A 55,755-nucleotide genomic window follows, 5' to 3' on the forward strand; every position below is an offset into this window, starting at 1 on the left:
AAGAAGATTTCAAAGAAGACTCGTTAGCTCAGTTGGTAGAGCATTTGACTTTTAATCAAAGGGTCACTGGTTCGAGCCCAGTACGGGTCATAAGCGCGGGTTTGGCGGAATTGGCAGACGCACCAGATTTAGGATCTGGCGCTTAACGGCGTGGGGGTTCAAGTCCCTTAACCCGCATAAGAAATAGGCCGGCTTAGCTCAGTTGGTAGAGCATCTGATTTGTAATCAGAGGGTCGCGTGTTCAAATCATGTAGCCGGCATTAAGAGAGAAGAGGCGTATGCGAACGTAGTTCAGTGGTAGAACACCACCTTGCCAAGGTGGGGGTCGCGGGTTCGAATCCCGTCGTTCGCTTAGAGGCCGGGGTGGCGGAACTGGCAGACGCACAGGACTTAAAATCCTGCGATTGGAAACGATCGTACCGGTTCGATTCCGGTCCTCGGCATAAATATTAATGAGCACCCTTAGCTCAACTGGATAGAGTACCTGACTACGAATCAGGCGGTTAGAGGTTCGACTCCTCTAGGGTGCATATAGTGATAGGAGATATTCGATCACGACGGGAAGTAGCTCAGCTTGGTAGAGTACTTGGTTTGGGACCAAGGTGTCGCAGGTTCGAATCCTGTCTTCCCGATTATATTTAATCAGGACTAAACTTTTCGTTTAGTTTTTATTTTTAAAAAAAGTCAATTGAGGTTTTTCAATTGACTTTTTTCATTATGGAATTGTTTATTACATGATTGAGTATTCATCTGCTAACATAATCGTTTCTTTTCCATTATTATCTGTAACGTAGATAGTTCGAGGATAGAATGGATTGAATTTATAGGTGAAATCGAAGGAGATCAGTGTATCAAGATGAGCTTCAGAAAATCGATAAGTTAGTTTTCCATTATTATTAAGAAGTTCGAATTGGATGAGATTTTCTAGTGGAAATGTATCTTTTAGGAAGTTATCAATAATGTACCAAAATGTATCAATGACTTCATCTGGTAAACTAGTAACTATTCCAAAACTGGCATATCGTCCTTTAGTGTTGGTAAATGCCATATTAACTGCTCCTTTCGTAAATTGTTTTCTTTATGATACTGAAAAAATGCTTAGATTGCAAGAAATTGCTTTTTATTTTTGGAAAACAAAAAGAGCATGAGCTCTTTTGACAACTTTAGCGATTCTTTAGTTCAATATAGCGTTTGTACCAAATGTTAACATAAGCTTGCGAAAATGGTCCACGTTCTTGGTTGATCCAATCAACAAGAATTTTTACATTTTCCTTTAGAATATAATCTAAGTCACTTGAATAATTCATTTTTTTCTTATGGCGTTCGTATTCTTCTACATCTAGCAGGCGTTTTTCTCCGTCAGCAAAGACTTTTACATCTAGGTCGTAGTCAATGTATTTTAAGGCTTCACTATCGAGATAGTAGGGACTGGCTAAATTGCAGTAATAAGATGTGCCATTTTCTCGAATCATTGCAATGATATTAAACCAATATTTCCTATGAAAATATACAATTGCTGGTTCACGAGTCACCCAGCGTCGTCCGTCACTCTCCGTAACAAGAGTATGGTCATTTACCCCAATAATCGCATTTTCTGTTGTTTTTAGTACCATGGTGTCGCGCCAAGTACGGTGCAAGCTACCATCATGCTTATAACTTTGAATTGTAATAAAGTCGCCTTCTTTTGGAAGTCTCATTTTTTACCAACTTTCTACAATTTTTAAAGTTTATCACTAATTATTGTATCATATTTTCATGAATAATTCTAAGTTTTTCCCTAAAATTTTTAGAAATAATCTCTCAGAGCGCTAGCGATGTCGGAGAAATCATAGCCTTTACGTGCTAGTGCTTGGGTCAGACGCTGTTTTAAGTCATAGCCGTCGTGCTTTTTTGAGTACTTGCGGTATTGCTTGTCTAACTCTTTATAGAGTAGCTCTTCTTGGTTCTCTTGGTCTTCTTCGATGTCCAAATGCTGATAGGCTTTTTTGGCTTGGCTATATGAAAAACCTTTGTTTATCAAGGATTGAAGAATTTTTTCTTGTAGGGCCTTGCTGGGCAGTTTTACCTGGTATTTTTTGAGCAGCTTTTGGGCAACTTTGTCTGTTAGTTCAGTGAAATCAAACTGGCTCAATTCTTCTTCTATGATAGTGCTAGAAATTCCTTTTTGACTGAGTTTTTGCTTGAGAACAAAAGCGCCTTTGTCACCAGTGAGAAGGTTGGATTGGATAAAAGAATTAGCATACTTTCTATCATTAATCCAATTATCTTTTTTTAGATTGTCCAAGACCTGGCTGATGGTTTCCGGTTGGATGTCGTGCTGCGTTAAGTAGTCTTTAACTTCCTTAGTAGTTCTTTGCTTAAAGGAGAGTTGGTAGAGGGCTAGGTTTTTGCCATAGGAAAATTGGGCATAGTCTTGAATTTCTTTTAGCTCTTGCTCTGTGATTTCCATTCCTTTAGACAGCATGAATCTGACGATGGTGTCTTCTGTAATATAGAGCTTTTCGCTGTCGTCCAACTCCAAGAGGTAGAGTCTTTTTTTCTTTTCGATTTTTGTGATTTTCATTGGGGATTTTGGTAAAGTCCTTTCTTTTAGCTAAATGCTTCAAAGGCAGCTATCAAGCGTAGTTTGTCTATATCAACATCCTTCCGGCCATAGTAATCAAGAAAGAGCTCTGCGTATTGTGGGTCAGATAAATTATAAGTAAGAGACCAGATGGCCCAATAAAGGTCAATGTGGTGATCGCTAAGGCCAGCGAGACCAAGGTCAATAAAGCAGGAGAAGGTTGAAGCCTCTTTCAAAATGAAATTAGGCAAGCAGGCGTCACCGTGAATCAAGGAATCCGCAGTCAGTAAGTGTCCCTGTTCTTGGATAAGCTGGTAGGCTTCCTCACGGCTTTGGATATGAAATTGAGGCAACAAGGCTTTTTGATAAAAGTAGCCTTTCCGATAATTTTCCTCTGCTTGCTCTTTATAGTGTTGGAGGCGATGCTGGATTGGGAAATGCTGGGGTTGGAGGCTGTGAAGTTTTTTGAGTGTGACAGCCATCGTTTGGCAAAGTTCTTCTGGCTGTTGGAGAAAGGCTAGGGCGTCCTTGCCCTCGGCTTCTTTAGTCAGCAGGTAGTCTTTATCTGCTGTCAGGTAGTGAATGACAGGTACACCGAGTCCTTGCTCTTCAAACCACTTGGCAAGTGTGGCCTCTTGAGCTAACTGGCCTTTTTGGTCGATTTTCAAATAATAGCCCGTATCAGCATAGAAAACACTGGCTCCAGAATGTGAGGACCTGTCGTAAAAATTGGCTCTCTCTAGATAAGTTCGTATTTGCTCAGGGTATTGGGCTAGTGGAAGGGATATTTTTTCTGTTTTCATACTTTTATTTTAACATATTCTCAACTAATGCGAGGCAGCGTGGTATAATAGAAGCATGAATGTGAAAGTGAAGCAAAGAATCCCTTTGAAAATTAAGAAAATGGGGATTAATGGGGAAGGAATTGGATTTTATAAGAAAACGCTGGTCTTTGTGCCAGGGGCTTTGAAGGGTGAGGAAGTCTACTGTCAGGTGACCAGGATTCAGCGTAATTTCATTGAGGCCAAGCTCTTGACAATTAACAAACGGTCGAAATTTCGGGTGGAGGCGCCTTGTGAGATTTATGATAGCTGCGGGGGCTGTCAAATCATGCACCTCCACTATGACAAGCAGTTAGAGTTTAAGGAAGATTTGCTGCGTCAGGCCTTGAAAAAATTTGCGCCATCAGGCTATGAGAACTATGAGATTCGTCCGACTATTGGTATGCAGGAGCCACTCTATTATCGGGCTAAACTGCAGTTTCAGACTCGGAAATTTAAGGATGAGGTCAAGGCGGGGCTTTATGCCCAGAATTCCCACTATCTGGTCTCGCTGAAAAACTGTCTGGTTCAGGACAAGGTAACGCAACAGATCATAAATAAGGTTGCTCGGCTTTTAGGTAAGTATAGGCTACCCATCTATGATGAGAGGAAGACTGCTGGAGTACGTACCGTTATGATTCGTAGATCCAGAAAGACGGGTCAGGTGCAGATGATTTTTGTGACAGGACGCAAGCTAGACTTCTCTCTAGTAGTTCAAGACCTAGTGGCTGAATTTCCAGAGTTGGAGACAGTGGCGGTCAATTATCATACGAGCAAGTCCAGTGAGATTTACGGGGATAAGACAGAGATTATCTGGGGCGAGAAAGCTATCCAAGAAGGAGTGCTGGACTATGAGTTCTCCCTATCGCCTCGAGCTTTCTATCAGCTCAATCCTGAGCAGACAGAGGTGCTCTACGGGGAGGCGGTTAAGGCGCTTGATGTGACGAAAGAAGACCATTTGATTGATGCTTATTGCGGGGTTGGAACCATCGGCTTTGCCTTTGCTAAAAGAGTCAAGTCTCTGCGGGGTATGGATATCATCCCTGAGGCCATTGAAGATGCCAAGCGTAATGCGAAACGAATGGGATTTGATAATACACTCTATGAGGCTGGGACGGCAGAGGAGATTATTCCTCGCTGGTATGCTGAGGGCTATCGGGCGGATGCCTTGATTGTCGATCCGCCACGAACTGGTCTGGACGATAAGCTGCTGGAGACAATTGTCCGCTATGCACCTGAGAAGATGGTCTACGTTTCCTGCAATGTCTCAACTCTGGCTCGGGATTTAGTCAAGCTCTCTCAGGTCTACGATGTTCACTATATCCAGTCGGTTGATATGTTTCCGCATACCGCTCGGACCGAGGCAGTGGTGAAATTATCCAAGCGAGATAGCTCTCGTTCGAGTTAATTGTAAGCAGCTCGCAAGAGCTAACAAAATCATTCTAAAAAGGACTTAGTTTTCTCTAATACAGGGCTAAGTCTTTTCTTTTGTCAAAATTGCAACGGTTTTATAGGGATTCAGTCTTAGCCTAATCAATTAGTCAAAAAAAGAGAACACACGTCAAGCGTTCTCTAATGATAATAGGTTATATTAGAATAAACCGAAGACTAGGACTGCAAGGACGGCACCGATGATTGGTCCGACAACTGGAACCCAAGCATAGCTCCAATCGCCATCTCCTTTTTTAGGAATAGGAAGAAGACTATGCATGATGCGAGGTCCTAAGTCACGAGCTGGATTGAGGGCATAGCCAGTTGTTCCACCAAGTGATAGTCCAATCCCGATAATCAATGTTCCGACTGCAAAAGTGCCAATGCCTGCTTGCAGCTTATAAAGTCCAAGAGAGAAGATAGTCAGCACAAGAACAAAGGTTCCAAGGATTTCGCTAATCAGGTTAGAGAAGGTATCTTTGATAGCTGGGCCTGTGCTGAATGTACCCAAGACATTAGCCGGATTTTCTTCAGCTAGATAGTGAGGTTTGAACTGTAGGAAGACTAGGAACTGTCCGACCATAGCACCTGCAAACTGAGCAAGGACGTAAGGAAGAACAGATGCCCAAGGCAAATCACCTTTCAGAGCTACTCCGATTGTTAGGGCAGGGTTCAGATGGGCTGGGCCAAGGTTGCCAGATACAAAAGCAGCGATGGCAACAGCAATCCCCCATCCCATGGTAATCACAATCCAGCCTGAATTGTGACTCTTAGTTTTGGGAAGAACCACACCTGCAACTACACCATTACCCAGAAGGAGCAAGAGCAGTGTTCCTAAAAATTCACCAAATATTTCTTTCATCATCTATGTTACTCCATTTAAAAGAAGGGGAGGCAGACAGTTGTTTTGCCTACCGCCTCTTCTCGTATTTTCTATTTTTTTAATTCTTCTAAATCGTTATTTGCAAGGGCAGCTTGAACATCATTTCGATAAGTTGCTTTTTCTTCTTCTGTCCAGTCGTAGAATCGACCCATTTCATCCAGAACAGGCTCTACAATAGCATCTAAGCTATCCCGCATAAAGAGCATGTGATTTGTCCGGCGAAGCAGGAAGTCGACTGGGCTGAGTGCTAATTCGTTACGCATAGCATAATGCAGTGACAAGGTATCAGCTAGGCTGAGACCTGGTGCTTGTTCGATGCTGTGTGCGAGAGCAAAGACTTTAGGAGCATTTGAACCGTAAAGATTTGCAAGATAGAAAGCTTCTTTGCTGTCTAAGCCACGTGAGACACCAAGTTGAGCAAATGCTTCGATTTCGGAATCCACATTTGCTGGATTGAGCTCTCCACCTGAAACAGGGTAAGTCTTAGAGTTGATGAGCTTGAAGCTGCGGTCAAATTCTGCTTTGAGGATTCCAACGACACGCTCCATAGCGCCTTCAGCCATCTTACGATAGTCCGTAATCTTACCGCCAGCAAGGGTCAAGAGACCATTGTTATCGCGTTCTAAGCTGGAACCGCGAGACACGGCAGATGGATCCAAGTGTTTTTCAGAAGTGCTGCTTTCGAGTTTGGTAACAGCCGCTTCGACATCCTCGCGAGATTTTTCTTTAGCCAAATAGCTCTCAACAGTCGCAATCAGAGCATTGAAACTTTCGTCGCTAATGGTACCGTTGTTTCCGCCATTATAGTCAGAAGCACTGTTTCCTGCGATGAGAGGACGCAGACCTGCCCAGCTGCTTTCGATGTCGTCAATTGAGATCTTTGCTTCTGGGAAGCGATTATTGACAATGCCCAAGAGGTAATCCACATCTTCCTGAGTCACTTTTGGATGCTCTAGGTCGCCAGTGTAGTCAGTGTCTGTCGTACCAAAGTAGGTTTTATTTTCACGTGGAAGGACAAAGACCATCCGGCCGTCTCCCAAGCCTGTGTCAAAGTAGACTGGCTGAGAAACTTTGATTTTGCTAGAGTCAACTACCAAGTGAACTCCCTTGGTTGGACGCATTTGTGAGTATTGCTCACCGTCATTTGACAGATTGCGTACCTTGTCACTCCAAGGTCCAGTTGTATTGATAACTAGACGAGCCTTGATTTCAAAGACTTGGTCTGTCAAGAGGTCACGCGCAACGACTCCTGTAATCTTTCCAGCTTCATCAAATAGGAAGCCTTCTGCCTTGATATGGTTGGCAATCAGGGCACCGTCTTGGTTTGCGCGTTTGATATTTTCAATTACGAGTCGAGCGTCGTTGTTGCGGAAGTCAAGATAGACACCGCCACCAACCAGACCTTCCTTCTTGAGTTCAGGTTCCCGTTCTAGCACTTCCTCCTTGCTTAAAACTTTGTTGGCAGCAGGAGTGTTGTTGACACCGGCCAAGAGGTCATAGAGGTCCATAGCCACTTTCAGACGGAAGAGGCTAAAGGTAGCGCCCTCTTCTTCATAAACAGGAAGCAACATAGGATCTGGTTTTGGAATATGGGGGGCAATTTGCTGGACCACAGCACGCTCAGAAACTGTATCTGAGACCACCTCTACGTCGAATTGCTTGAGGTAACGAAGGCCACCATGGACCAATTTGGTAGAGCGGCTAGAAGTCCCTTCGGCAAAGTCTTGCATTTCAATCAGACCGGTCTCCAAGCCACTAGCTGCTGCTTGCAAGGCTACTCCAGCACCGGTAATCCCCCCACCAATAATCAGGAGGTCTAAGGTGCGTTCCTGCATTTTTTTAATCGATAATTCACGTGTTTTCTTTGAAAATTCCATATTTACACACTTTCTAATTAAGTCGCGTTATTCTTTCAGTATTAGTCGTCGATTTCTGCAAAGACTTGAGTTGCTTTAACGGCTTTTTTCCATCCTTTGTAGAGCTGTTCCTTGCGAGATTCATTCATAGACGGCTCAAAGAGTTCTCCAGTTTCATTGAGAGTACGGAGTTCGTCTAAGTCTTTCCAGTAGCCTACTGACAGACCTGCAAAGAAGGCTGCACCGAGAGCAGTTGTTTCTAAGTTTTTAGCACGGGCAATATCGATTCCCAAAATGTCAGCTTGGAACTGCATGAGGAAGTTGTTCATAGCAGCCCCGCCGTCGACTTTGAGGACTTGAATAGCAGTCTTGGCATCCACCTGCATGGTATCGATGATGTCGCGAACTTGGTAAGCGATGGATTGCAGGGTAGCCTTGATAAAGTCTTCCTTGCTGGTTCCGCGGGTCAAGCCAAAGACAGAACCACGTGCATTTTGATCCCAATATGGAGCGCCTAGACCTGTAAAGGCAGGCACGACATAGACTTCGTCATTGTTGTGAGAATCTAGGGCATATTTTTCAGATTCTGGTGAATTTTCAACCATCCGAAGACCGTCGCGCAGCCATTGAATGGCACTTCCTGCGATAAAGATAGAACCTTCTAAAGCATAGTAAACCTTGCCGTTGATACCGTAGCCAATAGTTGTTAGGAGGTTGTTTTCAGACAGCTGCATCTCTTCACCAGTGTTCATGATGATGAAGGAACCAGTTCCGTAAGTGTTTTTGACCATACCAGGCTCAAAAGCTAACTGTCCAAAGAGAGCTGCCTGCTGGTCACCAGCCATACCAGAGATTGGAACTTCTCCACCGTAGAAATGGAAGGCTGCAGTTTTACCATAGATTTCTGAGTTAGAACGAACTTCTGGAAGCATGGCTTTTGGAATGTTGAGGATTTCCAAAATCTCATCGTCCCATTTGAGATCTTTAATGTTATAGAGCATGGTACGAGCGGCATTTGAGTAGTCGGTCACGTGAGCCGCGCCGTCAGTCAATTTCCAAACCAGCCAGGTATCAATAGTACCAAAGAGCAATTCGCCCTTTTCAGCTCTTTCTTGCGTACCTTCTACATGGTCCAAAATCCAGCGAACCTTGGTAGCAGAGAAGTAAGCGTCAATAATCAAACCAGTCTTTTCGTGGAATTTTTCTACGTAGCCTTGGCTTTTCAGCTGTTCAGCCAGAGGAGCAGTCTGGCGAGATTGCCAAACGATAGCATTATAGATAGGAAGTCCCGTATTCTTATCCCAGACGACAGTTGTTTCACGCTGGTTGGTGATCCCGATGGCTTCTATTTGGTTAGGTTTTACTCCACTTTCGATGAAGGCACCGGCGATAACGGACTGCACAGAGTTCCAAATTTCATTGGCATTGTGCTCAACCCATCCAGCTTGAGGGAAAATCTGAGTAAATTCTTTTTGACTGGAGCTAACTTTTTCTCCTTTTTTGTTAAAGATGATGGCGCGGGAACTAGTAGTTCCTTGGTCGATAGCCATGATGTATTTTTCTTGTGACATGAACTGTCCTCCTGGTAAAAATCTTGAGGATGTTTCCTCTACAGTAACTAGTATATAAAATAAAGCGCTTTCTTGTTCATCAACTTTTTTAAAATTTTAAAAAATTTTGAGGAGATTGTGCGAAAATCACAAAGAAACCTGGATTTCTCCAGGCTTCTCAATGAAATATCATGTTCCGAATTTTTGCTAAATCTTCCAAATCCAAGTCATTTTTTAAATAATAGACGGGAATCTGTTGGTCCTGATGGATGGGATTGTTTGTGATGATGAGATCGTAATTTCGGGTAAGATCGTAGGATTCAATGGTGATAAAGCGATTGTACTCTAAGTACCGCCTTAAAATGGCAGTCATCCTGGAAACAACGATAAAGCTATCTATCAAGTCCATGCCTATCTTGATGACTTGACCGTCGTTTTCAGCAATGTACTCCATCAGCTGGAGCCATTCCCACAAAATCTTTTTATCCAGAGATGTTCCCTGCTGGGAAATAGGCAGTTTGCTAAAAATCGTGTCTGCCACTTGTCGATAATCGTATTCGCTCCATAAGTAAGGATGGCGCAATTCCAAGTCATACTTGTATTTGTCTTGCAAGAGATAGCCTCGGAAAAGAAAGACGCGGGCGCAGAGCTGACTGAGTTCGTAGGTCACTTGGTCCTCAATATAGTCATCTAGCAAGTCCTGGCCCTTCATCTCTTGAATCAATTGCGTAATCAGACCGGCAATTTCACCGCCAAAGCCCAATAAATACTCCATGGTGTGTAAGGGTAAAATCCGATGGGAAAGCAGAAATGAAAAGAAAATCATCATTTCCCCATCTTCCTGACTTAGAGTAATGTGCTGCCCGGCAAAGAAATCATTTGTCCTGCGATGCAAGCGCTGGTAGAAGATGTTTTCAAAATAGCCCTGCATTTTCTGCTCAATATTTTGGAATTGACAGGCATTGACTCTTAGCCGCTGTTGGGTGATATGTGCCCAAAGGGCCAAGTCTAATCGCTGCCCTTGAGAGAGCTGGGCTCCGCAGAGTTCTTCTAAGACGGCAACTTCCTGCTTTCTTTCAGATTTTTGAAGTTCCTTTTCCCAATCTTGGCTGGACCAGACCTTGCGAAAGAGGCAGAAATAAAAATAGCGGATCTGGTGTTCAGGCCCTTTCAGGCGGCCATTTTGGATAGATAGCTCAAACTCTGATAAAATCTGATTTAAACCGGATATATGACGGCCGAGTGTTGCTTCACTAATCATCAGCTCTTGGGCTAATTGATGGGCTAAAAACTGCTGATGGTAGAGCAGGTAGTCTAAAATCTGGTATTTGACAGCATTGTCCAAAAAGAGTCTGCGAATGTCCCGTCCCTTGGTATCTGGACCGACAGACAGACTGAGCGATTCGTCCTGAAGCTGGATGGATAAGGCTACATGATGGTCCATAGCCTTGTCGTTAATCAAGCTAATGTACTTGGTCAAGGTTGCTTTCGAGAAGCCTGTTTCAGACATGACATCCTTCAAACTGGATGTAGAATGCTGCTGTAAATAAGATAGGACAATAAACTGTCCCGCTTCACTCTTTTCCATTAAGTCTGCTAGATACATACGAAAACCCTTTCAATTCACTAGTCTTAGCTTAACACAAAATAGGAAAAAGAAGAAACAATGTGCTTCAATTTTTCTTATCGTTGCCTGAGGCAATAATGGAAGGAAGAAGTCTGTCATCATGTCTATCTTAATGTGCTATTCCATTTCTTTTGAACAAGTATAAGAGGAGCAGACACTTCTGTTTTTTTGCTTTGAGTCTGATAGCTTTTTTATGGTATAATTGTAGAAAAATGACGATGAAGGAGCAGCTATGGATAATGTGATTGATTTGTCTATCCCGGTGGCAGAAGTGATTGAGAAGCATCCCGAGGTTTTGGATGTCTTGGTAGAATTAGGCTTTACGCCTCTGGCCAATCCTGTCATGCGTAATACAGTCGGGCGCGTGGTTTCTATCAAAAAAGGCGCTGGTATGAACGGCATTGACCTGAATAAAATCAAGCAAAGTCTGGAATTAAACGGCTATGAAGTGGTGGGGATTTAGGCATGGCTACTGAACGCATTGAAGTCCTCAAGTCTATCTTGCTGGACCTACATAACGGAGCTTCGGCGGAGTCTGTTCAGGAGCTCTTCAATGAGCATTTTGCTGGTGTGTCCGCTATCGAGATCAGCCTGATGGAGCATGAGCTGATGAACTCAGATACGGGAGTGACCTTCGAAGATGTCATGTCCCTCTGCAATGTCCATGCCAACCTCTTTAAAGGGGCCATTCAGAATGTAGAGGTGGCTGATACCGACCATCCAGGCCATCCGGTTCAAGTATTTAAGCAGGAAAATCTAGCCTTGCGGGCTGCCCTCATGCGGGTTCGCAGGCTCCTATCTACCTATGAAAGCACAGAAGATGAGGACCTTCTTCCAGAAATCCGCAAGGGACTCCAGCGTCAGCTGGGTTTGGTGGGGCAGTTTGATATCCACTATCAGCGCAAGGAAGAGCTCATGTTTCCTATCATGGAGAGCTATGGCCACGATTCACCGCCCAAGGTCATGTGGGGGGTAGATGATCAGATTCGAGACCTTTTCCAAGAGGCTAAGATTGCTGCAGAGCAGCTGCCTGATACTTCGATTCAAGAAGTCAAGGAAAAGTTTGAGACTTTTGCTGCTGAGTTTGAAGCTATGATTTTCAAGGAAGAGTCTATCCTTCTCATGATACTCCTTGAGTCCTTTCATCAGGATGACTGGCTCAAGATTGCTGAGGAGAGCGATGCTTATGGCTATGCTATCATCAAGCCAACAGAGAAATGGATTCCTGCGCGGCACTCATTCTCGGAGGAGAAAGCTGGGGATGCTGCTGATGAGGGAAGCGAAGCGCCAGCTAGCAGAGGACAGACTAGTGATGGTAGGTTTGAGCAGGTCATTGATACGCCGGATGGTCAGGTCACCATTTCCTTTAAGCCCAAGGAAAAGAAGGAGCAAGCCTTTAATCGGGAGTCCCAGCAGTCTTTTGGCCATGGCTATCTGTCGGTGGCGGAGGCCAATCTGATTTTGGACCATCTGCCCATGGAGATTACCTTTGTCAATAAGGACGATATTTTCCAGTATTATAATGACAGTGTGCCAGCGGACGAGATGATTTTTAAGCGAACGCCGTCCCAAATAGGGCGCAATGTCGAGTTCTGTCACCCACCCAAGTTTTTGGACAAGGTGCGGCGGATTTTCAAGGCTCTGCGCGAGGGAGAGAGGGGCAAGTTTGAGATGTGGTTCAAGTCGAAATCGCGTGGTAAGTTTGTCCATGTGACCTATGCGGCAGTGCGAGATGAATCTGGTGAATTTCAGGGGGTGCTGGAGTATGTGCAGGACATTCAGCCCTTCCGTGATATTGACAGTGATTTTTACCGAGATTTGGACTAGGTATTTGCAGTTAGAAAGTGAGAAACATGAGTTACGAACAGGAATTTTTACAGGAGTTTGAAGCTTGGGTCAAGACTCAGGTCATGATTAACGAGATGGCCCTTAAGGAGAGTCAGGCAGTATACGAGGCGGATCAGGATGAGAGGGCCAAGGAAGCGGCTATTCGCTATGAAAGTCGTCTAGATGCCTACCAGTTCCTTTTGGGGAAATTCGCCAACTATCAGGCGGGCAAAGGATTTCACGACCTGCCAGACGGGCTTTTGGGTGAGAGAAATTATTGATTTTTCGCTTGAAAGGTGATAGAATAGGTTCATCAGAGGTGTTTTGAGTCAAGCATTTTACAGAAAGTGGCGGTGCTGAGAAGTCCACAAATGTGTCAAAGCTGGTTGCTGATGAATGAAAAATTGAAATAAAAGTGTCTTTTTGTTTCCTTTTAGGACTAGGCAAGGAGCTGCAGGCTATACTATCGTATGCCAAAGTGAGCTAACGACGTCATAAAAGAGAAAGAAGAGAAAAGTTGCGGGCTCTGCCCGAAATTGGGTGGTACCGCGGATAAACACATTCGTCCCTGTCATGGATATGGCAGGGTTTTTCTTTTTCATCTTAGTCAAAGGAGGTTGTCATGAAGCAATCCTTTAACACAAGTAAGCTCTACTATGGTTTTCCTATCTTTATCTTGGGGTATCAGGACCGGAACTTTGGGCACAATATCACGACCTGTAGCTCCTCTTATAGCCTGGGTGATTGGCTAGTTATCGGAGTTGGTGCTGAGGAAAATGCTGCTGAGCAAATCAAGCATTATCAACAGTTCACCGTGAACATACCTGATGAAACTTCTATGCTTGCGATGGAGCAGGCGGGTTTTATCAGCCATCGGGAGAAATTGGAATACCTAGGGCTAGACTATGAGATTTCTGAACGGACTCAGGCACCGATTTTAAAGGCCTGTCCAGTCGCATTGGACTGTCAGGTAGATAGGATTATCGAGGAAGATGGCATCTGCCATATCTTTGCCAAGATTGTAGACCGCCTTGCTGATTCTGATTTCCTAGATGACAAGGGACATTTTAAAAATGATCGTTTTGCTCCGATCTACTTTATGGGAGACGGTCACCAGCGCGTTTATCGTTATCTAGATGACCGAGTCGACCCCATGGGAAGCTTTATCAAGAAAGCGAGGAAGAAGGATGACAAGGGCTGAGTTACCAGAACGTTTAGAAACAGAACGGCTAGTCTTACGAGTCCGCACCGTGGCTGATGCTGAGGATGTCTTTGATTATGCCAGTCGACCAGAAGTCTCCTACCCAGCAGGTTTTCCGCCCGTCAAGACCTTGGAAGATGAGATCTATTACCTGGAGCGTATCCTTCCTGAGCGTAATCAAAAGGAAAATCTCCCAGCAGGTTATGGGATTGTGGTTAAAGGAACTGATAAGGTCATCGGTTCTGTCGATTTCAACCATCGACACGAAGACGATGTACTGGAGATTGGCTATACCTTGCACCCAGATTATTGGGGACGTGGTTATGTGCCAGAGGCAGCGCGTGCTTTGATTGACCTAGCGTTTAAAGAACTTGATCTTCACAAGATTGAACTGACTTGCTTTGGGTATAACCTTCAAAGTCAACGAGTTGCAGAGAAACTTGGCTTTACCCTCGAAGCTCGCATAAGAGACCGCAAAGATGCCCAAGGAAATCGTTGTGATGATTTGAGATATGGCTTGCTTAGGAGTGAGTGGGGGAAAGAAATTGACAAATAATATAGAAACATTGTTACTAAGTAAGGGAAAGAAATCCAAAGAAAGATGGTATCCTGTGTCACTTGAACGCTATAAAAGTTTAGTTAGTAAAGGATGCATGGCTAAGATGTCTGACGAAATTAGACGAAATATTGGATACAGTTTGCAATATTTAGAATTCCTTGATTTGCAGATAAAAGAATTGGTAATGTCAGGTGTCATTAAAACTATGGTTTATAAAAACTACGTAATTACCTCTGTTTCAGTGATAGAATCATTATTAGAACAGATAATTCATTTTAACAATCTGCAAACAACAGAATATTATGAAGTTCAAAGAGATAGTATTGATTCAAATGAATTTAAGGATGTTGATGGCAAGTATAAAAAGATTAGAACGCAAATTTTGATTAAACTTGATGAGCCGAAAGAAATTCAAATGAAATTTGATGATATAATCAAAAAGATTAAATCAAAAAATAAGAAAAATAAATTTTTACAACTTGAACATGATGAAATTCTTGCATTGGATCGTTTTCGTAAACTAAGAAATAAAGTACATCTTTCGAATGTAGAAAAAAGTAAAACTAACTGGCATGAATTTTCGGAAAGTGAATACATAACGGTTAAATTTTTACTTTATAGCATTTTGAGTGACAAAAGTTTAGAAAATGAAGATAATCAAAATTGTATTAGCTTTTTAAAATTGAGTGCCGAAGAGAAGAAAGAAATAGAGAATTTTAAAAAAATAAAGGAGAAAAAATAATGTCTAAAGAACTTTCACCTAAATACAATCCAGCCGAGGTTGAGGCTGGTCGTTACCAAAAATGGCTTAACGAAGATGTTTTCAAGCCTTCAGGCGATAAAAAGGCTAAGCCTTATTCGATCGTTATTCCACCACCAAACGTAACTGGGAAACTCCACCTTGGTCACGCTTGGGATACGACTCTTCAGGATATCATCATCCGTCAAAAACGGATGCAAGGTTTCGACACACTCTGGCTTCCAGGGATGGACCACGCGGGGATTGCGACTCAGGCTAAGGTTGAGGAACGCTTGCGTGGTGAGGGTATTAGTCGTTACGACCTCGGTCGTGAGAAATTCCTCGATAAAGTCTGGGAATGGAAAGACGAGTATGCGACGACCATCAAGGAGCAATGGGGCAAGATGGGGCTCTCTGTAGACTACTCTCGTGAGCGTTTTACCCTTGATGAAGGCTTGTCAAAAGCGGTTCGTAAGGTCTTTGTGGAGCTTTACAAGAAAGGCTGGATCTATCGTGGTGAGTTTATCATCAACTGGGACCCAGCAGCTCGCACAGCCCTTTCTGATATCGAGGTCATTCACAAGGACGTCGAAGGTGCCTTCTACCACATGAACTACATGCTAGAAGACGGTTCACGCGCCCTTGAAGTTGCGACGACTCGTCCTGAGACTATGTTTGGGGATGTTGCGGTTGCGGTCAATCCAGAAGACCCACGTTACAAGGACTTGATTGGTAAAAATGTCATCCTTCCAATCGCTAACAAATTAATTCCAATCGTTGGGGATGAGCACGCAGATCCTGAATTTGGTACTGGTGTCGTGAAAATCACACCTGCCCACGATCCAAATGACTTCTTGGTTGGTCAACGCCACAACTTGCCACAAGTCAATGTTATGAACGATGACGGAACTATGAACGACTTGGCCTTTGAATTTGCAGGTATGGACCGTTTTGAAGCTCGTAAGGCAGTCGTTGCTAAGTTGGAAGAAATCGGTGCCCTCGTTAAAATCGAGAAACGTGTTCACAGCGTTGGTCACTCAGAACGTACAGGTGTTGTGGTTGAACCACGCTTGTCTACGCAATGGTTCGTCAAGATGGACCAGTTGGCTAAGAATGCCATTGCCAACCAAGATACTGATGATAAGGTAGAATTCTACCCCCCTCGTTTCAACGATACCTTCCTCCAATGGATGGAAAATGTCCACGACTGGGTAATCTCACGTCAGCTCTGGTGGGGTCACCAAATCCCTGCTTGGTACAATGCTGAGGGTGAAATGTACGTCGGCGAGGAAGCTCCAGAAGGTGACGGTTGGACTCAGGACGAAGACGTCTTGGATACTTGGTTTAGTTCAGCTCTTTGGCCATTCTCAACTATGGGCTGGCCTGATGTCGACTCAGAAGACTTCAAACGTTACTTCCCAACTTCAACCTTGGTAACAGGTTATGACATCATCTTCTTCTGGGTGTCTCGTATGATCTTCCAATCATTGGAATTTACTGGCCGTCAGCCATTCCAAAACGTCCTGATTCACGGTCTCATTCGTGACGAGCAAGGACGTAAGATGTCTAAATCTCTCGGTAACGGGATTGATCCTATGGATGTTATCGAGAAATACGGTGCCGATGCCCTTCGTTGGTTCCTTTCAAACGGCTCTGCACCAGGGCAAGACGTGCGCTTCTCTTACGAGAAAATGGATGCTTCATGGAACTTCATTAACAAGATCTGGAACATCTCTCGCTACATCCTCATGAACAATGAAGGCTTGACTCTTGAGCAAGCAACTGCTAATGTCGAAAAAGTTGTTAAAAAGGAAGCCGGAAACGTCACTGACTGCTGGATTCTCCACAACCTCAATGAAACGATTGGCAAAGTTACTGAAAACTTTGACAAGTTTGAGTTTGGTGTGGCTGGACACATCCTCTACAACTTCATCTGGGACGAGTTTGCGGACTGGTATGTTGAATTGACTAAGGAAGTCCTTTATAGCGACAACGAAGAAGAGAAAGTCATCACACGTTCTGTTCTCCTTTATACCTTGGACAAGATCCTTCGTCTCCTTCACCCAATCATGCCATTCGTGACAGAGGAAATCTTTGAACAAATCTCAGAAGGCTCTATCGTTACAGCAGAATACCCAACTGTCAACCCAGCCTTTGAAGACCTTGCTGCTCACACTGGTGTGGAAAGCCTCAAAGACTTGATCCGTGCTGTTCGTAATGCGCGTGCTGAAGTAAATGTAGCACCAAGCAAGCCTATCACCATCCTTGTGAAGACAAGCGATAGCGACCTAGAAGCCTTCTTTAACAGCAATGTCAACTACATCAAACGCTTCACAAATCCAGAACACTTGGAAATCGCATCAACCATCCCTGCACCTGAACTCGCAATGTCAAGCGTTATCACAGGAGCAGAAATCTACTTGCCACTGGCAGACCTCCTCAATGTCGAAGAAGAACTGGCTCGTCTCGATAAAGAACTCGCTAAATGGCAAAAAGAACTGGATATGGTCGGTAAGAAGCTCTCTAACGAACGCTTCGTAGCCAATGCCAAACCAGAAGTCGTCCAAAAAGAACGCGACAAACAAGCTGACTACCAAGCTAAATACGATGCGACCTTAGCACGTATTGATGAGATGAAAAAGTTGGTGAAATAATGTTTAAAACCTAACCCTCTCGGGTTGGGTTTTACATTTGATAATGTTATAATGAAAATAAGAAACTTTAGGAGAATATTATGGGGAAAATTGTTGCTATTGATTTATTTAGCGGTGCAGGTGGAACTACAATTGGACTTAAAAAATCAGGTATAAATGTTCAAGTTGCTATTGAAATAGATCCAGTAGCAGTTAAAACATATAAGTTAAACAATCCTGAAGTGTATGTAATAGATAGAGACATCAAATTAGTATCAGGAAATGAGATAAGACAGCACCTTAAAATTGGTTCAGACGATAAGATTATGCTTGTGGCATGTCCACCTTGTCAAGGTTTTTCAACTATTGGGACTAATAATGAAAATGATGAGAGAAATCAACTTGTTTTTCAATTTCTACGTTTGATTAATGAATTGAATCCAGATTTCTTATTAATGGAAAATGTTGTGGGTATGACTAGGACAAGAAATGAAAAAATCTTTAAAAAGTTTTTGACATCAATCGAAAATAATTATAGCGTTATTTACGATATTTTAAATACAGCTGATTACGGAGTACCTCAAACGAGAAAAAGATTGGTATTACATGGGATTAGAAAAGAAATTCTCTCTCAAACAACTATGACTGTTCAGTTACCTCCAAAGACACATTCAAATATACCAGAATTAAACCTTCTTCCGTGGGTAAATGCAGATGTGATAATGGATTTACCTCCAATAAACGGAGGGGAAGAGTTTATTGGTGAAGGTATTTTCAATCATGTCGCTAATAAATTATCAGGTTTAAATATTGAAAGAATGATTCATATAAGAAATAATGGTGGTAACAGAAGTTCGTTGCCAGAATCATTAGAATTAAAATGTCATAAGAATCGTTCGGGACATAGTGATGTGTACGGAATCTTAGATATTACAAAACCCTCGATCACAATCACTGGAGGATGTATGTCATATTCAAAAGGTAGATTCGGTCATCCAACTCAAAATAGAGCTTTAAGCGCTAGGGAAGCTGCGCGATTACAGTCGTTTGATGACGACTATATTTTTGTTGGGAATAGAGGACAACTAGCTAGACAAATTGGTAATGCGGTGCCAGTAAAATTGGCAAAAGCTAGTGGAGATTACTTTATTTCGTTCGTTGAGGAGTTAAAAAGATGAGTGAGAGTACAGTTGAACTATTAAACAAATTAACTCAAAAATATAACAATAATAAAAAGGATTTCTATCCTTACATTGAGCATATTCGATTCCCAAAGTATAAGTCATTAATTCCTAAATCTAGAATTAATTTTACTTATCCAATTACCCTCTTAGTGGGACAAAATGGCGGGAATAAGACATCGATTTTACAAGCTCTTTATGGAGCTCCTGATGGTAAAAATATAGGTGATTATTGGTTTAGTACAGATGTTGATAAAATACAGTCTGGATATGGTGTAGACAGGCAGTGTTTTATTTACGGCTATTTTTTTGAACCAGCTAATAAAATTGTTGAAATCTTAAAAACAAGAATTTATAAAAATAGTAATCCAGATTATTGGGAACCAGCTAGACCTCAGGAATCTTATGATATGAAAACCGAAGACGATTATATAGCGGCAGGGAGTTCTTTCAAGACTAGATGGAACGTCATGAAAAAGGATACAGTCTTTTGTGATTGCAAAGAGTATGTCTCTGCATTTGATCTTTTCTTTTATCACTTTGATTTTCACCCTTCTCCTAAACAAAAGAGTAAACAAGATTTTATTAGATTAAGATCTAGAAAGCTAGCTGAAGTAATTCAAAATAACTTAGATAAATATGATTATCAGAAAAAACAGAGAGTGAAGTCAAATGTAGTTGTATCAGAAGAGGTGTGTTTAGCGGTCAGTAAAATAATGGGAGAATCATATGATGAAATTAAAATAGTCACTCACAATTTATACTCAAAATATGCTGGCAATAAACCATCAAAAACTATTTGGGTAAGAAAAAACGGTCAAGCCTATTCTGAAGCTTTTGCAGGAACTGGAGAAGCTCGTGTTATACTTCTCGTTTATGATATCATTAGTGCTCCCAGACAGTCTCTATTATTGATTGATGAACCTGAGATTTCTTTACATCCAAGTGCTATTTATCGTTTTAAAGATTTTTTGATACAAAAGACTTTGGAAAATAGTCACCAAGTGATAATTACAACACACTCAACACAGTTATTAAGAGATTTCCCAAAGGAGGCTATAAAAACCGTCTCAAGAATGGGAGATAAAATCAAAGTAACTGAGAATATTGATTATCAGGATGCATTTTTTGAATTAGGTGATACATATCATGATAAAAAAATGATTTATGTCGAGGATAGATTAGCAAAATATATATTGGATTTTATTATAAAACATTCGGATAGTGACAATTTAAAACAAAATTTAGTAGTTAATTATATTCCTGGAGGTGCAACTCAGATAATACGAAATAATATTTTGAATTCCTCTTACTTAGAGTCCGAAAATCATTATTTTTGGTTAGACGGTGATCAGAATAAGAACGATGAAATATTAAATAAGTTACAACAGTATCTAGTTAATGATATAGTTGTATCTCATAAAATCCCTGAGGCAGATAATGAAAATTTGGATAAAATTATTGAAATAATGACAGGTTATTCTATCACTTTTCCTGTTTCTGGTAATAATGGCCAAATAAATTCAAGTGAGTTAATTGATAAAAAGAGGAAATTCATTGATTTTTGGTCTAAATATGTCTCTTTTCTTCCTTTCATAACCCCAGAAGCTTATTTGGCTAGATTATGCGATAAAATTGAAAAAGGCAATTATGACTTTTCTAATGATCAAAATGGGAAAGAATACTTTAAAAAGAGAGCTCAAAAAGAATTGGGATTAGAAGACATACAGTCAGATGATATCTTTCAAGAACAGAGAAGAGCTGTCTCAAAGATACTAACAGATTCTGATATGTTTTCAAAAATTAAAGACCAACTAGAAAAATTATTTTAACATTTTTAGAAAGCAGGTAACTACATGACAAATTCTGTAAGTTCGAACCGCTCTGAGAAGTACAACATTGCAGCTTTCTTCTCAGGTGTTGGGGGAATTGAGTTGGGATTTGAACAGACCAACGAGTTCAGAGTGGTGTATGCCAATGAGTTTGATAAGTATGCGCGTCAGACTTATCAGTTAAACCATCCAGATACCTATTTGGATGGTCGTGATATTCACGATGTTCAGCCAGAGGATATCCCAGCTGAGCGCGTGGATGTGATTATGGGAGGTTTTCCTTGCCAGGCCTTTAGTATTGCGGGTTATCGCAAGGGCTTTGATGATGATCGTGGCGATCTTTTTTTCGAATTGCTTCGCATGATTGAGGGATGCAAACCTCGCGCCATTTTCATCGAAAACGTCAAGAATATGGTCGGTCATGACCATGGCAATACCTTCAAGGTTATTCGTGAAGCTTTGACCGAGAACAACTACTTTATTAAGTGGAAGGTTCTCAACGGGAAAGACTATGGAAATATCCCTCAAAACCGTGAGCGTATCTACATCATAGGTTTTGATACCAAGGAAGCTTATGACTTGTTTGAATTCCCAGAGGAAATCAAGCTGACTACGGCTCTTCAGGATGTGATTAACTTTGGTGATAAGCTAGACGAGGTATACTACTACCGTGACGGTAAGCAGAATTTCTACGACCAGTTGAAGTTTGAAGTGACCAGTCAGGACACCGTTTACCAGTGGCGCCGTCAATATGTCCGTGAAAATAAAAACGGAGTTGTCCCTACTCTAACAGCAAATATGGGAACAGGTGGACATAACGTTCCATTGATTTTGACGGACAGTGGCGAGATTCGTAAGCTAACACCGAAAGAAACCTTTAACGTTCAAGGTTACCCTAAATCCTTTAAAATCCCAGAAGGGGTTTCTAACGGTCAGCTATACAAACAAGCTGGAAACAGTGTAGTTGTGCCCGTGATTAAACGCATAGCGGAGAATGTTGCCAAGGCTTTAAACGAAAGTCAAGGGCAATCTCAGCTTAAACGATCAGGACAATTCGCCATCATCTATACCAAGATGAATGGTCAATTTGAAGGGCAATCCTATGTCAAGGAGTTTGTAGAAAGCTATGACCGTGCTCTTGAAAAAATCAAGTCTTATGATGATGGTCTAGCCCTTCTGTCAGATGAAGAGTATTTGAGATTGGTTAAAAAACAAGGCAATCTTGAATTTTACAGTATCAATTAACGAATATACTAGAAGATTAGTGAAAATCTAATCTTCTTTTGATATACTGAAAATAGAAAAGAGGGTGCTTATGTGGGAACATCTAAAGTCTGAACAAAAAGAAAAATACAAAACCTTAATTACCAACTTCGCTAGCTTGAGTGAAGCTTTCTCTCAAAAGGCAGAATCCGAAGACGAGGGACAAACAGAGAATTATGTGACTCCGATTGTTAACTCCAAATTTCAGGAGACAGTTTTTCAGAAGGCCTTTAATGCCGTAGGGGAAGATATCGCCAATACTTCCTTTGATGTCTCTGTCGTTGTAGATGAAAATCATAAGTACCTAGTGGGTATCAAATCTTTTGGAATTAAGTCAGGGGACCAAAAAATCGCTCAGTTTAAGAAAGACTCTCAATCTTGGACGGACTTGTTGGGTGATATCAAGTTTCATGCAGATATTTCAGCTGATAAAGAAACAGCGGACAAGGAAAACTACCAACGCTATGAAGAGTTAGCACGAAAGATTGCTACTCTGAGAAATCAGAGAATCGAATCCTCCAAGGCACAGATCAAGGGATTTAACTCAGATTCAGTCGATGTCGAATCAGTTTACCACGTCCTGATGCCAACGTCAAAGGGAGATAATCCTAAAATTTTTGTTGGTGAGACGACTTATTTACCAGTTGATATTGATAATTTGGTCATTAAAGGCTCAACCACGAAAAACACTCCAACCAATTTCCGTTTTACGGATGGGCAACACCACTACAAGTACACAGCAGCTGACAGCCAGCTCCACATGACTTTTAATAATAAAAACATTGTTGTAGACACTTGGGATGTCCATTACATTGAAGATCCTTTTTCTCTCTTTGAAAATCTTCATTTACTGACAGCTGAAAAGGAACAATCCGATATCTTAGAAACAGTGTCTTGGGTTATCACGGACAAACATGGAAATGTAGAAGAAAACTCTGGTTTTAATGCCTTTAACGGTGGTTCAAAATTAGCCAAAAAAGATCGTCTGCCACGGATTTTAAAGATTCAGGATAAATTTAAGGACAATCTGGCTCCAGAAGAACTGGCTTTTGTGACCTTCTCTTTAGAGGAAATCCTCTTGAAGAAATGGACCAGCAAGGAAGAAAAAGATCAGATGAAGGCTATTCGTGAGGACTTGATTCACTTTGTCCACGAGACTGGCAACGAAAAACTCATTAAAGAAATCGAACAACTTGTTTATCGTCCAGTTAGTGAAGTTTATATTCCTCTGCCTGACTCCAAGAACTTTCACGACGAAAGAACAGATTTCTTTGGTCCTGGGTTTGGGACTTTTGAACCTGGCACTAAAAAACTAGCTCTATCCAAAGAAGAAAGAACCTTTAAATTACGATTTTTGCCTTCTGGAGATGTCATCAATGCCTATATCAACCAAGAAGCTGGTAAGGCGATTCAGTCAACTGATAAGCAAGAAATCCTTGGAAATTGGATTTTGCGTGGTGTTTTCCAGTTGAAGGAACGGGAGCTATTGACAGGAAAACGGCTCAATGAACTGGAAATCAATGGTATTCGTTTGACTAAGTTTAAAAATGGCGAAATCGGGATTGAATTCATCTGGATTGATACCGAAAACCCACCTAGCGATGCCATCGGCTGGGTAAGTAAAAGGAGTCTTTAGTTTTTTAATGATTCTAATACCAGACTCCTTCCCCAGCCCATATCATAAGAAAAACGAAATTGCTGATGGGAAATCAATTTAATTGAGATTTAACTTTCATTTTTTGTCTATAAGGGATGAAGGTAGATTGCTATTTCACCCAAAAATTTTACACATCCAAAATATCTTCAAAGAATATTTGATTATACTTGGTTTTTCTAGTTTTTTACGAATTATAAGATAGATCTATCCAACTTGTTTTTTATTCTAGGTTGTAGTAAAATGTAACTACAAAAGAAAACCAATTTTAAAAGGAGTCATTTCATGGCTGTACCAACTTCAGTCCGTTTATCAGATGAGTTAAATGAAAAACTGACTTTATGGACGAGTTCCCACAATATCTCTAAGTCGGAGTTTATTGCTCAGGTTTTGGCAGAAAAGTTAGAGGATCTTTATGATATCCAAGAAGCTGATCTGGCGATGCAGGAGTGGCTTGATATTGGTCAAGAGACTTATTCTCATGATGAGATGATGAGGCGCTATGGCTAGATATCAGGTTCGTTATGCCTCAACATTTTTCAAGGCTATGGATAAGTTGGATAGAGGGGCACAGAAGGTCATCGCCAAGTGGATTGATAAACATCTGGTAAATGTCGACTTTCCTAGGGCGCCAGGGAAATATTTGTCAGGCAACCTTTCGGGTTATGTGCGCTTTCGTGTGGGATCTTATCGGATTATTGCTAAGGTTGATGATGAGGATTTTGTGATTCTGAATATTCATGTGGCGAAACGTTCGGAAGTCTATAACTTTACAGGAAAAGATTAATACTTAATTTTAGTAAGGTAAGATTATTTATATCATGCTGATTAGCCCTATATAATAAGCTCCCAGACTTCGCTTGGGAGCTTATTGCTTTATATCTTCTGTTTGGCCTTGATAGTGGTAAATGCAGAGTCGCTTTGCCTGGTCTGGACGGCTGATGGTAAAGTGGAAGTAATGGTCTTTCTGATCTAAACTTTTGGTTTTAGAGAGTTTGAAATAAGTGACCTGGCGGCTGGCCATATGGTGGAGGATATCGTCTTCCATGGCCATCAGAGGCTGGGGAAGATTGGAGAATTGATAAAAATCCTCTTGAAATTGATAGTAATTCTGGGAAAAATAGTCAAATTGAAGTTCCTCATGTGCATTCTGAGTAGTCATCTGTGCCTCCTGAAGCTTGTATCGAAAGAATCTGGTGAATAGCAAAGCCTTTGTAATGGTCACCTTCCTGCAGGAGAACCTGTTTGCTGTCCAGATGAGAGACTGTAGCAACAACATCAGTCAGCTTGCCCTGATTGAGAAAGGTGATTCGGATAGGAACTTGCTGGCTGTAGGCTTGACTGAGCAAGCGGAATTTCTCCTGTCTGTCAAGCTGGGGCAGACGACTGATATCTAGTTCTTTTTTGGCCAGAGCAGTGCTGTGTTCAGAGAGAAAAAAGCCAGCCCACTTAGCCATACCCCGATCCTGAAAGTCACGAGCAGACTGATAGGGGAGATAAGAGCGGTCGGTCATGATAAGCCCTCCAACCCTCCAGCTGAATGGCCACCTGTTAGCTTGCTTCGAGCGATAGCACGGGAGGAGTCCAGCAAGGCCGATCCCTTAAGCAAAGAGGCGAAGCCGAAGCTATCTCTGATGTGGTCGATTGTCAGCTGGAGATCTTCTTCTTTTTGAATTTGCAAGGGATTATCAAAGAGAGAAATCAGACTATATCCTTGATCGACAAAGTCACTGTAAAAAACGCCAATCTGTCGGATAGCCCCGCCCTGATATTTAGAACGAAAAAGCTGAATGACGTTTTGAGCCAGTCGATCGCTGTTACTGGTAGGCTCAATTTTTTTCTGTGTATGAATGGAAGGCAGACACTCCTGTTTGGAATAGCGGGCATAGATGGAGACACACTGGCATTTCTTACCAGAACGTCTGAGACGAATGGCGACCTGCTCAGCCATTTCTCGGAAAACGAGCTCAATCTCTGCCTGCTGTCTATAGTCTCGGGGAAGAATTTGCGAATTCCCTAGGCCGTGTGACTTGACCTGATAAGGCTTGTGCACATTGCTTTCATCAATGCCGTGAGCGTGAAACCAAAGCTGCAGGCCCATGACCCCCATTTCTTTTTTGAGGATGTCAGGGTTAAAGTGAGCCAAATCATAAATGGAATGGATGCCTAGCTTTTTAAGACGGGTGGCTGTTCGGTGGCCGATGCCCCAAAAATCAGTTATTGTCGGAATAGTCCAAACCTTGCTGGGTACATCCTCGTAGGACCAGTTGACCCGCATCTTTTTTGTGTGTTTGGCTTCAATGTCCAAGGCTAGCTTGGCGAGAAGAGGATTGGCGTTGCTCAGACCGATAGAGGCATAAATCCCAGTCTTCTTCCAGATAGCCTGTTGAATGCGGGCGGCCAGCAGGTCCAGTTTGGTCCTGCGGTCCAGCGTATGATCAGGAATGAAGTAGTTGATAGAGCTTGTCAAATCTAGGAAGCCCTCATCGATTGAGTAGGGGAAAATGTCATCGGGAGCTGCAAAATCCTGGAAAATCTTTTGGATTTCCATGTTTTTCTGGATGTAGTAGTTCATCCGAGGTGGGACCAATAAGGTCTTTTGGGCTGCGTCTTCGATAAAGCGCACATAATCTGCTGTAATCGGCAGTCCCTGCTTGCGGGCAGCAGCATAGTTGAACTTGCGGGTGTGGACATCAAAAGGAAGATTATAGCTTCGGCTGACATTCTGGCTACCGAAATTCTTTTTAAAAAGAGGGGTGGCAGCTAGTATCAGTCCAGAGGAATTTTCAACTCGGCTCATGACACAGAGCGAGGTTTTTAAAGGGTCGAGACCGAGAGCGATGCATTCGCAAGAGGCATAAAAACTTTTCATATCCACAAAAGCGATGTCTGAACGAGGCTCGCGTGAATAATCAAATAGGACCATAGTTTTATACCTCAATCGGCAGAAAATGTCCAACTACGATACCAACAATAGTAGGCTGGTCTTCATAGGGAGCAAAGAGATCCTCGTAGTCAGGATTGATAGATTCTAGGCGTAGACCTTCAGCCTCACGATAGACTTTTTTGATATAGGTCTTGCCATTCCACATGAGAGCATAGACCGCCCCATCGTAGTCGAAACCTGTCTGTTTCATAAGGGCAACAGAGCCATTGGGATACTTAGGCTCCATCGAATCCCCAGAGACCCAGGATGCAAAGTCGTGCTGGATATCTTGATCAAAGTAGACAGTTTCGTAGTCTGTTTCATTGTCATAGTAGCTGTGACCGCGACCTGCCGCCAGCTCAACAGATAGAACCTTATAAGCTGTAAGGGAGCTAACTTTACGCTGTCTCTCTAGGAGCCGACTAGCGAACTGGTCTACTTCTTTTTTATGTGGTAGAGTTAGTAAAGGGTAGGTGTAGAGCGCGCTGGTCTTATCCACAAAGTAGTTCTCTTGGACTTTGAGACAGGTGGCCAACCTCCTGAGATTTTTGGCGTGGGGTTCTGCTAAACCATTTTCCCAAGCAGAGTAAGTCTTTCTGGAAATCCCAAGCTCTTGGTAAATGGAAGACTGAGTCAGATTAAGCTCCAACCGGCGTTTTTTTAATTTTTCATGCGAAAACATATCACACCTCCTATGTAACGTTTAAAAAGTTACATATAGTATAACAGAAGAAATCGAGAAAAGCAAGCTCTTTATCGAGTATTGTTATTTCTTGTAAGAGTGTGGTAAACTGTAGGGAGGAATATAACCTGGAGGTAGTGAGATGTTTCCTATGACAGCAAAAACGACCATGACAGAAGAAGCTTATCGCCGTTTCGCTTGGGCCAACTTTTGGTATCGAAAGACAGGGCTCTTTCCTCTAATCATTGGTGAAGTGGCTTTGTTAGCAGTGGGGTTGGTCTGTCTATTTTTTAGGGAGCCTTTGCCAGCTATTGGTATATTTATTTTCATGCCGATCATGCCTTTTTTACTTTATCGTTCTTTTAACCAACAATTCCTCAAGCTCTATAAGGATAATCCTCTCTGGCATGATTTGGAGCAGGAGTTTAGCTTCTATGAGACAGACTTTCAAGTCATTAATCGCAATCATACCTCCCGATATAACTATCAGGATATTGTGGCGATTTTGGATAAGCCGGAGAGTTTTTACATCATGGTTGGTCGGTCAATGGGACTAATCTTGGATAAGGCAGATTGCCAGCCTGAATTAATTGATTTTTTACTGAAATTAAAAGAAAACAGAAGTCTTTGATATTCATCTACTTCTGTTTTTTATCTGCTTAATTTTCAAAAGATTGGCCTGCTAGAGGCTAGTTATGTTATAATACTCTTTATGAGAGTTGTTGCAGGTAAATACGGGGGCAGGCCCCTCAAGACTTTGGATGGCAAGACGACTAGGCCTACGACCGATAAGGTTAAGGGGGCGATTTTTAATATGATTGGTCCTTATTTTGACGGTGGCCGAGTGCTGGATCTTTATGCCGGGAGCGGGAGTTTGGCCATTGAAGCTATTTCGCGAGGTATGGAGGAAGCTGTCTTAGTCGAAAAGGATCGCAGAGCTCAGGCTATCATTTCAGAGAACATCCAGATGACTAAGGAGGTCACACGTTTTGACTTGCTCAAGATGGAGTCTGGCCGAGCTTTGGAAATATTGACAGGTGCTTTTGACTTAGTTCTCTTGGATCCGCCTTATGCCAAGGAGCAGATTGTGGCAGACCTTGAGAAGCTAGAGGAGCGTCAGCTATTGAGTCAGGATGTCCTAGTAGTCTGTGAGACAGACAAGGATGTGGAATTACCAGAAGAAATTGCAGAGCTGGGCATTTGGAAGCAGAAGATATATGGAATTTCAAAGGTGACGGTGTATGTCAGATAAGATAGGATTATTTACAGGGTCTTTTGACCCGATCACTAAGGGCCATGTGGACCTGATTGAGCGGGCCAGCAGCCTCTTTGATAAGCTCTATGTAGGAATTTTCTACAACCGAGAAAAGTCTGGTTTTTTCACAATTGAGGCTAGAGAGCGGATAGTCAAAGAAGCGCTAGAACATTTGGATAATGTGGAAGTCATCACTTCGCAGAATGAGCTAGCAGTGACAGTAGCTCGGAGACTGAGAGCTAAAGTTTTTGTGCGCGGGCTTCGTAACAGCCAAGACTTGGACTATGAAGCTGATATGAACTTCTTTAATCGCGAGTTGGCAGGAGAGCTGGAAACGATTTTCTTGCTCAGCAAACCAGCCTATCAGCATATCAGTTCATCGCGTATTCGGGAGCTGCTTGCTTTTCAGCAGGATATAGCGGACTATGTGCCCCAAAGTGTAATCAAAGAATTAGAAAGAAGAACTTATGAAAAAAATTAGTGTTTATAAATGGCCCATTATTATTTTTTCAAGCTTGATTTTGCTTGTCGTATCTTTGACGGTTCCTTTACCATACTATATTGAAGTTCCTGGCGGTGCAGAAGATATTCGAAAGGTCTTGCTGGTTGACAATAAGGAAGATAAGGAAGCTGGGGCCTACGAGTTTGTGACAGTTGGAGTTCAACGAGCAACCTTTGCACATCTTGTCTATGCGTGGCTGACTGATTTCACGGATATCTACTCTGCTGAAGAAATGACTGGTGGATCATCGGACCAAGAATTTATCCGAATCAATCAGTTTTATATGGAAACATCCCAAAACATGGCCAAGTACCAAGGCTTGAAAACAGCTGGAAAAGATATTAGCATGAAATATCTGGGCGTCTATGTTTTGCAAGTTGCAAAAGATTCGACTTTTAAGGGAATTTTGAATATTGCGGATACGGTGACGGGAGTTAATGACAAGACTTTTGACAGTTCAGAAGAATTGGTGAAATATGTTAATTCGCAGAAATTAGGAGATAAGGTTAAGGTCACTTACCAGGAAGATGGCCAAGAAAAATCAGCGACTGGAAAGATTATTAAGCTAGAAAATGGTAAAAACGGAATCGGTATTAGCTTAATCGATAGAACAGAAGTCACTAGTAACATTCCGATTGAATTTACTACAGAAGGCATTGGAGGACCTAGTGCGGGTCTCATGTTTAGCTTGTCAATTTATACACAACTTGCAGATCCAACCTTACGAGATGGACGTGTGATTGCAGGTACAGGAACTATCAATCGTGATGGAGAAGTTGGTGATATTGGTGGGATTGATAAGAAAGTCGTCTCAGCTGCTAAAAGTGGTGCTAGCATCTTCTTTGCTCCCAATAATCCTGTAACAAAAGAAATGAAAAAAATCGATCCAAAAGCAAAGACAAACTATGAAACTGCAGTTGAGGCTGCTAAAAAGATTAAAACAGATATGAAAATTGTTCCTGTTAAAACCTTACAGGATGCCATTGATTATCTTAAGAACAATAAATAATAAAGCTGAGGCAGTCTTGTCTCAGCTTTATTTTTTGATGGAAGTCCTATTTGTCAAATTAGAGAAATTATCTGACTTTTCTCAGAAATGACTTTTTAAGGGTAAAAGCTTAAAATCTGCCTGTTTTTGTAGTATAATAGAGGAGTTATCTAGATAGAAGTGAGAAAATATATGCGCAAAGAAATTGCTCCAGAGCTTTATAATTACAATAAATTTCCTGGTCCTGAGTTCAAACAGATTGGTTCACAGGTCTTAACGGAGGAGATTGAGTTTAATTTGGTAGAGAACTACCGAGAAGCTTTTGATGTGACAGCTTTTAACCAACGCTTTTCAGAGATTTTAACCAAGTTTGATTATATTGTCGGTGATTGGGGCAATGATCAGTTACGGCTACGAGGCTTTTATCAGGATGAAAAAGCTAAGGAAAGTGACTTTAAAATCAGTCGTTTGGAAGATTATTTGCTGGAGTACTGTAATTATGGCTGTGCCTACTTTGTATTAGAAAACCTTCAGCCTAAGCGAGCTTCTTTTGATAAAAAATCTCGCAGTAAACGGGAGCAAGAACAGAATTCTGGTTCAACGTCAAAACGATCACGTTCTAGACGCTCAAGACGTCGGAATGACCAGAGTCGCGATAATCGTCAAAATAAACCAAAAGAAAAAGTCGCAAAAGAAGCCAATCGTCACTTTGTCATCCGTCAAAAATAAAGGAGAAACATGAAACCATCTATTTATAGTTTAACACGTCAGGAAATGATTGAATGGGCTGAAGCTCAAGGAGAAAAGAAATTCCGTGCTACCCAGATTTGGGAGTGGCTCTACCGCAAGCGGGTCCAGTCTTTTGAAGAGATGACCAATCTTTCCAAGGACTTGATTGCCAAACTAGACGATCAGTTTGTCGTCAATCCTCTTAAACAGCGTATCGTACAAGAGTCTGCTGACGGTACGGTCAAGTACCTCTTTGAGCTGCCGGATGGTATGCTGATTGAGACGGTGCTCATGCGCCAGCACTATGGACTTTCTGTCTGCGTGACCACTCAAGTAGGTTGTAATATCGGCTGTACCTTCTGTGCTTCTGGCTTGATTAAAAAGCAACGCGACCTCAACAATGGTGAGATTGTTGCTCAGATTATGCTGGTTCAGAAGTATTTTGACGAGCGTGGTCAGGATGAGCGGGTCAGCCATATCGTGGTAATGGGAATCGGTGAACCTTTTGACAACTATGACAATGTACTCAAGTTTGTCCGGACGGTCAATGATGATAAAGGTTTGGCTATCGGTGCCCGCCATATCACGGTTTCGACTTCAGGCCTGGCTCATAAGATTCGTGACTTTGCCAATGAAGGTGTGCAGGTCAATCTAGCTGTATCCCTACATGCCCCAAATAATGATCTGCGGACCAGCATCATGCGGATTAACCGTTCCTTCCCTATCGAAAAGCTTTTTGCAGCTATCGAATACTATATTGAGACGACCAACCGCCGGGTGACCTTTGAGTACATCATGCTCAATGAAGTCAATGACGGGGTAGAGCAGGCCAAGGAGCTGTCTGAGCTACTCAAGAACATTAAGAAGCTGTCTTATGTCAATCTCATTCCTTATAACCCAGTTAGCGAGCACGACCAATACAGCCGCAGTCCCAAAGAGCGCGTGATGGCCTTCTACGATACCCTCAAGAAAAACGGAGTCAACTGCGTGGTTCGTCAGGAACATGGAACGGATATTGATGCAGCCTGCGGTCAGCTGCGTTCTAATACCATGAAGCGTGATCGCGAGAAAGCATTGGTAGAAAATGTTCAGCCTTAAGAACTACCTGACTTCAGACGGTGAGTTGACTGCTAAGGGACGGAGATTGCTGATCGGAGGAAGCTGGCTCTATTTCTTGATGCTTTGCATTCTGTGCTTTATTCCTCAAGTTCCAGAGCCAGGAATGGAAACGCCGGGAGTCCAGTGTTTTGGCCGAATAGTGGTTTTGCTAGTCCCTTTTAATTCCTTTGTCAATATTGGCGAGATTACTTCTTGGATCCAGCTGGTCAAGGTTTTTATCCAAAATCTAGCTAATATCTTCTTGCTGTCGCCCTTAATTTTTCAATTGCTTTGGCTCTTTCCGAAGTTGCGGAAGACAAAGAAGGTTGTATGGCTGAGCTTTGGGATGAGTCTGTCTATCGAAGTGACTCAGATTCTACTGGACCTTCTCATCAACGCCAATCGAGTCTTTGAAATTGATGATCTCTGGACTAATACATTGGGTGGTTATCTGGCTTGGCGGGTATTTCAGCTTGGTCAGAAAATCTGGAAAGATCGTCAAGATGACGTTTTCAAAAGAGATTAGCGAGAGAAAAGTTCGGATTTAGAAGAAAAATTAAAATTTTTTCTTGACAAGAAAAAGGGAAAGACCTATAATAAAATAAATCATCAGAAAAGTAATAATTTTTTCTACTTTCAGGGAGCCTGTGGTTGGTGGAAACAGGTAGTGGAGGATTATGAAGTGGGCTGATGCAAAAAATGAATTTGAAGCAATAAAAATTCGGTGAGCACACCTTACAGTGCAGCTTGTTGTTAGACAAGACAGAGATATGGAGGCAGTCTATACTTTGCTCCATAATTGAGGTGGCACCGCGATTTTACGCCCTCACACAGAGTTTTTTCTGTGTGTGGGCTTTTGTTTTGCTTGAAAATAAAGAAAAGAGGCAATTAATATGACAGAAACTAAAGGATATTTTGGACAATTCGGCGGCTCCTTTGTACCAGAGCCTATCCAAGCCTTGCTGGATGAATTGGAAGCGACTTTTGAGAAGTATAAGGATGATCCAGAATTTTTAAATGAATACCGACATTATTTGGCGGATTATTCAGGCCGGGAGACCCCGCTCTACTTTGCAGAAAGTCTGACCCAGCATCTGGGCGGAGCTAAGATTTATCTGAAGCGGGAAGATCTCAATCATCTGGGCTCACACAAGCTCAATAATGTTTTGGGACAGATTCTACTAGCTAAGCGCATGGGCAAGACCCAGGTCATTGCTGAAACTGGAGCTGGCCAGCATGGTGTGGCAACTGCGGCAGCCGCAGCTAAGTTTGGTATGAAGTGCGATGTTTACATGGGTGCAGAGGATGTAGAGCGCCAGCGTCTCAATGTCTTCCGCATGGAAATGATGGGAGCGACTGTTCACGCTGTGGAAACAGGAACCAAAACCCTCAAGGATGCAGTGGATGCAGCCTTTGGAGCTTGGATGAACGATTTGGAAGCCTTCTATGTCTTGGGCTCAGCTGTCGGTCCTCACCCCTATCCGACGATTGTCCATGAGTTCCAAAAGGTGATTAGTGAAGAATCTCGCCGTCAGATTTTGAACAAGGAAGGCCGCTTGCCGGATTATGTCATTGCCTGTGTAGGTGGTGGATCCAATGCTATCGGTGCTTTCTCTCAGTATGTGGCGGATGAAGAAGTTAAGTTAGTGGGGGTTGAAGCCGCCGGGCGTGGTCTTGATACAGACCAGCATGCGGCGACCATGACCAAGGGAAGTGTCGGAGTAGTGGACGGTATGAAGACTTACGCTGTCTTTTCTGAAGATGGTCAGGTGGCGCCGGTTTACTCGATTTCAGCAGGCTTGGACTATCCTGGAGTTGGTCCTGAACATGCTTTCTTTAAAGATTCTGGTCGAGTAGAATACGTGGCAGCGACAGATGATGAAGCTGTAGATGCTTTGCTCCTCTTGACACAAAAGGAAGGAATTTTGCCGGCAATCGAAAGTTCTCACGCCATTGCTGAAGCCATCAAGCGAGCTCCAAAATTGTCATCTGACCAAATCATCATTATCAACGTATCTGGTCGTGGAGACAAGGATGTGGCAGCTATTGCCGACTATCTAGAAAAACGAAAATAAAATACCCAGTAGAAGAGTAGTAACATCCCTCCTTTCAGAGAGTCTGTGGTTGCTGAGAACAGGCAGGAGAAGTTATGAAATGGGCTGCTGGAGTCAAAATTTAGTCCTTTAGTTAAACTTTTATTACTTTGTTAGCGTGCTTTGCTGTAAACCAGTATACTGACTTGCACTAAAAGGGATCTAAATGACTGTAAATAAGTAAATGAGATGTGGAGCTTGAAAACTCCATAACTGAGGTGGCACCGCGATGATACGCCCTCACAGGATGAACTGTGTGGGCGTTTTTCTGTAGTTCTGGGGCAAATTATGACCGTGGACAGGTGCTATCTGTTCTTGTGAAATGCGGTCATGGCTAGCAAATTGTTCCTCCTTAAACGCTTTTGATTAAATAGAAAGAAACATTATGCAAAAGATTTTACCAGCTGATATTTTATCGCCGATTCTGGCTTACATGCGGATTCAGGGCGACCACAAGGTGATTTTGGAAAGTATTCCGAGAGATAGCGAGACAGCTCGTTTTTCTATCCTAGCTTATAACCCAGTCTTTGAAGTTCGCTATGAAAATGGCCAGTTAACAAAGAATGGACAAGTAATTGAGGCAGATCCATTGGACTATCTGCATGAGTTGGCAGTAAAAAAAGATCATCATTCAGACCTGCCTTTTGGTGGTGGAGCTATTGGCTTTGTCGGCTATGATATGATTTCCCTCTATGAGGAGATTGGTCAAATTCCAGCTGATGTGATTGGAACGCCAGATATGCACTTTTTCGTCTATGAGAGTTACATGGTTTTTGACCATAAAAAAGACAAGGTCTATATCGTTGAGGAGGCCCTCTACAGTAATAGAAGTGAAGCAGAATTGGCTGCTAGTCTGGAGCATATCATGACTGAGCTGGCGCAGCCAGCGACAGATGAATTTTCACCACTGGAACTGTCCAGTTTGAATTTCCAGAGCCATATCGAGCAGGCAGCTTTTGAAAAAATGGTGGAAGAAACGCGCAGCTTGATTCGGCAGGGAGATATGTTCCAATGTGTGCTCAGTCAGCGTTTTTCAGCAGAGTATTCTGGTAGGCCACTGGATTACTATCGCAATCTGCGTGTGACCAATCCTTCCAACTATCTCTACTTTTATGATTTCGGAGATTATCAGATTATCGGAGCCAGCCCAGAAAGTCTGGTGTCTGTCAAGCAGGGGCAGGTTACGACCAATCCTATTGCTGGAACCAGACCGCGAGGGAAGGATGAAAGAGAAGATAAAGCCTTGGCAGAGGAGTTGCTGGCTGACGAGAAGGAAGTGGCTGAGCACCGTATGTTAGTTGATTTGGGACGTAATGATATCGGTAAAATTGCCCAGAATAACAGCGTGGAAGTCACTAAGTACATGGAAGTGGAGTATTTCCGCTATGTCATGCACCTGACTAGTGTAGTTCGTGGTCAGCTTCTGCCCCAACTGACAGCCATGGATGCCCTCAAGTCAACCTTGCCGGCCGGCACTGTCTCGGGTGCGCCTAAGATTCGGGCCATGAAGCGAATCTATGAGCTGGAACAGGAAAAACGTGGCGTTTATGCAGGGGCTATCGGCTATCTTTCTGCGACAGGGGATATGGATTTTGCCATTGCTATCCGGACCATGATTTTGAAAAATGGCAGAGCTTACGTTCAAGCTGGAGCGGGTATTGTTTATGACTCGATCCCTGCTAATGAATACCAAGAAACCATCAACAAGGCCAAATCAATGACCAAGATAGGAGAGATGCAATGATTTTATTGATTGATAATTATGATTCTTTTACTTACAATCTAGCCCAATATATTGGAAATTTTGCAGAAGTTAAGGTCTTGCGAAATGATGATGCAGGCCTTTATCAAGCGGCAGAAGAAGCTGATGCTTTGGTTCTTTCTCCGGGGCCAGGCTGGCCAGCAGATGCAGGACGGATGGAAGAACTTATCCGCGATTTTGCTGGTAAAAAGCCGATATTGGGGATTTGCTTGGGACACCAAGCCATTGCAGAAGTATTTGGCGGAAAGCTAGGTTTGGCTCCCAAGGTCATGCACGGCAAACAAAGTATTCTGCGCTTTGAGAGAAAATCTCCTATCTATCAAGGGATAGAGGATGGGCAGCCGGTCATGCGCTATCATTCGATTTTGATCGAAGAGATGCCGGAGGACTTTGAAGTGACGGCTCGGGCAACTGATGATAATTCGATCATGGCTATCCAGCACAAGAGCCTGCCTATTTATGGTTTTCAGTATCATCCAGAAAGTATTGGCACGCCGGACGGCTTGTCGTCTATCAAGAATTTCATCGATTTAGTAAAATAAAGGAGCGTGTATGAAAGAGATTATTGCAAAACTAGCTGATTTTAAGGATTTAAGCAGCGCTGAGATGACAGATGTGATTGAGCGCATTGTCACTGGACAGGTAGAAGAGTCCCAAATTGCAGCCTTTTTACTGGGGCTTAAGATGAAGGGGGAGACGATTGAGGAACGAACTGCTTTGGCTCAGGTAATGCGAGGGCATGCTAAGCAGATTCCGACCACTATTCGCACTGCCATGGACAATTGCGGTACGGGCGGAGATAAGTCTTTCAGCTTCAATGTTTCGACTACAGCAGCTTTTGTACTGGCAGGTGGCGGGATTAAGATGGCTAAGCACGGCAATCGATCTATTTCTTCTAAGTCAGGTTCAGCTGATGTCTTAGAAGCTCTGGGTATCAATCTAGACTTGGATGCTGCTAGCTTGGGCAAGGTTTTTGAGCAGACAGGTATCGTCTTTCTCTTTGCAAAGAATATGCACCCAGCCATGAAATACATCATGCCAGCCCGTCTTAGCTTAGGCATTCCCACTATCATGAACCTAACTGGTCCTCTTATCCATCCCATGACTCTGGAAACTCAGCTTTTGGGAACCAGTCGGCCGGATATGCTAGAGAGTACGGCAGAAGTTTTGAAAAATATGGGACGCAAACGTGCAGTAGTCGTGTCGGGTTCAGATGGTCTGGACGAGGCGGGTCTTCATGGCCGTACCCAGTATGCTCTGCTGGAAAATGGTCAAATCAGCCTGCACAGCTTTCTGCCGTCAGATGTTGGCATGGAAGAGATAGCTCTTGAAGCGATTCGCGGAGGCAATGCCAAGAGAAATGCAGAAATTCTGCTATCTGTCCTGCAAAATCAAGCCAGCCCCTATCTAGAAACGACAGTTCTGAATGCTGGATTGGGATTTTATGCTAATGGAAAATCAGACAGTATAGAAGAAGGAATAGCTTTGGCCCGCCAAGTGATCGCTAGCGGCGCAGCCTATGAAAAACTCAAGCAACTACAGGAGTATCAAAAATGAGCAAAGAATTTCTCCCGACCATTCTAAAGCAAAAAGAGCAGGAAGTGGCGACCATGTCCTATGAAGAGCTGCAGCCCCTGCGCTCGACCTATTCTCTCTATGAGTATCTCAAAAGCTATCCTCAAGAGCTGCAGCTGATTGCTGAGGTCAAAAAAGCCAGCCCCAGTCTGGGAGATATTAATCTCGGTGTGGATATTGTGGAGCAGGCTCGCACCTATGAACGATGCGGTGCAGCTATGATTTCAGTCCTGACAGATGAAATTTTCTTCAAAGGACATTTGGATTACCTGAGAGAGATTTCCAGTCAAGTCACGATTCCGACCCTCAATAAGGACTTTATCATTGATGAAAAACAGATTGTTCGCGCCCGAAATGCTGGAGCGACAGTTATTCTTTTGATTGTAGCTGCCTTGTCTGAAAAGCGGTTGCAAGAACTCTATGATTTTGCGACGGGGTTAGGCTTGGAAGTTTTGGTCGAAACCCATAATCTGGCGGAGCTGGAAATTGCCCATAGAATAGGTGCTCAGATTATCGGTGTCAATAACCGCAATCTAGTTACTTTTAAGACAGATATCAATACAAGTCTCCAGCTGTCTGCCCATTTCAAAGATGACAGAGTTTACGTATCTGAGTCCGCTATTTTCAGCAAGGAAGATGCTGAGCTAGTAGCTCCTTATTTCCATGCGGTTTTAGTCGGAACAGCCCTGATGCAGGCTGAGAATGTGGCAGAAAAAATCAAGGAGCTGAAAATTGACAAAGGTTAAGATTTGCGGCTTATCAACGGCTAGCGCTGTGGAAACGGCATGCCAGGCTGGTGCAGATTACATTGGATTTGTCTTTGCTGAGAGCCGTCGGAGGGTTAGTTTGGAGCAAGCTCAGAAGCTAGCTTCCTTGGTGCCGCCTGCTGTCCGAAAGGTAGGAGTTTTCGTCTCTCCGAGCTTATCGGAGCTACAGGAAGCTATTTCGGTAGCAGATCTGGATTTGGTGCAGATTCATGGCGATTTTGATGAAGAGCTTCTGACTCAGATTGACCGGCCGGTTATTCAAGCTTATCAGGTCAAGGGAGCGTTAAAAGATGTCAGCCAACAAGCGGACTACCTGCTCTTTGATGCCCCACTTGCTGGTAGTGGTCGGACCTTTGACTGGCAAGTTTTTGACAAGAATCAAATTCACCAGCCCTTCTTTATCGCCGGTGGTTTGAATGCAGGAAATGTCCGAGAAGCTATTCAGAGCTTTGCCCCTTACGCAGTTGATGTCTCTAGCGGGGTCGAGACTGACGGCCAGAAGGACTTAGAAAAGATAAAAGAATTTATAGAAAGAGTGAAAGATGGCATATAATCAACCCAATCAAGAAGGATTTTACGGTGAGTTTGGTGGACGCTTTGTTCCAGAAACGCTGATGACAGCAGTTTTGGAGCTGGATAAAGCCTACCGTGAGAGTAAAAAAGACCCAGCCTTTCAGGCTGAGCTGGACGAGTTGCTGAAGCAATATGTAGGGCGGGAGAATCCTCTCTATTTCGCTAAAAATCTGACAGCCTATGCTGGCGGTGCTAAGATTTATCTGAAGCGGGAAGACCTCAACCATACTGGGGCTCACAAAATCAATAATGCCCTAGGTCAGGTCCTATTAGCTAAGAGAATGGGCAAGAAGAAAATCATTGCAGAAACTGGTGCGGGTCAGCACGGAGTAGCCACCGCCACGGCTGCAGCCCTTTTCAACATGGACTGTACTATCTATATGGGCGAAGAAGATGCCAAGCGCCAAGCTCTTAATGTCTTTCGGATGGAACTTTTAGGAGCTAAGGTAGAGTCAGTGACCGATGGCTCTCGAGTCCTCAAGGATGCAGTTAATGCTGCCTTGAGAGCTTGGGTGGCTCAGGTTGATGATACTCACTATATTATGGGCTCAGCCTTAGGTCCCCATCCTTTCCCAGAGATTGTCCGCGACTATCAGAGTGTGATTGGGCGTGAGGCCAAGCGTCAGTTTGCTGAGCAAAATGCAGGTGCCTTGCCAGATGCTTTAGTGGCTTGCGTTGGCGGTGGTTCAAACGCTATTGGGCTCTTTTATCCCTTTGTTGACGATAGCACAGTTGCCATGTATGGAACAGAAGCCGCTGGGCGAGGCATTGATACAGATGAACATGCTGCGACCTTAACCAAGGGCCGGCCAGGTGTTTTACACGGTGCCTTGATGGATGTCCTACAGGATGAGCAAGGCCAGATTCTGGAAGCTTTCTCTATCTCTGCCGGGCTGGATTATCCAGGCATCGGTCCAGAACATTCTCATTTTAATGCTATCCAGCGCGCCACTTATGTCCCAGTCACGGACGAAGAAGCCTTGGAAGCCTTCCAGCTCCTGTCTCGTATTGAAGGGATTATTCCTGCTCTAGAGTCTAGCCACGCTATTGCTTACGCAGTTAAGCTGGCTAAGGAGTTGGGACCGGATAAATCAATGATTATCTGCCTATCCGGCCGTGGTGACAAGGATGTCGTTCAGGTAAAGGAACGCTTGGAAAATGAAGCGGCTCAAAAAGGAGGTGCCCATGACTAAAACACTCACTCAGCATTTAGAAGCCATCAAAAAAGCAGGCAAGGGAATTTTTCTTCCTTATATCATGGCTGGTGATCACGAGAAAGGTTTAGCAGGTTTGCCAGAAACTATCGCATTTTTGGAAAACTTGGGTGTGTCAGCCATTGAAATAGGCCTGCCATTTTCAGACCCTGTTGCAGATGGGCCGGTTATTGAAGAAGCCGGTCTGAGAAGTCTGGGTCACCATACTTCCGCCAAGTCTTTAGTCGCAAGCTTGCAGAAGTTGGACACTCAGCTGCCTCTCATCATCATGACCTACTTCAATCCTATTTTCCAGTACGGTCTCAAAGATTTCGTCAAGGACTTAGCTACAACACCGGTTAAAGGATTGATTATTCCGGATCTGCCCTACGAACATAGAAATTTCATCTTGCCTTTGCTGGAAGATTCAGATATCGCTCTAGTTCCTTTGGTGAGTCTGACGACTGGACTAGAACGTCAGCAGGAGCTGATCAAGGAAGCTGAAGGTTTTATCTACGCTGTAGCTATCAACGGTGTGACGGGTAAGAGCGGAAGCTACCGCGATGATTTGGACCAGCACTTGAGCAAGCTTCGTGATATTGCTGAGATTCCAGTACTGACGGGCTTTGGCGTTTCGACTTTAGAGGATGTTGACCGCTTCAATCAAGTCTCAGATGGAGTTATTGTTGGATCTAAGATTGTCAAAGCTCTTCATGAAAAGGATGACAGTATCGCAGACTTTATCGAAGAAGCAGCAGCTTATAAGAAATAAGAACCACAGCACCAAACAAAAGACAGGGTACAAATGCCAGCCTGTCTTTTTTCTTTTTAAAGCAGAAGCAGGCGAGGCCAGAGAAGCTAGCGATTTGGATAAGAATGAGAATTTCCGTCAAACTGAAAATAGCTGAGCAGGACGCCAGAAATAGAAAGTCACCAGCACCAATACGAAGATTGTAGAAGAAGGCTAGAAGTCCTAAGGCTAAAAAGAAAAGCATGAGAAGATTGATGCCTGCTGTCACCATCAGCAAGAGCTGAAAAATTAACCAGACCATCAAGGGATACTGTTGATCTCTTTGATCGTAGATAGCTAAGGTTAAGCCCATGGTGACTACCAATAATTGACTAATGGAAAGAATGCTCAGAGAAGTTGCCAGAAAAAGACCGCCCAAGAGACATTCAAAAAATAAATAGCGTAAGGGAATCTTATCTCCGCAGAAGCGGCAACGAAGCCGGTTCATGACTTGGGAAAAAATAGGAATCAAATCACGCGGTGCCAATCTTTTCCCGCAGGCATTGCAATGGCTAGCTGGAGCGATGATAGACTGCTCTGGGAAGCGGTCGATGACCAAGCCTAGGAATGAGGCAAAGACGGTACCAACAAGAAAAAAGTATAGGTGAATCATACTTATTTATTCGTAATTTTAAACAGAAAAATTCTGAAATTTTGCAACTTTTCTAATAAAGTCTTTTTTTGAATCTTTTGTCTTGACTTTCTTATTTAGAAGCATTATAATTAAACCATAATCTAAAAAGATTATAATGATTATAAATAAAATAAGCGAGGTAAGAATATGACTCAAGTAAAAAATGCCGCTGCAACAGATGTAGCAACTTTTGTAAATCAAAACTCTTTGCCAAAAACTAAGGCTGTATTGAACCAAGTAGTGGCAGATCTTTATACTGCTCATATTGCTCTTCACCAAGTTCACTGGTATATGCGTGGCGCTGGTTTCATGGTTTGGCATCCAAAAATGGATGAATACATGGAAACTTTGGATACAACTTTGGATGAAGTTAGTGAACGTTTGATTACTTTGGGTGGTAAACCATACTCTACTTTGACAGAATTTATCCAACATAGTAAGATCGAAGAAAAAGCTGGTGAATTTAGCAAAAATGTAGAAGAAAGTTTAGCGCGTGTAATTGAAATCTTCCGCTATTTGACAAATGTATACCAAGAAGCGCTGGATGTGACTGACGAAGAAGGTGACGATGTAACCAATGATATCTTTGTTGGAGCTAAAGCAGATTTAGAAAAGACAATCTGGATGTTGACAGCTGAAATTGGTCAAGCACCAGGATTGTAAAAAAAATTAAAGAAGAAGTTAAATTCTAAAATATGATTAGAGTTTCATATAGAGAAATTTAATTTTAGAATGATACGTATTTTTTATCACCCCTCTTTGAAAAAGTAGCTGACACAGCTGCTTTTTCTGTTTATTTTTCCATCTTGAAAATATGTGCAAATTCTGGTACAATAGGGCACATGAAAACACTTTATGATGTTCAGCAATTTCTTAAAAGTTTTGGCATCGTAATCTATATGGGCAAGCGATTGTATGATATAGAACTGATGAAGATTGAGTTAGAGCGAATTTACGATGCGGGCTTGATGGACAAACTAGAATATTTAGAGGCTGATGCAGTCTTGCGCCGTGAACATCAGTTAGAGTTGAAATATATTGAGAAGAATGGAGAATGGAAGAAATGACCTGGATTTTGATGGCGATTATGGCTGGTATACTGGCTTGGATGGGCTTTAACTATTTTAGATTGCGTAGAGCAGCAAAAGTAGTTGAAAATGCAGAGTTTGCGAGCCTAATCCGTCGAGGTCAGCTTGTGGATTTACGAGAACCTGTTGACTTTCATCGAAAACATATCTTGGGGGCTCGAAACATCCCATCAACGCAGTTAAAAGGAAATTTGGGAGCACTTCGTAAAGATAAGCCAGTCTTGCTCTATGAAAATGCTCGCGGTCAACGAGTAATGAATGCAGCCCTTCTTTTAAAGAAAAATGGTTTTTCTGACATCTATATCCTGTCTTATGGCCTGGATAGCTGGAAGGGAAAAGTTAAAACAAGTTAATTTAGCTTTAAACATATTATATATAAAAGGCACAGATTTTATCTGTGCCTTTTATTATGTGATTTTTGCCTATCTTGCTCCGTAAGGTACATAGACGGGTGGTTATGATTTGATCGTTTAGTCAAGAAGCATGGCCAAGTATTAAAGATAGAAAAAATATATAATCTATCGACTTAGTTCTAGATAGTTCTTGATAAGCTTCAGCTCATCTTGATTTAAAGAACGATAGTCACCCTCATCCAAATTGGGATCGAGTTGAAAATCTCCCAAATGAGTTCTTTTGAGATAGGTAACTTTCACTCCTATTGCTAGGAACATTTTCTTTACTTGGTGAAATTTTCCCTCTGAGATAGTTACAGAAGCTGTGCTCAAAACAGGGGTAGCAGAATGGATTATGAGTTGAGCCGGCTTACAAACCTTGCCATCTAAGAAGCGAACGCCTTGTTGGAAGGCTTCAATAGCTTGATTGTCCAGAAGTCCATTGACTTGAACGAAATAAGTTTTATCAACATGATATTGAGGATGAAGTAGTTGAAAGCCAAGAGGACCGTTATCAGTAATTAAGAGGAGTCCAGTCGTATCTCTGTCTAAGCGACCAATAGAGTATAGTTCCTCACTAAAGTCTTCCTTTTGAATAAGATCAATTACTGTTGCTTTGCTGGCATCGGAATTGGCTGTTATATAGCCTCGCGGTTTATTCATCATAAAATAACGATGAGCAGGAGCAGAAATCTTCTGTTTGTAGAAGAGGATGTCTTGTAGCCCAGTATCTACATTCTGGCTAAGATTTCTAGCAGGGGTTTGATCTACCAGAATAGCTCTTCGGAGCAAGGCCTGTTTCATGGATTTTCGGCTAATTGATGCTTGAGCTAGCAAACGGTCTAATCGCATAATTCTTCCTTTCAATGATCTTATGATTAATTATAAAATTTCAATGTAAGAAATGCAAACGAGTGCGAGAGGAGCTGATTTTTCAATGAAAACATTTACACTTAGCTGAACTGTGATTTTTGAGTGAGACTGTGGTATAATTGTTCAGTTAGAAATAAAAATTTAAATATTAGAGGAAATCATGACAAAATTAAGAGAAGATATCCGTAACATTGCGATTATCGCCCACGTTGACCACGGTAAAACAACCCTCGTTGACGAATTATTGAAACAATCTGAAACTCTTGATGCACGTACAGAGTTGGCAGAGCGTGCGATGGACTCAAACGATATCGAAAAAGAGCGTGGAATTACAATTCTTGCTAAAAATACAGCCGTTGCCTACAACGGAACTCGTATCAATATCATGGACACACCTGGACACGCGGACTTCGGTGGAGAAGTTGAGCGTATCATGAAAATGGTTGACGGTGTTGTCTTGGTGGTAGATGCCTACGAAGGAACCATGCCACAAACTCGTTTCGTATTGAAAAAAGCCTTGGAACAAGACCTTGTTCCAATCGTGGTTGTAAATAAAATCGACAAACCATCAGCTCGTCCAGCAGAAGTAGTAGACGAAGTATTGGAACTCTTCATCGAGCTTGGTGCAGATGATGACCAGCTTGATTTCCCAGTTGTTTATGCATCAGCGATCAACGGAACTTCTTCCTTGTCAGACGATCCAGCTGATCAAGAAAAAACAATGGCACCAATCTTTGATACCATCATCGACCATATCCCAGCTCCAGTGGACAATTCAGATGAGCCTTTGCAGTTCCAAGTGTCTCTTTTGGACTACAATGACTTCGTAGGTCGTATCGGTATCGGACGTGTCTTTCGTGGTAGTGTGAAAGTCGGTGACCAAGTTACCCTTTCTAAACTAGACGGCACAACCAAAAACTTCCGTGTTACAAAACTTTTCGGTTTCTTTGGTTTGGAACGTCGTGAAATCCAAGAAGCTAAAGCAGGTGACTTGATTGCCGTTTCAGGTATGGAAGATATCTTTGTTGGTGAAACCATTACACCGACAGATGCCATTGAACCTCTTCCAATCCTACACATCGATGAGCCAACGCTTCAAATGACCTTCTTGGTAAACAATTCACCATTTGCAGGTCGTGAAGGAAAATGGGTGACTTCTCGTAAGGTGGAAGAACGCTTGCAAGCAGAATTGCAAACAGACGTTTCGCTTCGTGTTGACCCAACGGACTCACCAGATAAATGGACTGTTTCAGGACGTGGAGAATTGCACTTGTCAATCCTGATCGAAACAATGCGCCGTGAGGGTTATGAGCTACAAGTATCTCGTCCAGAAGTTATCGTAAAAGAGATTGATGGCGTTAAGTGCGAACCATTTGAGCGCGTCCAAATCGACACACCAGAAGAATACCAAGGTTCTGTTATCCAAAGCCTTTCAGAACGCAAGGGTGAAATGCTAGATATGGTGGCTACTGGTAATGGACAGACTCGTTTGGTCTTCTTGGTTCCTGCGCGTGGTTTGATTGGTTACTCTACTGAGTTCTTATCTATGACTCGCGGTTATGGAATTATGAACCATACCTTTGATCAATACCTGCCAGTGATTCCTGGTGAAATCGGTGGTCGTCATCGTGGTGCCCTTGTTTCCATTGATGCTGGTAAGGCTACAACATACTCTATCATGTCTATTGAAGAACGTGGTACTATCTTTGTCAACCCAGGTACTGAGGTTTATGAAGGAATGATCATCGGTGAAAACTCTCGTGAAAACGACTTGACTGTGAATATCACCAAAGCTAAACAGATGACTAACGTTCGTTCAGCTACCAAGGACCAAACAGCTGTTATCAAGACACCTCGTATCTTGACGCTAGAAGAATCTTTGGAATTCTTGAATGATGATGAATACATGGAAGTAACACCAGAGTCCATCCGTCTGCGTAAGCAAATTTTGAACAAACAAGAACGCGAAAAAGCTAATAAAAAGAAAAAATCAGCTGAATAATCATAGAAGGGAGGAGCAGTCATGGTTTATTTAATAATTGGAATTTTGATTCTCTTGTATTACCTTTTTGCTGCTCCTCAGAGCATTAAAGGCACCTTTAATGTCTTATCGGTTGTATTAGTCTTGGTTTTGTTTATCATTCTCTTGGTATTAGCGGCATTTCGGATTTTTCAAATGCCAGGAGAGTTATTTGTCGGGGCTGCTATGCTTATTTTGGCTTATTTTGCCTTACGCGACATTGCTCGATTAGATAAGAAACCTGGTTTATTTGATTTTTTAGGCGATAAAAGAAAAGATTAAAAATTGGCTTGAGAACTAAAATTCGCTTTAGTTCTAGGCCTTTTTTTGTAGATTACAAAATGAAAAGACTTGAAGAAAGGACTCTTATAACTTTTAGAGTTCTATTACAAATCATTGCAAATCAGAAAAAATATCACATTTTTTTCACAAGTTAACAACAGAGGTAAATAAAGCGCATCTATGACTTTTTTATTTCTTTAAAAAAGGGTAAAATAGAATGAAGTATAATTAAAGAGGTTTTTTATGAAAAATATAGCCAGTTTTGCTAACAAAAAAGTCTTGGTTTTAGGTTTGGCCAAGTCAGGTGAATCTGCTGCTCGCCTTTTAGATAAATTAGGAGCCATCGTGACAGTTAACGACGGTAAACCTTTCGAGGAAAATCCTGCTGCTCAATCCTTGCTAGAAGAAGGCATTAAAGTGGTGACAGGAGGCCATCCTCTGGAGTTGCTGGATGAAAACTTTGAATTGATGGTTAAAAATCCAGGTATTCCTTATAATAATGCTATGGTTATTCGGGCTCTGGAGAAGGAGATTCCTGTTATCACTGAAGTTGAGTTGGCTTATCTGATTTCTGAAGCTCCGATTATTGGTATTACGGGATCAAATGGCAAAACGACGACCACAACCATGATTGCGCAAGTCTTGACGGCTGGTGGTCAAAATGGTCTTTTGTCTGGTAATATCGGTTTTCCTGCCAGTCAAGTAGCCCAATCAGCTAGTGGCAAAGATACACTGGTCATGGAACTGTCTTCCTTCCAGTTGATGGGGATTGAGGCTTTTCATCCACAGATAGCTGTGATCACCAATCTCATGCCGACTCATCTGGACTACCATGGCTCTTTTGAGGAATATGCAGCTGCCAAGTGGAATATCCAGAAAAACATGACAGCTGATGATTATCTTGTTTTGAATTTCAATCAAGATTGGGCCAAGGAAATGGCTAGCCAAACTCAGGCTACTGTTGTTCCTTTTTCAACAACTGAAAAGGTGGATGGTGCCTATCTTGATGGTGATGTCTTGACCTTCCGTGGAGAAGCGATTATAAAGGTGGCTGAAATCGGTGTTCCTGGCAGTCACAATGTCGAAAATGCTCTGGCTACTATTGCAGTAGCTAAACTTCGTGGTATTGATAATCAGACGATCAAAGAAGTCTTGTCAGCTTTTGGAGGCGTTAAGCATCGTCTCCAGTATGTGGGGCAGGTAAATGAGGTTGCCTTTTACAACGACAGTAAGTCTACCAATATCTTGGCAACCCAGAAAGCCTTGTCCGGTTTTGACAATAGCAAGGTGATTCTGATTGCAGGTGGCTTGGACCGAGGCAATGAATTTGACGAGTTGGTGCCTGATCTCAAAGGGCTCAAGAAGATAGTAATCTTAGGGCAATCAGCTCCGCGTGTAAAGAGAGCCGCTGATCAGGCTGGTGTTTCTTATCTGGATGCGACTAATGTCCGGGATGCAGCTCATAAGGCTTTTGCTCAAGCAGAGTCAGGAGATATTGTCTTGCTCAGTCCTGCCAATGCTAGCTGGGATATGTATAGTAATTTTGAAGTCCGTGGCGATGAATTCCTCGCTGCATTTGAAGAATTAAAAGGTTAAGATGAAAAAGATTGTATTTACAGGCGGAGGAACGGTCGGGCATGTAACCCTCAACCTTCTCCTGATTCCGAAATTTATCAAAGAAGGCTGGCAGGTCCATTATATTGGCGATAAGCATGGTATTGAGTATCAAGAAATCCAAAAGTCGGGACTGGACGTGACCTTCCATTCGGTAGCTACCGGTAAACTTCGTCGCTACTTTTCGTGGCAGAATCTGCTGGATGGCTTTAAGGTCGTCTGGGGCATTTTTCAGTCTTTGGGCATCATGCTCAAGGTATGGCCACAGGCCCTCTTTTCTAAGGGAGGCTTTGTATCTGTTCCGCCCGTGATTGCAGCTCGGCTGTCAGGAGTGCCCGTCTATGTTCATGAATCGGATCTATCCATTGGCTTGGCCAATAAAATCGCCTATAAGTGTTCGACCAAGATGTATTCAACCTTTGAGCAAAGCTCTAGTCTGACCAAGATTGAGCATGTCGGAGCTGTGACCAAGGTCGGTAGTCAAGAGCCAGTCCTACCGCAGGAACTAGAAGAAATCCGTCAATATTTTGATAAAGAACTGCCCACTCTGCTTTTTGTCGGTGGTTCTGCTGGTGCTAAGGTCTTCAATGACTTTGTCAGCAAAAATCAAGCTACGCTGACTGAGCGCTACAACGTTATCAATCTGACAGGTGATGCAAGTTTGGATGTTCTGTCGAATCGTCTCTTTCGCAGAGCCTATGTGACGGACCTCTACCAGCCTTTGATGGACCTGGCAGATGTGGTGGTGACTCGAGGTGGTTCCAATACAATCTTTGAGCTCTTGGCTATGGCTAAGTTGCATATCATCGTTCCTTTAGGACGCGAAGCCAGCCGTGGAGATCAGATTGAAAATGCGGATTATTTTGTGAAAAAAGGCTATGCTGTGAAGCTGGAAGAAAAGCAGCTAACTTTAGAAGGGCTGGAAGCTTCTGTGGAGCAGGTTCTAAGGGATAAAGAATCATATTATCAAGCGATGAAAAATTCTCATGAAATCAAGTCAGTAGAAGATTTTTATGCTGTATTGAAAAATGATATAAACAAAGGGAAAAAATGACGACAAAAGATAAAGGTGACCAAAAAGAACTCCAAAAATATTTATCTGAGTGGCAAAAACGTCATCAGGAGTACTTAGAAAAAAAATCTCAAGAAAAAGCCTCTGAAACTGATGAAGAAGAGCGTAACGATGAGACTTTGGAAACTTCAGAATCTGCTGGGACAAACGAAACAGATAATAGCGAAGATGAAAAAGAAGACCAAGCTCAAGATCAAGCTTCAGATGACGATGAGACAAATGAGTCTGAAGAGACAGAAGATGTTGAAGAGACCTCAGAAGACGATGAAGAGTATGATAAAGAAAACACCGAAGAATCAAGTGATGTTTCAGAAGATCGAACTGAAAATTTTGTAGGTCAAGCTGATATAGAAATTGAAAAAGAAGCTAAGCCAGACAAACCTAGAATCGAGAAAATTCATCTATACAGGGCTATACCAGTTCTGGTTATCAGCTCTCTCTTGATTCTTCTGTCACTCTACTTTATTACTCCTTTAGGTAGCCTTAAAAATATAGTAGTTACAGGAAATGAGCGTGTAACTCAAGATGAAATTATCAAAGCTACCCAAATTGATAGTCGAGATTACACTTTAACAACGTTTTTGAATCGTAATCAGTATGCTAACAACTTGAAAAAAGCGAATGCTTGGATCGAAAAGGCTGAAATTTCATATCAGTTCCCGATTACATTCAAAATTCAAGTCACAGAATTTAAGATTCTAGCCTATGAAGCTTCTACTGGAAATATCTATCCAGTCATCAGCAATGGAACTGTGATTAATCAACCAGTAAAGAAAGAAGCTTTGCCTGAAAATTACATGCGCCTTAATCTATCTGATAAAGCTAAGGTTAAGAAACTTATGCAAGAATTATCAGATGTACCGGATAGTATCAAAAATGAAATTCAAACTGTAGATTTGACTCCAAGTAAGGCTACAAAAGATTTATTAACTTTGACAATGAAAGATGAGCATAAGATTATTGTTCCTCTTTCAGATATTCATAAGAAATTACCTTACTACAGTCGTGTACATCCATTGTTGACGGAACCTAGTATTGTGGATATGGAAGCGGGAATCTTTAGTTATTCTGCTAGTCTTGCGCAAAAAGAAGAACAAGAAAAGAACGAAAGTTCAGAAGAAACTGAGCAGAGTGAAACAGAGGCAGCACCGTCAGATGTTACTGATGAAACAAATAACTAAAGAAAACGAAGAAAAACTCTCCACTTTTGCTAATTTTGTGTTATAATAGGCAATGGATAACTGTATTTTTTAGAGTTGTCGATAAAGTAGGAAACTCGGATGATAGAGAGGAATGATGTAATGGCTAGAGACGGCTTCTTTACAGGATTAGATATAGGAACTAGCTCCATTAAAGTATTAGTGGCTGAGCACATCAATGATGAAATTAATGTAATTGGTGTTAGCAATGCCAAAAGTGCTGGTGTAAAAGACGGAATTATTGTAGATATTGAGGCAGCAGCTGCTGCTATTAAAACAGCAATTGCTCAAGCAGAAGAAAAAGCGGGGATTTCAATCAAAGTAGTTAACGTAGGCTTGCCTGCAAACTTACTACAAATTGAGCCTTCACAAGGAATGATTCCTGTTACAAATGATGCCAAAGAAATCACAGATATTGATGTAGAAAATGTTGTTCGGTCTGCTTTGACAAAGAGTATGACTCCTGATCGGGAAGTAATCACATTTATTCCAGAGGAATTCATCGTCGATGGTTTCCAAGGAATTCGTGATCCTCGTGGCATGATGGGGATTCGTTTAGAAATGCGTGGTTTGCTCTATACTGGTCCGCGTACTATTCTTCATAACTTACGTAAAACTGTGGAACGTGCAGGGGTTCAAATTGAAAACATTATTATTTCACCACTTGCAATGACAAAATCAGTTTTAAACGAAGGTGAACGTGAATTTGGCGCTACAGTCATCGATATGGGTGGAGGCCAAACAACAGTAGCTTCTGTTAGAAATCAAGAACTTCAATACACCAATATCTACCAAGAAGGTGGCGATTATGTCACAAAAGATATTTCTAAAGTTCTTAAGACTTCTCAAAAACTAGCTGAAAGTTTGAAGTTCAACTATGGTGAAGCTTATGTGCCAGCAGCTAGTCAAGAAACATTCCAAGTTGAAGTTATTGGTGAAGTTAATCCAGTTGAAGTAACAGAAAGTTACTTAGCTGAGATTATTTCAGCACGTTTGAAACATGTCTTTGAGCAAATTAAGCAGGATCTAGAAAGAAGACACTTGTTAGATTTGCCAGGTGGAATCGTGATCATCGGTGGTGGCGCTATCTTACCAGGTGTTGTGGAATTGGCTCAAGAAATTTTTGGAGTTCCAGTTAAACTTTATGTTCCAAATCAAATTGGAATTCGAAATCCAGCCTTTGCTCATGTGATTAGCTTGTCTGAATATGCTGGAAACTTGACGGATGTTGATGCTTTGGCTCAGGCAGCCGTTCAAGGTAATGAGATGTTGCGTCAGCAACCAAGCAATTTTGTACGTCCGCTCCAAACGCAGTCTATCAATCCTTCTCGTATTACTACTCAAAGAGATCCACTACCTCAGGTAGAAGCTGAAACTAGAGTTGAACCTGCGATTGAAGTGGCGCAAAGCCAAGAACAAGAAACAAAGACAGAAAAATTAACAGATCGTGCCCGTAACTGGTTAGGCAATCTGTTTGATTAAAGGAAAGGGTTTAAATATGACATTTTCATTTGACACAGCTGCGGCTCAAGGCGCAATCATTAAAGTAATTGGTGTCGGCGGTGGCGGTGGTAACGCTATTAACCGCATGATTGACGAAGGTGTTGCTGGCGTTGAGTTTATCGCTGCCAATACGGATGTTCAAGCGTTGAGTAGTACAAAAGCAGAAACAGTTATCCAGCTTGGTCCAAAATTAACACGTGGACTTGGTGCTGGAGGACAGCCTGAAGTAGGTCGTAAAGCTGCTGAAGAGAGTGAAGAAGTATTGACAGAAGCTCTTTCAGGAGCAGATATGGTCTTCATTACGGCTGGTATGGGCGGAGGTTCCGGTACTGGAGCCGCTCCGGTTATTGCTCGCATTGCAAAAGGTTTGGGGGCTTTGACTGTTGCAGTTGTAACTCGCCCATTTGGCTTTGAAGGAAGCAAACGCGGTAATTTTGCAATTGAAGGAATCAATGAGCTTCGAGAGCATGTTGATACTTTGTTGATTATTTCAAATAATAACTTACTTGAGATTGTTGATAAGAAAACACCTCTTCTTGAGGCTTTGAGTGAAGCTGACAATGTTCTTCGCCAAGGTGTCCAAGGTATCACTGATTTGATTACTAGTCCTGGTCTGATTAATCTTGACTTCGCAGATGTTAAGACTGTTATGGCTGATAAGGGTAATGCCTTGATGGGTATCGGTATTGGTAGTGGCGAGGAGCGTGTGATTGAAGCTGCTCGTAAAGCAATTTACTCACCACTTCTTGAAACAACTATTGATGGTGCTGAAGACGTGATTGTCAACGTTACTGGTGGTCTGGATATGACATTGATTGAGGCTGAAGAGGCTTCTGAAATTGTAAATCAAGCTGCTGGACACGGAGTAAACATCTGGTTGGGTACTTCAATTGATGAAAGTATGCGTGATGAAATTCGCGTGACTGTGGTTGCCACAGGTGTTCGTCAGGATCGTGTTGAAAAAGTTAGCGGTATTCGTTCGCCAAAACGTTCACATAACGAGCCTGTTCGCGAAACTCGTAGTCATCATTCTTATGATAGAAATTTCGATTTGACTGAAACAGTTGAAATTCCAAAAACTACTCGTCAACAGCCAGAGAAAAAACAAACTTCAGCTTTCGGTGAGTGGGATTTGCGCCGTGACAATATTGTCCGTGAAACACAAGGTGGTTCTAAGCCAACTGTAGAAAGATATACAGATAGTTCATCTGATGATGATGAATTAGAAACACCTCCGTTTTTTAGAAATCGCTAAAAATGGATTTACAAAAAAATAAGGATCAAGTTTTTGCAGCAGTAGCTGAAGCTACTCGAAAGGCGAATCGTCCTGAAAATTCAGTAAGTATTGTAGCTGTCACCAAGTATGTTGACAGCTCTACTGCTAAAGAGCTGGTAAAAACAGGAGTAAAACATATCGGTGAAAACCGAGTAGATAAATTCTTAGAAAAGTACCAGTATTTAAAGGATGAGGAGTTGACTTGGCATTTAATAGGGACGCTTCAGCGTAGAAAAGTTAAGGAAGTTATTAACTGTGTTGATTATTTCCATGCTTTAGACTCTCTCAAACTAGCCGAGGAAATTGAAAAGCGGGCAGAACATACTATTAAATGCTTCTTGCAAGTCAATGTGTCAGGTGAAGAAAGTAAGCACGGTTTTGCGGTGAATGAGATAGAAGCTGTTTTACCTGCTTTAGAAAAACTTGAACATCTTGAAATAGTGGGGATTATGACTATGGCTCCCATAGACGCTGGAGAAGAAGACTTAGAAAAAATATTCCAAGCGACCCACGAACTTCAGAAAAAATTACAAAATAAACAAATAACTAATATGCCCTTTTCTGAGATCAGTATGGGAATGAGTCGAGATTTTGCAACTGCAATTGCTAACGGGTCAACATTTGTGAGAATAGGGACATCATTTTTTAAATAGGGAAGAACCATGTCATTAAAAGATAGATTCGATAAATTTATAGAATATTTTACAGAAGACGGAGATGACGTACAGGTTGCAGAATCTAGAGTCCAGCAACAAGCAGTAAAGCCATCTAATTCACGTCCTGCTCAGCAGGAACCGGTTAGAGATATTAAACAGCCTCGTTTAGTGTCTAGCTCGTCTCAACATGTGACTAATACACCGTCATCTAATGAGAATATTACACGTTTGCATGCTCGTCAACAAGAGTTAGCTCAAAATCATTCAGTTGCGACTTCAGAAAAAGTAACGATTGATGTTCGTTATCCTAAAAAATATGAAGATGCACCTGCAATTGTAGATTTGCTTCTCGCAAATGAAAGTGTTTTGATTGATTTCCAATATATGACAGAAGTGCAAGCGCGTCGCTGTATTGATTACTTGGATGGCGCTAAGCAAGTCCTGATGGGGAATCTCAGAAGAGTTTCTGGCACTATGTACCTCTTGACTCCAGTAAATGTCGTGGTGAATATCGAGGATATTAAATTGCCTGATGGCGTGCATAGTGAATTTGATTTTGACATGAAGCGCAGATAAGATGTTATTTATTATAAACTTTATCTTATTATCAGCGAGAATTCTTTCGCTGATTCTTGTTGCATATGCTCTTATGTCATGGTTTCCTGGTGCTTATCAGACGTCTCTAGGGCAACTCGTTCTAAGAATTTCAGAATCTATCTTGAAACCTTTCCGTCGCCTACCACTTCAGTTTGCTGGTTTGGATTTGACAGTTTATGTTGCTGTACTTTGTATCCATTTCGGTAGCCAATGGCTTGTTCAGATTTTGCTCTCGGTACTTGCATGACAAGGGGACATAAAGAAATCTTTCAACACTATTCTGCGGAAGATCATGCTTTCCTAGATAAAAGTTTGGAATTGATTCAGCGGGTTGAGGATACATACAGTATAGAGGTTACTTCTTTTATTAATCCTCATCAGGCTAAAATTCTTGAAAGTCTTGCGAACAAATATCAATTACAAACTTTTGTCAGTAGTGACTATTTTCCTAGTGAATGGGTCAGGGTAATAATTGCACCTTCCTATTACCAATTAGATAAAGAAGATTTTGATTTGACCTTGCTTGAAATTGTCTATCCTAGTAAATTTCAGCAACTAACTCATTCTCAAATCTTTGGGACTTTGATGAACCGATTAGGATTGGATCGTCGAACTTTTGGTGATATTCTGGTGGAAAAGGATAGGGCTCAGGTTCTAGTAGATAAAAGGTTTACTCAATTTTTTATAGATCATATCTCTAAAATTGCTAAAACTCCTGTTAAACTAAAAGAAGTTGGCTTTGAGAGGCTTTTACGAGTGCAAGAGGCTCAGGTTTCTAAAGAGATTCTTGCTTCGAGTATGAGATTGGACAAATTGATTGCTAGTAGCTTTAAACTATCTCGGAATGATGCCTCCCAGTTGATTTTTGGGAAACACGTGAAAGTAAACTATTCTATTATTGATAATCCCAGTTATTTAGTTGAATTAAATGATTTGATTAGTGTCCGTAGATTTGGAAGATTTAAAATAGTAAAAGAAAATGGCTTCTCTAAGAATGGGAAGCATAAATTAACGATTCAAATACAATCTAGTAAATGAGGAAAAAATATGGCTCTTACATCATTAGAAATTAAAGATAAATCCTTTAGTACGAAATTTAGAGGTTACAATGTTGAGGAAGTAGACGAATTTCTTGATATTGTAGTTCGCGATTACGAGGACTTGGTTCGTGAAAATCATAATAAAGATGCACGCATTAAGAACTTAGAAGAGCGTTTAACTTATTTTGATGAGATGAAAGATTCTCTTAGTCAGTCTGTTTTAATAGCACAAGACACTGCTGAAAAGCTTAAACAGGCTTCTCAAGAAAGATCTGATAACATCATGCGTCAGGCTGATCAAGAAGCGCAACATCTTTTAGACCATGCTAAGTTCAAGGCAAACGAAATTTTACGCCAAGCAACTGATAACGCTAAAAAAGTTGCGATAGAAACAGAAGAGCTGAAAAATAAGGCTCGTGTCTTCCATCAACGTCTTAAGTCAACAATTGAAAGTCAATTGAGCATTGTTGATTCATCTGAATGGGAAGAAATTCTTCGCCCGACAGCAACTTATCTCCAAACAAGTGATGATGCATTCAAAGAAGTTATTCAAGAGGCACTTGGTCAAACAATGACGCCTTATGTAGATGACGAATCTGAAGTAACTCGTCAATTTTCACCAGAAGAGATGGCTGATTTACAGCAACGAATTGCTGAGTCAGATGGTGACTTGTCTGAGACAAGAGTTATGGAGGCTGTTCCAGAATTGACAGAAGAAAAAACTTCTGAACCTGTTGATATCCTATAAGAAAGAACTGTAAAAACACAAATTAACCAATATATTCCTAGCGAGCAAGTGGTGGTGTAAGACTTGCAATCCCTATTAGTTGATTTATCATTTTACAATATCGTATTTGAAATTAGTAAAATACGACGTTTCTTCCACGTTACGGAAAAAGAGGGATAGTAATAGTAGTGGCTATTTTCTATCTAAACAAAGGTGGTACCACGATTTT

General features: G+C 42.0%; 58 protein-coding genes, 7 tRNA genes and 1 other annotated feature. Of the genes, 51 read left to right on the plus strand and 14 right to left on the minus strand.

Annotated features, from left to right (window positions below; genetic code table 11):
* Window positions 1-17: 17 nt before the first annotated feature.
* The 7 genes from O3640_RS10070 to O3640_RS10100 all read left to right on the plus strand — a co-directional run bounded on the left by O3640_RS10070 (window position 18) and on the right by O3640_RS10100 (window position 632).
* Window positions 18-90: transfer RNA gene (locus tag O3640_RS10070), tRNA-Lys, on the plus strand.
* A gap of 5 nt (window positions 91-95) precedes the next feature.
* Window positions 96-177, plus strand: a tRNA-Leu gene (locus tag O3640_RS10075).
* 10 nt (window positions 178-187) lie between these two features.
* Window positions 188-260: transfer RNA gene (locus tag O3640_RS10080), tRNA-Thr, on the plus strand.
* A gap of 20 nt (window positions 261-280) precedes the next feature.
* A tRNA-Gly gene (locus O3640_RS10085) sits at window positions 281-352 on the plus strand.
* A 5-nt stretch (window positions 353-357) separates the two neighbouring features.
* Window positions 358-443 (plus strand) — tRNA-Leu (locus O3640_RS10090).
* A 13-nt stretch (window positions 444-456) separates the two neighbouring features.
* Window positions 457-530: transfer RNA gene (locus tag O3640_RS10095), tRNA-Arg, on the plus strand.
* A gap of 28 nt (window positions 531-558) precedes the next feature.
* Window positions 559-632 (plus strand) — tRNA-Pro (locus O3640_RS10100).
* A gap of 98 nt (window positions 633-730) precedes the next feature.
* Here the strand turns inward: O3640_RS10100 and O3640_RS10105 are convergent.
* From O3640_RS10105 to O3640_RS10120, 4 genes are all read right to left on the minus strand, one after another.
* Window positions 731-1,048 carry a DUF960 domain-containing protein gene (locus tag O3640_RS10105; protein WP_046165933.1) on the minus strand — a complete coding sequence of 106 codons (318 nt, stop codon included), beginning with the start codon at window positions 1,046-1,048 and terminating at the stop codon, window positions 731-733.
* 115 nt (window positions 1,049-1,163) lie between these two features.
* Window positions 1,164-1,697 carry a DUF402 domain-containing protein gene (locus tag O3640_RS10110; protein WP_008809151.1) on the minus strand — a complete coding sequence of 178 codons (534 nt, stop codon included), beginning with the start codon at window positions 1,695-1,697 and terminating at the stop codon, window positions 1,164-1,166.
* 89 nt (window positions 1,698-1,786) lie between these two features.
* Window positions 1,787-2,563: a recombination regulator RecX gene (gene recX, locus O3640_RS10115; RefSeq protein WP_195321986.1), complete on the minus strand. Its 777-nt coding sequence runs from the start codon at window positions 2,561-2,563 to the stop codon at window positions 1,787-1,789.
* Between the two features lie 26 nt (window positions 2,564-2,589).
* Window positions 2,590-3,366, minus strand: a complete 777-nt coding sequence (locus O3640_RS10120; RefSeq protein WP_125366895.1) for an aminoglycoside 3'-phosphotransferase — start codon at window positions 3,364-3,366, stop codon at window positions 2,590-2,592.
* Between the two features lie 55 nt (window positions 3,367-3,421).
* Here O3640_RS10120 and rlmD point away from each other — a divergent pair, with 55 nt between their 5' ends.
* The gene (rlmD, locus tag O3640_RS10125) at window positions 3,422-4,792 is read left to right on the plus strand and encodes a 23S rRNA (uracil(1939)-C(5))-methyltransferase RlmD (RefSeq protein WP_125366896.1); all 1,371 of its coding nucleotides are present in this window, start codon (window positions 3,422-3,424) and stop codon (window positions 4,790-4,792) included.
* 183 nt (window positions 4,793-4,975) lie between these two features.
* Here the strand turns inward: rlmD and O3640_RS10130 are convergent, their stop codons facing one another.
* The 4 genes from O3640_RS10130 to O3640_RS10145 all read right to left on the minus strand — a co-directional run bounded on the left by O3640_RS10130 (window position 4,976) and on the right by O3640_RS10145 (window position 10,710).
* Entirely contained in the window at window positions 4,976-5,680 is a 705-nt protein-coding gene (locus O3640_RS10130; protein ID WP_082307126.1) for an MIP/aquaporin family protein, read from the minus strand.
* A gap of 68 nt (window positions 5,681-5,748) precedes the next feature.
* Window positions 5,749-7,575 (minus strand): type 1 glycerol-3-phosphate oxidase, encoded by a 1,827-nt coding sequence (glpO, locus tag O3640_RS10135; RefSeq protein WP_096754702.1) that lies wholly within the window; start codon window positions 7,573-7,575, stop codon window positions 5,749-5,751.
* A gap of 41 nt (window positions 7,576-7,616) precedes the next feature.
* Window positions 7,617-9,125, minus strand: a complete 1,509-nt coding sequence (glpK, locus tag O3640_RS10140) for a glycerol kinase GlpK (protein ID WP_125366897.1) — start codon at window positions 9,123-9,125, stop codon at window positions 7,617-7,619.
* A gap of 157 nt (window positions 9,126-9,282) precedes the next feature.
* Window positions 9,283-10,710 (minus strand): helix-turn-helix domain-containing protein, encoded by a 1,428-nt coding sequence (locus O3640_RS10145; protein ID WP_371586859.1) that lies wholly within the window; start codon window positions 10,708-10,710, stop codon window positions 9,283-9,285.
* A gap of 253 nt (window positions 10,711-10,963) precedes the next feature.
* On the opposite strand from O3640_RS10145, the gene O3640_RS10150 reads away from it, so the two are divergent.
* From O3640_RS10150 to O3640_RS10210, 13 genes are all read left to right on the plus strand, one after another.
* Window positions 10,964-11,194 carry a DUF1858 domain-containing protein gene (locus O3640_RS10150; RefSeq protein WP_070493849.1) on the plus strand — a complete coding sequence of 77 codons (231 nt, stop codon included), beginning with the start codon at window positions 10,964-10,966 and terminating at the stop codon, window positions 11,192-11,194.
* A 2-nt stretch (window positions 11,195-11,196) separates the two neighbouring features.
* Entirely contained in the window at window positions 11,197-12,558 is a 1,362-nt protein-coding gene (locus O3640_RS10155; RefSeq protein ID WP_268723151.1) for a DUF438 domain-containing protein, read from the plus strand.
* Window positions 12,559-12,584: 26 nt separating this feature from the next.
* Window positions 12,585-12,839 carry a DUF1912 family protein gene (locus tag O3640_RS10160; RefSeq protein ID WP_002899692.1) on the plus strand — a complete coding sequence of 85 codons (255 nt, stop codon included), beginning with the start codon at window positions 12,585-12,587 and terminating at the stop codon, window positions 12,837-12,839.
* Between the two features lie 341 nt (window positions 12,840-13,180).
* Entirely contained in the window at window positions 13,181-13,759 is a 579-nt protein-coding gene (locus O3640_RS10165; protein WP_061583605.1) for a flavin reductase family protein, read from the plus strand.
* The gene (locus O3640_RS10170) at window positions 13,746-14,315 is read left to right on the plus strand and encodes a GNAT family N-acetyltransferase (protein ID WP_268723152.1); all 570 of its coding nucleotides are present in this window, start codon (window positions 13,746-13,748) and stop codon (window positions 14,313-14,315) included. Before O3640_RS10165 ends, O3640_RS10170 begins: the two co-directional genes overlap by 14 nt.
* Window positions 14,305-15,060: a hypothetical protein gene (locus O3640_RS10175; protein ID WP_268723153.1), complete on the plus strand. Its 756-nt coding sequence runs from the start codon at window positions 14,305-14,307 to the stop codon at window positions 15,058-15,060. The genes O3640_RS10170 and O3640_RS10175 overlap by 11 nt, the downstream gene beginning before the upstream one ends.
* Window positions 15,060-17,711: a valine--tRNA ligase gene (locus tag O3640_RS10180; RefSeq protein WP_268723154.1), complete on the plus strand. Its 2,652-nt coding sequence runs from the start codon at window positions 15,060-15,062 to the stop codon at window positions 17,709-17,711. The genes O3640_RS10175 and O3640_RS10180 overlap by 1 nt, the downstream gene beginning before the upstream one ends.
* Window positions 17,712-17,791: 80 nt before the next feature.
* On the plus strand, window positions 17,792-18,868 hold the full coding sequence (locus O3640_RS10185; protein ID WP_268723155.1) for a DNA cytosine methyltransferase: 1,077 nt from the start codon (window positions 17,792-17,794) through the stop codon (window positions 18,866-18,868).
* Window positions 18,865-20,703: an AAA family ATPase gene (locus O3640_RS10190; RefSeq protein ID WP_268723156.1), complete on the plus strand. Its 1,839-nt coding sequence runs from the start codon at window positions 18,865-18,867 to the stop codon at window positions 20,701-20,703. Before O3640_RS10185 ends, O3640_RS10190 begins: the two co-directional genes overlap by 4 nt.
* Before the next feature lie 24 nt (window positions 20,704-20,727).
* Window positions 20,728-21,948 carry a DNA cytosine methyltransferase gene (locus O3640_RS10195; RefSeq protein ID WP_268723157.1) on the plus strand — a complete coding sequence of 407 codons (1,221 nt, stop codon included), beginning with the start codon at window positions 20,728-20,730 and terminating at the stop codon, window positions 21,946-21,948.
* A gap of 70 nt (window positions 21,949-22,018) precedes the next feature.
* Window positions 22,019-23,602: a hypothetical protein gene (locus O3640_RS10200; RefSeq protein WP_268723158.1), complete on the plus strand. Its 1,584-nt coding sequence runs from the start codon at window positions 22,019-22,021 to the stop codon at window positions 23,600-23,602.
* A gap of 303 nt (window positions 23,603-23,905) precedes the next feature.
* Complete coding sequence (gene relB, locus O3640_RS10205) at window positions 23,906-24,130, plus strand: type II toxin-antitoxin system RelB family antitoxin (protein ID WP_268723159.1); 225 nt, start codon at window positions 23,906-23,908, stop codon at window positions 24,128-24,130.
* Window positions 24,123-24,407 carry a type II toxin-antitoxin system RelE/ParE family toxin gene (locus O3640_RS10210; protein ID WP_268723160.1) on the plus strand — a complete coding sequence of 95 codons (285 nt, stop codon included), beginning with the start codon at window positions 24,123-24,125 and terminating at the stop codon, window positions 24,405-24,407. Before relB ends, O3640_RS10210 begins: the two co-directional genes overlap by 8 nt.
* An 81-nt stretch (window positions 24,408-24,488) precedes the next feature.
* Here the strand turns inward: O3640_RS10210 and O3640_RS10215 are convergent, their stop codons facing one another.
* From O3640_RS10215 to O3640_RS10230, 4 genes are read right to left on the minus strand one after another with little or no spacing between them, the layout of a single operon-like run.
* The gene (locus O3640_RS10215; protein ID WP_268723161.1) at window positions 24,489-24,782 is read right to left on the minus strand and encodes a DUF5960 family protein; all 294 of its coding nucleotides are present in this window, start codon (window positions 24,780-24,782) and stop codon (window positions 24,489-24,491) included.
* Complete coding sequence (locus tag O3640_RS10220; protein WP_268723162.1) at window positions 24,760-25,134, minus strand: hypothetical protein; 375 nt, start codon at window positions 25,132-25,134, stop codon at window positions 24,760-24,762. Before O3640_RS10220 ends, O3640_RS10215 begins: the two co-directional genes overlap by 23 nt.
* Window positions 25,131-26,546 carry a Y-family DNA polymerase gene (locus tag O3640_RS10225; RefSeq protein WP_268723163.1) on the minus strand — a complete coding sequence of 472 codons (1,416 nt, stop codon included), beginning with the start codon at window positions 26,544-26,546 and terminating at the stop codon, window positions 25,131-25,133. Before O3640_RS10225 ends, O3640_RS10220 begins: the two co-directional genes overlap by 4 nt.
* A gap of 4 nt (window positions 26,547-26,550) precedes the next feature.
* On the minus strand, window positions 26,551-27,228 hold the full coding sequence (locus O3640_RS10230; RefSeq protein ID WP_002896221.1) for an XRE family transcriptional regulator: 678 nt from the start codon (window positions 27,226-27,228) through the stop codon (window positions 26,551-26,553).
* Between the two features lie 142 nt (window positions 27,229-27,370).
* On the opposite strand from O3640_RS10230, the gene O3640_RS10235 reads away from it, so the two are divergent.
* From O3640_RS10235 to trpA, 15 genes are all read left to right on the plus strand, one after another.
* On the plus strand, window positions 27,371-27,859 hold the full coding sequence (locus tag O3640_RS10235; RefSeq protein ID WP_061583596.1) for a YcxB family protein: 489 nt from the start codon (window positions 27,371-27,373) through the stop codon (window positions 27,857-27,859).
* Between the two features lie 72 nt (window positions 27,860-27,931).
* On the plus strand, window positions 27,932-28,480 hold the full coding sequence (gene rsmD / locus O3640_RS10240; RefSeq protein ID WP_268723254.1) for a 16S rRNA (guanine(966)-N(2))-methyltransferase RsmD: 549 nt from the start codon (window positions 27,932-27,934) through the stop codon (window positions 28,478-28,480).
* Window positions 28,470-28,964, plus strand: coding sequence for a pantetheine-phosphate adenylyltransferase (gene coaD, locus O3640_RS10245; protein WP_045634726.1), 495 nt, complete (start codon window positions 28,470-28,472; stop codon window positions 28,962-28,964). The genes rsmD and coaD overlap by 11 nt, the downstream gene beginning before the upstream one ends.
* Window positions 28,951-29,994: a SepM family pheromone-processing serine protease gene (locus O3640_RS10250; protein WP_045634725.1), complete on the plus strand. Its 1,044-nt coding sequence runs from the start codon at window positions 28,951-28,953 to the stop codon at window positions 29,992-29,994. The genes coaD and O3640_RS10250 overlap by 14 nt, the downstream gene beginning before the upstream one ends.
* A 171-nt stretch (window positions 29,995-30,165) precedes the next feature.
* A complete protein-coding gene (locus O3640_RS10255) occupies window positions 30,166-30,702 on the plus strand; it encodes a YutD family protein (protein ID WP_045634724.1) in 537 nt (178 codons plus the stop codon).
* A 9-nt stretch (window positions 30,703-30,711) separates the two neighbouring features.
* On the plus strand, window positions 30,712-31,800 hold the full coding sequence (rlmN, locus tag O3640_RS10260) for a 23S rRNA (adenine(2503)-C(2))-methyltransferase RlmN (protein ID WP_061594633.1): 1,089 nt from the start codon (window positions 30,712-30,714) through the stop codon (window positions 31,798-31,800).
* Window positions 31,787-32,326 (plus strand): VanZ family protein, encoded by a 540-nt coding sequence (locus O3640_RS10265; protein WP_061596553.1) that lies wholly within the window; start codon window positions 31,787-31,789, stop codon window positions 32,324-32,326. The genes rlmN and O3640_RS10265 overlap by 14 nt, the downstream gene beginning before the upstream one ends.
* Window positions 32,327-32,395: 69 nt before the next feature.
* Window positions 32,396-32,631, plus strand: a binding site (T-box leader).
* 62 nt (window positions 32,632-32,693) lie between these two features.
* Window positions 32,694-33,875 (plus strand): tryptophan synthase subunit beta, encoded by a 1,182-nt coding sequence (gene trpB / locus O3640_RS10270; RefSeq protein WP_268723164.1) that lies wholly within the window; start codon window positions 32,694-32,696, stop codon window positions 33,873-33,875.
* Window positions 33,876-34,278: 403 nt separating this feature from the next.
* Entirely contained in the window at window positions 34,279-35,637 is a 1,359-nt protein-coding gene (gene trpE, locus O3640_RS10275; RefSeq protein WP_268723165.1) for an anthranilate synthase component I, read from the plus strand.
* Window positions 35,634-36,197 (plus strand): aminodeoxychorismate/anthranilate synthase component II, encoded by a 564-nt coding sequence (locus O3640_RS10280; RefSeq protein WP_268723166.1) that lies wholly within the window; start codon window positions 35,634-35,636, stop codon window positions 36,195-36,197. Before trpE ends, O3640_RS10280 begins: the two co-directional genes overlap by 4 nt.
* Before the next feature lie 10 nt (window positions 36,198-36,207).
* Window positions 36,208-37,212 carry an anthranilate phosphoribosyltransferase gene (trpD, locus tag O3640_RS10285; protein ID WP_048774561.1) on the plus strand — a complete coding sequence of 335 codons (1,005 nt, stop codon included), beginning with the start codon at window positions 36,208-36,210 and terminating at the stop codon, window positions 37,210-37,212.
* Window positions 37,209-37,976 carry an indole-3-glycerol phosphate synthase TrpC gene (gene trpC, locus O3640_RS10290; protein WP_125366911.1) on the plus strand — a complete coding sequence of 256 codons (768 nt, stop codon included), beginning with the start codon at window positions 37,209-37,211 and terminating at the stop codon, window positions 37,974-37,976. Before trpD ends, trpC begins: the two co-directional genes overlap by 4 nt.
* The gene (locus O3640_RS10295) at window positions 37,963-38,550 is read left to right on the plus strand and encodes a phosphoribosylanthranilate isomerase (RefSeq protein ID WP_048774559.1); all 588 of its coding nucleotides are present in this window, start codon (window positions 37,963-37,965) and stop codon (window positions 38,548-38,550) included. The genes trpC and O3640_RS10295 overlap by 14 nt, the downstream gene beginning before the upstream one ends.
* Window positions 38,540-39,763: a tryptophan synthase subunit beta gene (gene trpB, locus O3640_RS10300; protein ID WP_125366912.1), complete on the plus strand. Its 1,224-nt coding sequence runs from the start codon at window positions 38,540-38,542 to the stop codon at window positions 39,761-39,763. Before O3640_RS10295 ends, trpB (O3640_RS10300) begins: the two co-directional genes overlap by 11 nt.
* Window positions 39,756-40,535: a tryptophan synthase subunit alpha gene (trpA, locus tag O3640_RS10305; protein WP_060970866.1), complete on the plus strand. Its 780-nt coding sequence runs from the start codon at window positions 39,756-39,758 to the stop codon at window positions 40,533-40,535. Before trpB (O3640_RS10300) ends, trpA begins: the two co-directional genes overlap by 8 nt.
* Here trpA and O3640_RS10310 read toward each other — a convergent pair.
* On the minus strand, window positions 40,504-41,166 hold the full coding sequence (locus O3640_RS10310) for an A24 family peptidase (protein ID WP_105026443.1): 663 nt from the start codon (window positions 41,164-41,166) through the stop codon (window positions 40,504-40,506). The genes trpA and O3640_RS10310 overlap by 32 nt on opposite strands.
* 168 nt (window positions 41,167-41,334) lie before the next feature.
* On the opposite strand from O3640_RS10310, the gene O3640_RS10315 reads away from it, so the two are divergent.
* From O3640_RS10315 to O3640_RS10325, 3 genes are all read left to right on the plus strand, one after another.
* The gene (locus O3640_RS10315) at window positions 41,335-41,850 is read left to right on the plus strand and encodes a DNA starvation/stationary phase protection protein (RefSeq protein WP_105026442.1); all 516 of its coding nucleotides are present in this window, start codon (window positions 41,335-41,337) and stop codon (window positions 41,848-41,850) included.
* Between the two features lie 179 nt (window positions 41,851-42,029).
* A complete protein-coding gene (locus O3640_RS10320; RefSeq protein ID WP_020992685.1) occupies window positions 42,030-42,254 on the plus strand; it encodes a YqgQ family protein in 225 nt (74 codons plus the stop codon).
* The gene (locus O3640_RS10325; RefSeq protein ID WP_185760670.1) at window positions 42,251-42,628 is read left to right on the plus strand and encodes a rhodanese-like domain-containing protein; all 378 of its coding nucleotides are present in this window, start codon (window positions 42,251-42,253) and stop codon (window positions 42,626-42,628) included. The genes O3640_RS10320 and O3640_RS10325 overlap by 4 nt, the downstream gene beginning before the upstream one ends.
* A gap of 165 nt (window positions 42,629-42,793) precedes the next feature.
* Here O3640_RS10325 and O3640_RS10330 read toward each other — a convergent pair whose 3' ends face one another.
* On the minus strand, window positions 42,794-43,519 hold the full coding sequence (locus tag O3640_RS10330; RefSeq protein WP_008809112.1) for a 16S rRNA pseudouridine(516) synthase: 726 nt from the start codon (window positions 43,517-43,519) through the stop codon (window positions 42,794-42,796).
* 181 nt (window positions 43,520-43,700) lie between these two features.
* Between O3640_RS10330 and typA the strand changes: the two genes are divergently transcribed.
* The 12 genes from typA to O3640_RS10390 all read left to right on the plus strand — a co-directional run bounded on the left by typA (window position 43,701) and on the right by O3640_RS10390 (window position 55,547).
* On the plus strand, window positions 43,701-45,542 hold the full coding sequence (typA, locus tag O3640_RS10335; RefSeq protein WP_125366913.1) for a translational GTPase TypA: 1,842 nt from the start codon (window positions 43,701-43,703) through the stop codon (window positions 45,540-45,542).
* A gap of 21 nt (window positions 45,543-45,563) precedes the next feature.
* Window positions 45,564-45,842, plus strand: a complete 279-nt coding sequence (locus tag O3640_RS10340) for a DUF3165 family protein (RefSeq protein ID WP_061585163.1) — start codon at window positions 45,564-45,566, stop codon at window positions 45,840-45,842.
* A 243-nt stretch (window positions 45,843-46,085) separates the two neighbouring features.
* Window positions 46,086-47,438, plus strand: coding sequence for a UDP-N-acetylmuramoyl-L-alanine--D-glutamate ligase (gene murD / locus O3640_RS10345; protein ID WP_125366914.1), 1,353 nt, complete (start codon window positions 46,086-46,088; stop codon window positions 47,436-47,438).
* Window position 47,439: 1 nt separating this feature from the next.
* Window positions 47,440-48,510 carry a UDP-N-acetylglucosamine--N-acetylmuramyl-(pentapeptide) pyrophosphoryl-undecaprenol N-acetylglucosamine transferase gene (locus O3640_RS10350; RefSeq protein WP_125366915.1) on the plus strand — a complete coding sequence of 357 codons (1,071 nt, stop codon included), beginning with the start codon at window positions 47,440-47,442 and terminating at the stop codon, window positions 48,508-48,510.
* Entirely contained in the window at window positions 48,507-49,709 is a 1,203-nt protein-coding gene (locus O3640_RS10355; RefSeq protein WP_125366916.1) for a cell division protein FtsQ/DivIB, read from the plus strand. The genes O3640_RS10350 and O3640_RS10355 overlap by 4 nt, the downstream gene beginning before the upstream one ends.
* A 120-nt stretch (window positions 49,710-49,829) precedes the next feature.
* Window positions 49,830-51,209 (plus strand): cell division protein FtsA, encoded by a 1,380-nt coding sequence (ftsA, locus tag O3640_RS10360; RefSeq protein ID WP_053794841.1) that lies wholly within the window; start codon window positions 49,830-49,832, stop codon window positions 51,207-51,209.
* 16 nt (window positions 51,210-51,225) lie between these two features.
* The gene (gene ftsZ / locus O3640_RS10365; RefSeq protein WP_045773856.1) at window positions 51,226-52,485 is read left to right on the plus strand and encodes a cell division protein FtsZ; all 1,260 of its coding nucleotides are present in this window, start codon (window positions 51,226-51,228) and stop codon (window positions 52,483-52,485) included.
* A 2-nt stretch (window positions 52,486-52,487) separates the two neighbouring features.
* Window positions 52,488-53,159 (plus strand): YggS family pyridoxal phosphate-dependent enzyme, encoded by a 672-nt coding sequence (locus O3640_RS10370; protein ID WP_082307111.1) that lies wholly within the window; start codon window positions 52,488-52,490, stop codon window positions 53,157-53,159.
* A gap of 9 nt (window positions 53,160-53,168) precedes the next feature.
* Entirely contained in the window at window positions 53,169-53,738 is a 570-nt protein-coding gene (locus O3640_RS10375; protein WP_008809103.1) for a cell division protein SepF, read from the plus strand.
* Between the two features lies 1 nt (window position 53,739).
* Complete coding sequence (locus tag O3640_RS10380; RefSeq protein WP_012000152.1) at window positions 53,740-54,006, plus strand: YggT family protein; 267 nt, start codon at window positions 53,740-53,742, stop codon at window positions 54,004-54,006.
* Window positions 54,003-54,797: an RNA-binding protein gene (locus O3640_RS10385; protein WP_082307110.1), complete on the plus strand. Its 795-nt coding sequence runs from the start codon at window positions 54,003-54,005 to the stop codon at window positions 54,795-54,797. Before O3640_RS10380 ends, O3640_RS10385 begins: the two co-directional genes overlap by 4 nt.
* Window positions 54,798-54,806: 9 nt before the next feature.
* On the plus strand, window positions 54,807-55,547 hold the full coding sequence (locus tag O3640_RS10390) for a DivIVA domain-containing protein (RefSeq protein WP_012000154.1): 741 nt from the start codon (window positions 54,807-54,809) through the stop codon (window positions 55,545-55,547).
* Window positions 55,548-55,755 lie beyond the last annotated feature (208 nt).

Origin of the sequence: Streptococcus sp. 27098_8_75, assembly GCF_041432475.1 — a bacterium.
GTDB classification, from domain to species: Bacteria; Bacillota; Bacilli; order Lactobacillales; family Streptococcaceae; genus Streptococcus; species Streptococcus gordonii.

What these genes read in the sequence shown, in the direction of transcription:
- O3640_RS10225 (WP_268723163.1), bottom strand. Translation starts at nt 26,546, where the DNA reads ATGGTCCTATTTGATTATTCACGCGAGCCTCGTTCAGACATCGCTTTT.
- O3640_RS10165 (WP_061583605.1), top strand. Translation starts at nt 13,181, where the DNA reads ATGAAGCAATCCTTTAACACAAGTAAGCTCTACTATGGTTTTCCTATC.
- trpD (WP_048774561.1), top strand. Translation starts at nt 36,208, where the DNA reads ATGAAAGAGATTATTGCAAAACTAGCTGATTTTAAGGATTTAAGCAGC.
- O3640_RS10195 (WP_268723157.1), top strand. Translation starts at nt 20,728, where the DNA reads ATGACAAATTCTGTAAGTTCGAACCGCTCTGAGAAGTACAACATTGCA.
- O3640_RS10370 (WP_082307111.1), top strand. Translation starts at nt 52,488, where the DNA reads ATGGATTTACAAAAAAATAAGGATCAAGTTTTTGCAGCAGTAGCTGAA.
- murD (WP_125366914.1), top strand. Translation starts at nt 46,086, where the DNA reads ATGAAAAATATAGCCAGTTTTGCTAACAAAAAAGTCTTGGTTTTAGGT.
- O3640_RS10110 (WP_008809151.1), bottom strand. Translation starts at nt 1,697, where the DNA reads ATGAGACTTCCAAAAGAAGGCGACTTTATTACAATTCAAAGTTATAAG.
- O3640_RS10315 (WP_105026442.1), top strand. Translation starts at nt 41,335, where the DNA reads ATGACTCAAGTAAAAAATGCCGCTGCAACAGATGTAGCAACTTTTGTA.
- O3640_RS10385 (WP_082307110.1), top strand. Translation starts at nt 54,003, where the DNA reads ATGACAAGGGGACATAAAGAAATCTTTCAACACTATTCTGCGGAAGAT.
- recX (WP_195321986.1), bottom strand. Translation starts at nt 2,563, where the DNA reads ATGAAAATCACAAAAATCGAAAAGAAAAAAAGACTCTACCTCTTGGAG.
- O3640_RS10350 (WP_125366915.1), top strand. Translation starts at nt 47,440, where the DNA reads ATGAAAAAGATTGTATTTACAGGCGGAGGAACGGTCGGGCATGTAACC.
- O3640_RS10355 (WP_125366916.1), top strand. Translation starts at nt 48,507, where the DNA reads ATGACGACAAAAGATAAAGGTGACCAAAAAGAACTCCAAAAATATTTA.
- O3640_RS10180 (WP_268723154.1), top strand. Translation starts at nt 15,060, where the DNA reads ATGTCTAAAGAACTTTCACCTAAATACAATCCAGCCGAGGTTGAGGCT.
- O3640_RS10120 (WP_125366895.1), bottom strand. Translation starts at nt 3,366, where the DNA reads ATGAAAACAGAAAAAATATCCCTTCCACTAGCCCAATACCCTGAGCAA.
- trpE (WP_268723165.1), top strand. Translation starts at nt 34,279, where the DNA reads ATGCAAAAGATTTTACCAGCTGATATTTTATCGCCGATTCTGGCTTAC.
- O3640_RS10250 (WP_045634725.1), top strand. Translation starts at nt 28,951, where the DNA reads ATGAAAAAAATTAGTGTTTATAAATGGCCCATTATTATTTTTTCAAGC.
- O3640_RS10375 (WP_008809103.1), top strand. Translation starts at nt 53,169, where the DNA reads ATGTCATTAAAAGATAGATTCGATAAATTTATAGAATATTTTACAGAA.
- relB (WP_268723159.1), top strand. Translation starts at nt 23,906, where the DNA reads ATGGCTGTACCAACTTCAGTCCGTTTATCAGATGAGTTAAATGAAAAA.
- coaD (WP_045634726.1), top strand. Translation starts at nt 28,470, where the DNA reads ATGTCAGATAAGATAGGATTATTTACAGGGTCTTTTGACCCGATCACT.
- trpA (WP_060970866.1), top strand. Translation starts at nt 39,756, where the DNA reads ATGACTAAAACACTCACTCAGCATTTAGAAGCCATCAAAAAAGCAGGC.
- O3640_RS10210 (WP_268723160.1), top strand. Translation starts at nt 24,123, where the DNA reads ATGGCTAGATATCAGGTTCGTTATGCCTCAACATTTTTCAAGGCTATG.
- O3640_RS10330 (WP_008809112.1), bottom strand. Translation starts at nt 43,519, where the DNA reads ATGCGATTAGACCGTTTGCTAGCTCAAGCATCAATTAGCCGAAAATCC.
- O3640_RS10190 (WP_268723156.1), top strand. Translation starts at nt 18,865, where the DNA reads ATGAGTGAGAGTACAGTTGAACTATTAAACAAATTAACTCAAAAATAT.
- O3640_RS10325 (WP_185760670.1), top strand. Translation starts at nt 42,251, where the DNA reads ATGACCTGGATTTTGATGGCGATTATGGCTGGTATACTGGCTTGGATG.
- O3640_RS10340 (WP_061585163.1), top strand. Translation starts at nt 45,564, where the DNA reads ATGGTTTATTTAATAATTGGAATTTTGATTCTCTTGTATTACCTTTTT.
- O3640_RS10150 (WP_070493849.1), top strand. Translation starts at nt 10,964, where the DNA reads ATGGATAATGTGATTGATTTGTCTATCCCGGTGGCAGAAGTGATTGAG.
- rlmD (WP_125366896.1), top strand. Translation starts at nt 3,422, where the DNA reads ATGAATGTGAAAGTGAAGCAAAGAATCCCTTTGAAAATTAAGAAAATG.
- O3640_RS10160 (WP_002899692.1), top strand. Translation starts at nt 12,585, where the DNA reads ATGAGTTACGAACAGGAATTTTTACAGGAGTTTGAAGCTTGGGTCAAG.
- rlmN (WP_061594633.1), top strand. Translation starts at nt 30,712, where the DNA reads ATGAAACCATCTATTTATAGTTTAACACGTCAGGAAATGATTGAATGG.
- O3640_RS10105 (WP_046165933.1), bottom strand. Translation starts at nt 1,048, where the DNA reads ATGGCATTTACCAACACTAAAGGACGATATGCCAGTTTTGGAATAGTT.
- ftsZ (WP_045773856.1), top strand. Translation starts at nt 51,226, where the DNA reads ATGACATTTTCATTTGACACAGCTGCGGCTCAAGGCGCAATCATTAAA.
- O3640_RS10255 (WP_045634724.1), top strand. Translation starts at nt 30,166, where the DNA reads ATGCGCAAAGAAATTGCTCCAGAGCTTTATAATTACAATAAATTTCCT.
- trpB (WP_125366912.1), top strand. Translation starts at nt 38,540, where the DNA reads ATGGCATATAATCAACCCAATCAAGAAGGATTTTACGGTGAGTTTGGT.
- O3640_RS10130 (WP_082307126.1), bottom strand. Translation starts at nt 5,680, where the DNA reads ATGATGAAAGAAATATTTGGTGAATTTTTAGGAACACTGCTCTTGCTC.
- O3640_RS10280 (WP_268723166.1), top strand. Translation starts at nt 35,634, where the DNA reads ATGATTTTATTGATTGATAATTATGATTCTTTTACTTACAATCTAGCC.
- O3640_RS10200 (WP_268723158.1), top strand. Translation starts at nt 22,019, where the DNA reads ATGTGGGAACATCTAAAGTCTGAACAAAAAGAAAAATACAAAACCTTA.
- trpB (WP_268723164.1), top strand. Translation starts at nt 32,694, where the DNA reads ATGACAGAAACTAAAGGATATTTTGGACAATTCGGCGGCTCCTTTGTA.
- O3640_RS10235 (WP_061583596.1), top strand. Translation starts at nt 27,371, where the DNA reads ATGTTTCCTATGACAGCAAAAACGACCATGACAGAAGAAGCTTATCGC.
- O3640_RS10380 (WP_012000152.1), top strand. Translation starts at nt 53,740, where the DNA reads ATGTTATTTATTATAAACTTTATCTTATTATCAGCGAGAATTCTTTCG.
- trpC (WP_125366911.1), top strand. Translation starts at nt 37,209, where the DNA reads ATGAGCAAAGAATTTCTCCCGACCATTCTAAAGCAAAAAGAGCAGGAA.
- O3640_RS10185 (WP_268723155.1), top strand. Translation starts at nt 17,792, where the DNA reads ATGGGGAAAATTGTTGCTATTGATTTATTTAGCGGTGCAGGTGGAACT.
- O3640_RS10145 (WP_371586859.1), bottom strand. Translation starts at nt 10,710, where the DNA reads ATGTATCTAGCAGACTTAATGGAAAAGAGTGAAGCGGGACAGTTTATT.
- glpO (WP_096754702.1), bottom strand. Translation starts at nt 7,575, where the DNA reads ATGGAATTTTCAAAGAAAACACGTGAATTATCGATTAAAAAAATGCAG.
- O3640_RS10265 (WP_061596553.1), top strand. Translation starts at nt 31,787, where the DNA reads ATGTTCAGCCTTAAGAACTACCTGACTTCAGACGGTGAGTTGACTGCT.
- O3640_RS10230 (WP_002896221.1), bottom strand. Translation starts at nt 27,228, where the DNA reads ATGTTTTCGCATGAAAAATTAAAAAAACGCCGGTTGGAGCTTAATCTG.
- O3640_RS10320 (WP_020992685.1), top strand. Translation starts at nt 42,030, where the DNA reads ATGAAAACACTTTATGATGTTCAGCAATTTCTTAAAAGTTTTGGCATC.
- ftsA (WP_053794841.1), top strand. Translation starts at nt 49,830, where the DNA reads ATGGCTAGAGACGGCTTCTTTACAGGATTAGATATAGGAACTAGCTCC.
- O3640_RS10310 (WP_105026443.1), bottom strand. Translation starts at nt 41,166, where the DNA reads ATGATTCACCTATACTTTTTTCTTGTTGGTACCGTCTTTGCCTCATTC.
- O3640_RS10220 (WP_268723162.1), bottom strand. Translation starts at nt 25,134, where the DNA reads ATGACCGACCGCTCTTATCTCCCCTATCAGTCTGCTCGTGACTTTCAG.
- O3640_RS10170 (WP_268723152.1), top strand. Translation starts at nt 13,746, where the DNA reads ATGACAAGGGCTGAGTTACCAGAACGTTTAGAAACAGAACGGCTAGTC.
- O3640_RS10215 (WP_268723161.1), bottom strand. Translation starts at nt 24,782, where the DNA reads ATGACTACTCAGAATGCACATGAGGAACTTCAATTTGACTATTTTTCC.
- typA (WP_125366913.1), top strand. Translation starts at nt 43,701, where the DNA reads ATGACAAAATTAAGAGAAGATATCCGTAACATTGCGATTATCGCCCAC.
- O3640_RS10155 (WP_268723151.1), top strand. Translation starts at nt 11,197, where the DNA reads ATGGCTACTGAACGCATTGAAGTCCTCAAGTCTATCTTGCTGGACCTA.
- glpK (WP_125366897.1), bottom strand. Translation starts at nt 9,125, where the DNA reads ATGTCACAAGAAAAATACATCATGGCTATCGACCAAGGAACTACTAGT.
- O3640_RS10390 (WP_012000154.1), top strand. Translation starts at nt 54,807, where the DNA reads ATGGCTCTTACATCATTAGAAATTAAAGATAAATCCTTTAGTACGAAA.